Annotated in this window: 60 protein-coding genes, 1 other RNA gene and 2 pseudogenes (2 of these 63 running past the window's edge); 46 read left to right on the top strand and 17 right to left on the bottom strand. The window is 38.5% G+C overall.

From position 1 onward, the window contains the following. The 24 genes and pseudogenes from DOK79_RS15170 to DOK79_RS15055 all read left to right on the top strand — a co-directional run. Positions 1 to 2,918 carry the 3' portion of an InlB B-repeat-containing protein gene (locus DOK79_RS15170; protein WP_206859163.1) on the top strand. Its footprint begins 5,131 nt before the window's first position, so only the last 2,918 of its 8,049 coding nucleotides appear in the window; the start codon falls outside the window, past its left edge; its stop codon occupies positions 2,916 to 2,918. A gap of 13 nt (positions 2,919 to 2,931) precedes the next feature. Further along, a complete protein-coding gene (locus tag DOK79_RS15165; RefSeq protein ID WP_206859162.1) occupies positions 2,932 to 3,477 on the top strand; it encodes a hypothetical protein in 546 nt (181 codons plus the stop codon). Between the two features lie 59 nt (positions 3,478 to 3,536). Then, complete coding sequence (locus DOK79_RS15160) at positions 3,537 to 4,190, top strand: hypothetical protein (RefSeq protein WP_206859161.1); 654 nt, start codon at positions 3,537 to 3,539, stop codon at positions 4,188 to 4,190. A 21-nt stretch (positions 4,191 to 4,211) separates the two neighbouring features. Then, positions 4,212 to 4,586 (top strand): hypothetical protein, encoded by a 375-nt coding sequence (locus DOK79_RS15155; RefSeq protein ID WP_206859160.1) that lies wholly within the window; start codon positions 4,212 to 4,214, stop codon positions 4,584 to 4,586. Positions 4,587 to 4,768: 182 nt separating this feature from the next. After that, positions 4,769 to 6,529, top strand: a complete 1,761-nt coding sequence (locus DOK79_RS15150; protein ID WP_206859159.1) for a 1-deoxy-D-xylulose-5-phosphate synthase — start codon at positions 4,769 to 4,771, stop codon at positions 6,527 to 6,529. A 318-nt stretch (positions 6,530 to 6,847) separates the two neighbouring features. Beyond that, positions 6,848 to 7,630 (top strand): ABC transporter ATP-binding protein, encoded by a 783-nt coding sequence (locus DOK79_RS15145; RefSeq protein ID WP_206859158.1) that lies wholly within the window; start codon positions 6,848 to 6,850, stop codon positions 7,628 to 7,630. Beyond that, positions 7,627 to 9,312, top strand: a complete 1,686-nt coding sequence (locus tag DOK79_RS15140; RefSeq protein ID WP_206859156.1) for an ABC transporter permease subunit — start codon at positions 7,627 to 7,629, stop codon at positions 9,310 to 9,312. Before DOK79_RS15145 ends, DOK79_RS15140 begins: the two co-directional genes overlap by 4 nt. Beyond that, positions 9,239 to 10,234 carry an extracellular solute-binding protein gene (locus tag DOK79_RS15135; RefSeq protein ID WP_206859154.1) on the top strand — a complete coding sequence of 332 codons (996 nt, stop codon included), beginning with the start codon at positions 9,239 to 9,241 and terminating at the stop codon, positions 10,232 to 10,234. The genes DOK79_RS15140 and DOK79_RS15135 overlap by 74 nt, the downstream gene beginning before the upstream one ends. Before the next feature lie 53 nt (positions 10,235 to 10,287). Then, entirely contained in the window at positions 10,288 to 11,397 is a 1,110-nt protein-coding gene (phnW, locus tag DOK79_RS15130) for a 2-aminoethylphosphonate--pyruvate transaminase (protein ID WP_206859203.1), read from the top strand. Beyond that, positions 11,390 to 12,184 (top strand): phosphonoacetaldehyde hydrolase, encoded by a 795-nt coding sequence (gene phnX, locus DOK79_RS15125; protein WP_206859151.1) that lies wholly within the window; start codon positions 11,390 to 11,392, stop codon positions 12,182 to 12,184. Before phnW ends, phnX begins: the two co-directional genes overlap by 8 nt. A gap of 115 nt (positions 12,185 to 12,299) precedes the next feature. Continuing rightward, positions 12,300 to 13,067 carry a DeoR/GlpR family DNA-binding transcription regulator gene (locus DOK79_RS15120; protein ID WP_206859150.1) on the top strand — a complete coding sequence of 256 codons (768 nt, stop codon included), beginning with the start codon at positions 12,300 to 12,302 and terminating at the stop codon, positions 13,065 to 13,067. After that, positions 13,064 to 14,461: an aminopeptidase P family protein gene (locus DOK79_RS15115; protein ID WP_206859149.1), complete on the top strand. Its 1,398-nt coding sequence runs from the start codon at positions 13,064 to 13,066 to the stop codon at positions 14,459 to 14,461. Before DOK79_RS15120 ends, DOK79_RS15115 begins: the two co-directional genes overlap by 4 nt. A gap of 266 nt (positions 14,462 to 14,727) precedes the next feature. Beyond that, positions 14,728 to 14,877, top strand: coding sequence for a 50S ribosomal protein L33 (rpmG, locus tag DOK79_RS15110; RefSeq protein ID WP_206859148.1), 150 nt, complete (start codon positions 14,728 to 14,730; stop codon positions 14,875 to 14,877). A gap of 24 nt (positions 14,878 to 14,901) precedes the next feature. After that, positions 14,902 to 15,015, top strand: coding sequence for a putative metal homeostasis protein (locus DOK79_RS15105; protein ID WP_104870956.1), 114 nt, complete (start codon positions 14,902 to 14,904; stop codon positions 15,013 to 15,015). A gap of 79 nt (positions 15,016 to 15,094) precedes the next feature. Further along, positions 15,095 to 15,598: a GNAT family N-acetyltransferase gene (locus tag DOK79_RS15100; protein ID WP_206859202.1), complete on the top strand. Its 504-nt coding sequence runs from the start codon at positions 15,095 to 15,097 to the stop codon at positions 15,596 to 15,598. Between the two features lie 180 nt (positions 15,599 to 15,778). Then, complete coding sequence (gene alsS / locus DOK79_RS15095) at positions 15,779 to 17,443, top strand: acetolactate synthase AlsS (RefSeq protein WP_206859146.1); 1,665 nt, start codon at positions 15,779 to 15,781, stop codon at positions 17,441 to 17,443. A gap of 12 nt (positions 17,444 to 17,455) precedes the next feature. Further along, complete coding sequence (gene budA / locus DOK79_RS15090) at positions 17,456 to 18,163, top strand: acetolactate decarboxylase (protein WP_206859143.1); 708 nt, start codon at positions 17,456 to 17,458, stop codon at positions 18,161 to 18,163. Positions 18,164 to 18,248: 85 nt separating this feature from the next. After that, complete coding sequence (locus tag DOK79_RS15085) at positions 18,249 to 18,737, top strand: GAF domain-containing protein (RefSeq protein ID WP_206859141.1); 489 nt, start codon at positions 18,249 to 18,251, stop codon at positions 18,735 to 18,737. 141 nt (positions 18,738 to 18,878) lie between these two features. Next, positions 18,879 to 19,142 (top strand): hypothetical protein, encoded by a 264-nt coding sequence (locus tag DOK79_RS15080; protein WP_206859139.1) that lies wholly within the window; start codon positions 18,879 to 18,881, stop codon positions 19,140 to 19,142. Positions 19,143 to 19,504: 362 nt separating this feature from the next. Next, the gene (locus tag DOK79_RS15075) at positions 19,505 to 19,909 is read left to right on the top strand and encodes a MarR family winged helix-turn-helix transcriptional regulator (RefSeq protein WP_206859137.1); all 405 of its coding nucleotides are present in this window, start codon (positions 19,505 to 19,507) and stop codon (positions 19,907 to 19,909) included. 31 nt (positions 19,910 to 19,940) lie between these two features. Next, on the top strand, positions 19,941 to 20,579 hold the full coding sequence (locus DOK79_RS15070) for a nitroreductase family protein (protein WP_206859135.1): 639 nt from the start codon (positions 19,941 to 19,943) through the stop codon (positions 20,577 to 20,579). A 20-nt stretch (positions 20,580 to 20,599) separates the two neighbouring features. After that, entirely contained in the window at positions 20,600 to 20,887 is a 288-nt protein-coding gene (locus DOK79_RS15065) for a putative quinol monooxygenase (RefSeq protein ID WP_206859133.1), read from the top strand. A 203-nt stretch (positions 20,888 to 21,090) separates the two neighbouring features. Beyond that, positions 21,091 to 21,458, top strand: a transfer-messenger RNA (tmRNA) gene (gene ssrA, locus DOK79_RS15060). Between the two features lie 882 nt (positions 21,459 to 22,340). Further along, positions 22,341 to 23,070, top strand: a pseudogene (locus tag DOK79_RS15055) (response regulator transcription factor). Here DOK79_RS15055 and citG read toward each other — a convergent pair. The 3 genes from citG to DOK79_RS15040 all read right to left on the bottom strand — a co-directional run bounded on the left by citG (position 23,025) and on the right by DOK79_RS15040 (position 26,186). Further along, positions 23,025 to 23,921 (bottom strand): triphosphoribosyl-dephospho-CoA synthase CitG, encoded by an 897-nt coding sequence (gene citG / locus DOK79_RS15050; RefSeq protein ID WP_206859129.1) that lies wholly within the window; start codon positions 23,919 to 23,921, stop codon positions 23,025 to 23,027. The pseudogene DOK79_RS15055 and the gene citG sit on opposite strands and share 46 nt — an antisense overlap. Further along, positions 23,914 to 24,609, bottom strand: a complete 696-nt coding sequence (locus tag DOK79_RS15045; protein WP_206859127.1) for a GntR family transcriptional regulator — start codon at positions 24,607 to 24,609, stop codon at positions 23,914 to 23,916. Before DOK79_RS15045 ends, citG begins: the two co-directional genes overlap by 8 nt. Positions 24,610 to 24,839: 230 nt before the next feature. After that, positions 24,840 to 26,186, bottom strand: a complete 1,347-nt coding sequence (locus tag DOK79_RS15040; RefSeq protein WP_206859125.1) for a CitMHS family transporter — start codon at positions 26,184 to 26,186, stop codon at positions 24,840 to 24,842. A 396-nt stretch (positions 26,187 to 26,582) separates the two neighbouring features. Between DOK79_RS15040 and DOK79_RS15035 the strand changes: the two genes are divergently transcribed. The 10 genes from DOK79_RS15035 to DOK79_RS14990 are packed head-to-tail and all read left to right on the top strand — an operon-like array spanning position 26,583 to position 34,305. Continuing rightward, complete coding sequence (locus DOK79_RS15035; RefSeq protein ID WP_206859123.1) at positions 26,583 to 26,906, top strand: hypothetical protein; 324 nt, start codon at positions 26,583 to 26,585, stop codon at positions 26,904 to 26,906. 20 nt (positions 26,907 to 26,926) lie between these two features. Beyond that, complete coding sequence (locus DOK79_RS15030; RefSeq protein ID WP_206859121.1) at positions 26,927 to 27,322, top strand: acetyl-CoA carboxylase biotin carboxyl carrier protein subunit; 396 nt, start codon at positions 26,927 to 26,929, stop codon at positions 27,320 to 27,322. Positions 27,323 to 27,381: 59 nt separating this feature from the next. Beyond that, positions 27,382 to 28,497: a sodium ion-translocating decarboxylase subunit beta gene (locus DOK79_RS15025; protein ID WP_206859119.1), complete on the top strand. Its 1,116-nt coding sequence runs from the start codon at positions 27,382 to 27,384 to the stop codon at positions 28,495 to 28,497. Between the two features lie 15 nt (positions 28,498 to 28,512). Beyond that, positions 28,513 to 28,638, top strand: coding sequence for an OadG-related small transporter subunit (locus DOK79_RS15020; protein WP_277989388.1), 126 nt, complete (start codon positions 28,513 to 28,515; stop codon positions 28,636 to 28,638). Positions 28,639 to 28,653: 15 nt separating this feature from the next. Next, positions 28,654 to 29,652, top strand: coding sequence for a [citrate (pro-3S)-lyase] ligase (gene citC / locus DOK79_RS15015; protein ID WP_206859116.1), 999 nt, complete (start codon positions 28,654 to 28,656; stop codon positions 29,650 to 29,652). Between the two features lie 6 nt (positions 29,653 to 29,658). After that, positions 29,659 to 29,967, top strand: coding sequence for a citrate lyase acyl carrier protein (gene citD, locus DOK79_RS15010; protein WP_206859112.1), 309 nt, complete (start codon positions 29,659 to 29,661; stop codon positions 29,965 to 29,967). Then, positions 29,955 to 30,842, top strand: coding sequence for a citrate (pro-3S)-lyase subunit beta (gene citE / locus DOK79_RS15005; protein WP_206859105.1), 888 nt, complete (start codon positions 29,955 to 29,957; stop codon positions 30,840 to 30,842). The genes citD and citE overlap by 13 nt, the downstream gene beginning before the upstream one ends. A gap of 2 nt (positions 30,843 to 30,844) precedes the next feature. Beyond that, complete coding sequence (gene citF / locus DOK79_RS15000) at positions 30,845 to 32,377, top strand: citrate lyase subunit alpha (protein WP_206859103.1); 1,533 nt, start codon at positions 30,845 to 30,847, stop codon at positions 32,375 to 32,377. Between the two features lie 44 nt (positions 32,378 to 32,421). Beyond that, positions 32,422 to 32,910, top strand: a complete 489-nt coding sequence (gene citX / locus DOK79_RS14995; RefSeq protein ID WP_242543348.1) for a citrate lyase holo-[acyl-carrier protein] synthase — start codon at positions 32,422 to 32,424, stop codon at positions 32,908 to 32,910. Then, a complete protein-coding gene (locus tag DOK79_RS14990; protein ID WP_206859101.1) occupies positions 32,911 to 34,305 on the top strand; it encodes an oxaloacetate decarboxylase subunit alpha in 1,395 nt (464 codons plus the stop codon). It abuts the gene before it with no gap. A gap of 260 nt (positions 34,306 to 34,565) precedes the next feature. Here the strand turns inward: DOK79_RS14990 and pepG1 are convergent, their stop codons facing one another. Continuing rightward, the gene (gene pepG1 / locus DOK79_RS14985) at positions 34,566 to 34,709 is read right to left on the bottom strand and encodes a type I toxin-antitoxin system toxin PepG1 (RefSeq protein WP_206859099.1); all 144 of its coding nucleotides are present in this window, start codon (positions 34,707 to 34,709) and stop codon (positions 34,566 to 34,568) included. Positions 34,710 to 34,882: 173 nt separating this feature from the next. Continuing rightward, complete coding sequence (locus DOK79_RS14980; protein WP_206859098.1) at positions 34,883 to 35,656, bottom strand: Cof-type HAD-IIB family hydrolase; 774 nt, start codon at positions 35,654 to 35,656, stop codon at positions 34,883 to 34,885. Between the two features lie 142 nt (positions 35,657 to 35,798). Between DOK79_RS14980 and DOK79_RS14975 the strand changes: the two genes are divergently transcribed. From DOK79_RS14975 to DOK79_RS14965, 3 genes are read left to right on the top strand one after another with little or no spacing between them, the layout of a single operon-like run. Continuing rightward, on the top strand, positions 35,799 to 36,149 hold the full coding sequence (locus DOK79_RS14975) for an SdpI family protein (RefSeq protein WP_206859096.1): 351 nt from the start codon (positions 35,799 to 35,801) through the stop codon (positions 36,147 to 36,149). Further along, the gene (locus DOK79_RS14970) at positions 36,130 to 36,846 is read left to right on the top strand and encodes a response regulator transcription factor (RefSeq protein WP_206859094.1); all 717 of its coding nucleotides are present in this window, start codon (positions 36,130 to 36,132) and stop codon (positions 36,844 to 36,846) included. Before DOK79_RS14975 ends, DOK79_RS14970 begins: the two co-directional genes overlap by 20 nt. Beyond that, positions 36,846 to 38,288, top strand: a complete 1,443-nt coding sequence (locus DOK79_RS14965) for a sensor histidine kinase (protein ID WP_206859092.1) — start codon at positions 36,846 to 36,848, stop codon at positions 38,286 to 38,288. The genes DOK79_RS14970 and DOK79_RS14965 overlap by 1 nt, the downstream gene beginning before the upstream one ends. A gap of 68 nt (positions 38,289 to 38,356) precedes the next feature. Here DOK79_RS14965 and DOK79_RS14960 read toward each other — a convergent pair whose 3' ends face one another. From DOK79_RS14960 to DOK79_RS14950, 3 genes are all read right to left on the bottom strand, one after another. Next, positions 38,357 to 38,869 (bottom strand): hypothetical protein, encoded by a 513-nt coding sequence (locus DOK79_RS14960; protein ID WP_206859091.1) that lies wholly within the window; start codon positions 38,867 to 38,869, stop codon positions 38,357 to 38,359. Next, positions 38,856 to 39,584, bottom strand: a complete 729-nt coding sequence (locus DOK79_RS14955; protein WP_206859089.1) for a hypothetical protein — start codon at positions 39,582 to 39,584, stop codon at positions 38,856 to 38,858. The genes DOK79_RS14960 and DOK79_RS14955 overlap by 14 nt, the downstream gene beginning before the upstream one ends. 303 nt (positions 39,585 to 39,887) lie before the next feature. After that, positions 39,888 to 42,035: an LTA synthase family protein gene (locus DOK79_RS14950; RefSeq protein WP_206859088.1), complete on the bottom strand. Its 2,148-nt coding sequence runs from the start codon at positions 42,033 to 42,035 to the stop codon at positions 39,888 to 39,890. Between the two features lie 301 nt (positions 42,036 to 42,336). Between DOK79_RS14950 and DOK79_RS14945 the strand changes: the two genes are divergently transcribed. The 3 genes from DOK79_RS14945 to ybaK are packed head-to-tail and all read left to right on the top strand — an operon-like array spanning position 42,337 to position 44,783. Then, positions 42,337 to 43,506, top strand: coding sequence for a class I SAM-dependent rRNA methyltransferase (locus DOK79_RS14945; RefSeq protein ID WP_206859087.1), 1,170 nt, complete (start codon positions 42,337 to 42,339; stop codon positions 43,504 to 43,506). 15 nt (positions 43,507 to 43,521) lie between these two features. Then, positions 43,522 to 44,277, top strand: coding sequence for a type I 3-dehydroquinate dehydratase (aroD, locus tag DOK79_RS14940; RefSeq protein WP_206859086.1), 756 nt, complete (start codon positions 43,522 to 43,524; stop codon positions 44,275 to 44,277). A gap of 20 nt (positions 44,278 to 44,297) precedes the next feature. Next, the gene (gene ybaK, locus DOK79_RS14935; RefSeq protein WP_206859085.1) at positions 44,298 to 44,783 is read left to right on the top strand and encodes a Cys-tRNA(Pro) deacylase; all 486 of its coding nucleotides are present in this window, start codon (positions 44,298 to 44,300) and stop codon (positions 44,781 to 44,783) included. A gap of 108 nt (positions 44,784 to 44,891) precedes the next feature. Here the strand turns inward: ybaK and DOK79_RS14930 are convergent, their stop codons facing one another. Then, positions 44,892 to 46,151, bottom strand: a complete 1,260-nt coding sequence (locus DOK79_RS14930) for an NAD(P)/FAD-dependent oxidoreductase (protein ID WP_206859080.1) — start codon at positions 46,149 to 46,151, stop codon at positions 44,892 to 44,894. Between the two features lie 112 nt (positions 46,152 to 46,263). On the opposite strand from DOK79_RS14930, the gene gdhA reads away from it, so the two are divergent. Then, on the top strand, positions 46,264 to 47,613 hold the full coding sequence (gdhA, locus tag DOK79_RS14925; RefSeq protein ID WP_206859078.1) for an NADP-specific glutamate dehydrogenase: 1,350 nt from the start codon (positions 46,264 to 46,266) through the stop codon (positions 47,611 to 47,613). A 112-nt stretch (positions 47,614 to 47,725) separates the two neighbouring features. Continuing rightward, positions 47,726 to 49,072: a glucose-6-phosphate isomerase gene (locus DOK79_RS14920; protein WP_206859076.1), complete on the top strand. Its 1,347-nt coding sequence runs from the start codon at positions 47,726 to 47,728 to the stop codon at positions 49,070 to 49,072. A 328-nt stretch (positions 49,073 to 49,400) separates the two neighbouring features. On the opposite strand, the gene DOK79_RS14915 is transcribed toward DOK79_RS14920, so the two are convergent. Next, entirely contained in the window at positions 49,401 to 49,955 is a 555-nt protein-coding gene (locus tag DOK79_RS14915) for a DUF5067 domain-containing protein (protein WP_206859074.1), read from the bottom strand. A 451-nt stretch (positions 49,956 to 50,406) separates the two neighbouring features. Continuing rightward, positions 50,407 to 50,751, bottom strand: coding sequence for a helix-turn-helix domain-containing protein (locus tag DOK79_RS14910; protein ID WP_206859072.1), 345 nt, complete (start codon positions 50,749 to 50,751; stop codon positions 50,407 to 50,409). Between the two features lie 205 nt (positions 50,752 to 50,956). Between DOK79_RS14910 and tnpA the strand changes: the two are divergent. From tnpA to DOK79_RS14895, 3 genes and pseudogenes are all read left to right on the top strand, one after another. Then, positions 50,957 to 51,313: pseudogene (gene tnpA / locus DOK79_RS14905) on the top strand (IS200/IS605 family transposase); the annotation flags it as partial. A 727-nt stretch (positions 51,314 to 52,040) separates the two neighbouring features. After that, complete coding sequence (locus DOK79_RS14900; protein ID WP_206859066.1) at positions 52,041 to 52,238, top strand: cold-shock protein; 198 nt, start codon at positions 52,041 to 52,043, stop codon at positions 52,236 to 52,238. Between the two features lie 75 nt (positions 52,239 to 52,313). Then, positions 52,314 to 52,766: a GNAT family N-acetyltransferase gene (locus tag DOK79_RS14895; RefSeq protein WP_206859064.1), complete on the top strand. Its 453-nt coding sequence runs from the start codon at positions 52,314 to 52,316 to the stop codon at positions 52,764 to 52,766. An 89-nt stretch (positions 52,767 to 52,855) separates the two neighbouring features. Here DOK79_RS14895 and DOK79_RS14890 read toward each other — a convergent pair whose 3' ends face one another. The 4 genes from DOK79_RS14890 to DOK79_RS14875 all read right to left on the bottom strand — a co-directional run bounded on the left by DOK79_RS14890 (position 52,856) and on the right by DOK79_RS14875 (position 55,879). After that, a complete protein-coding gene (locus tag DOK79_RS14890; RefSeq protein WP_242543347.1) occupies positions 52,856 to 53,296 on the bottom strand; it encodes a nucleoside deaminase in 441 nt (146 codons plus the stop codon). Between the two features lie 122 nt (positions 53,297 to 53,418). Further along, positions 53,419 to 54,177, bottom strand: coding sequence for an Ltp family lipoprotein (locus DOK79_RS14885; RefSeq protein WP_242543346.1), 759 nt, complete (start codon positions 54,175 to 54,177; stop codon positions 53,419 to 53,421). A 904-nt stretch (positions 54,178 to 55,081) separates the two neighbouring features. Continuing rightward, entirely contained in the window at positions 55,082 to 55,510 is a 429-nt protein-coding gene (locus DOK79_RS14880) for an ImmA/IrrE family metallo-endopeptidase (protein WP_206859063.1), read from the bottom strand. Positions 55,511 to 55,516: 6 nt separating this feature from the next. Next, complete coding sequence (locus DOK79_RS14875; RefSeq protein ID WP_206859061.1) at positions 55,517 to 55,879, bottom strand: helix-turn-helix domain-containing protein; 363 nt, start codon at positions 55,877 to 55,879, stop codon at positions 55,517 to 55,519. A 312-nt stretch (positions 55,880 to 56,191) separates the two neighbouring features. On the opposite strand from DOK79_RS14875, the gene DOK79_RS14870 reads away from it, so the two are divergent. Further along, the gene (locus DOK79_RS14870) at positions 56,192 to 56,581 is read left to right on the top strand and encodes a phage holin family protein (RefSeq protein ID WP_206859060.1); all 390 of its coding nucleotides are present in this window, start codon (positions 56,192 to 56,194) and stop codon (positions 56,579 to 56,581) included. Positions 56,582 to 56,721: 140 nt separating this feature from the next. Here DOK79_RS14870 and DOK79_RS14865 read toward each other — a convergent pair whose 3' ends face one another. Together DOK79_RS14865 and DOK79_RS14860 are read right to left on the bottom strand one after the other, a co-directional pair. Continuing rightward, on the bottom strand, positions 56,722 to 56,871 hold the full coding sequence (locus tag DOK79_RS14865; RefSeq protein ID WP_206859059.1) for a hypothetical protein: 150 nt from the start codon (positions 56,869 to 56,871) through the stop codon (positions 56,722 to 56,724). 601 nt (positions 56,872 to 57,472) lie between these two features. Then, positions 57,473 to 57,531, bottom strand: the 3' end of a protein-coding gene (locus DOK79_RS14860; protein ID WP_206859200.1) for a glycerophosphoryl diester phosphodiesterase membrane domain-containing protein. Its footprint extends 1,741 nt past the window's final position; the window shows 59 of its 1,800 coding nt (coding positions 1,742-1,800); the start codon falls outside the window, past its right edge; the stop codon is at positions 57,473 to 57,475.

The raw sequence follows: 57,531 nt of genomic DNA, 5'->3' as shown, positions 1-57,531 counted from the left end.
CAAATCGCACCGCTACTTTTACAATGGGAACAGAAAATGCTACTGTCACAGCAAATTATGTGCAAACAGTCATTCGAACAGCTGCAGATCTAAGTCGATTTTTGAATAGACAAGCACCTTTTGATCGAGATGATGAAAACTATTCGATCGAGCCAGAAGATGGTGTCGCAATCGACATGGCTAATGCAGGGACCTTCCCTGGCAGACAAACCTATGGAGCAAAACTGATTGGTAATCATGCGGTGATCAGAAACTTAACATTGACTAGTGCAGAAATCGATTTAGGCTTTATCCAATCAACAGGCACTGGTTCCTTACAGATCGAGAATCTGAGTTTTGAGAACTTGAGCGTTAGAAATACCAGATCCCAGTCATTTATGAACTATACGGCAGGATTGATCGGTCAAATCAATACAGGCGGAGTCGTTGAACTGGAAAACATCATGTTTGATCGAAGCACTAGGATTGCTTCGAACCAATCAAATGGTAGCGGCTCTCTTGTTGGAAATAATAATGGTCGTTTGACGATTAGGAATAGCCTACTGTCAAACTCTGTCCATACGCACACCTCGAATGGTTTGCTAGGTGGTTTAGTGGGTCGTACGACAGGAAAGACTACGATCGAGCGAACTACATCAAGAGTACGCTTTACTGGTGATAATAATTATAGTCTAAACTTAGGTGGATTGATCGGAGAAGCATCGGGTACCATCACGATCAGTGATACTCAAAGCGAGGCGCAATCAACGGTTGCTTCTGCATCCTCTACTTATCGTGGTGGGATGATTGGCCTTACTGGAGGGAATGCCCGAGTAGTGATTGAAAGAAGTATAAATTCTAGTGATATCCGAAGTGCAAACAGTTTTGCAGGTGGTTTTGTAGGTCGTGCATCAGGAAACGTGACGATCAATGAGAGTTATCACAATGGGTATATGTTAGGAAGTGTGACAGATGGTTCTGGTGGCTTGATTGGTAGGCTTGAAGGAAATGGACAATTGAGTGTCAATGATAGTTATAGCGTTGGTTCAACGAATGGCAATGGAGGGATCGGAGTGGTTGCTTCAGCAGCGACAGTGCAATTAAATAATTTCTTTGTTGCTGGATTTACAGGAGGGCAACCAATCACGAATACAACAACAGGAATTACAGCCAATAATGTCTATTTTGATACAACAACTACAAGAAAAACTTCAACGACAGGTGTCGGCGAGGCAAGACTGACGACTGGTTTGATCGATGCGACAATCAGTGAGCTTGGATTTGGCGAAAAGTGGTTGACAGGCTTTGCTTTGGGGAGCAGTGCGAATCGAACCTACCCATATTTGAAATGGCAAACGAATGACGTGCAACCTTCTGAATTTTTACACTCGATCCAACCAGAAGTCGATCGAGCGGTATCAACAAATCAAGTAACAACGACATTGGATCTAGCAGGTCAATCGGTGCGCTTATTTAATCCATACCAAGCAGATTTGCCTGGAAATGCTGCATCAGGAACGATCCAGATCAATCGTAACAATGCAACACGCTTTTCAATCGGGGTCATCAATGGACAAGGCGTTATTGGCTTTACGGGGATTGGAAATTACACTGACATCCAACCAGTTAGTCAAGTATTGAACTATGGGTACGAAGAGAAAGATTATGACGCAAAAGATTTTGTGGCTGTGTATAAAGATCATAGCGAAACGGATGATTATGAAGCACGCTTTGTAAGCTTCCCTGATTCATTAAATGGAAATTCAGCACGTATAGAGGTATCGAAAAACGGGACAAGATTAGCAACGCTTGATGTGCCAGTTACGTATCAGTTCGGCCATTCGTTGAATGTACGAGGAATCAGTTTCCAAGGAACTGATATACGGGCAGCAACGTTAAGTTTGAATAGCGATCAAACAGAAATTGTTGCGACGTATAATAGTTTGATATCTGGCGTTTCCATTCATTCGTATTTTGGGAATGAAATGTACTATCAAATCATGCACTATAACTCAGGAACTATCGCTAATGGCCCGTTGAATGAGCAAACATCAAATGTTACTTTTTCTGCTAATGGAAGTGATAGAGTGGGTATCATGGATAGTTTTGGTTCAAATCGAAGAATCTCTGTTGCGAAAGGCGAAATTGTAGAAATATACCATAGAGAAGCTAGCGCTAGATTAGATAACTTTCAAAATAATGTCGCTCAGTCTAGATCGACGGAGCGAAGAAGTCGTTACCAAATCACGGCGAATGGATTTGAACAGTTAACCATTGATCGCTTAAATCCACGAGAACAAAAAACCGTTTTAGGGATGACTCAAGAAGATTTAGATCGACAAATCAATCGATATTTAGATATCAGTCAATATCCTACATTGAAAATCGAGGGCTTCAGTCAATACCCTGATACTTCTATGGAAGGGAATACGAGCGGGAAAATCGTTGTCAGTGAAGAACTAGTGAATGGTCAAACTGTTACATGGGAATATACTGTTCCTTTTGTTGTAGAAAGTGATCCGGCGATCCATGTGACGTTACCAGTTAAAATGATCTTTGATGTGATTGAAGAGGAAGTGATAAGCCCGGATTACCAAGTAATCAATCACTCGACAACAACAAATCTATCCGTAGCATTCCATACAAAAGAGGATGTGGAATTAGCAAGTACATCGAACGTCGTCTTTTTAGAAGAACCCGAGCATGGGGTGCAAGGGGAAGAAGCGATGCTTTTATACTTGCAACGTCTAGGAGAGCCAGTGTCTGATAAACCTTTAGTGGGACGATCAAGCACCTTTACGGGCGCGCGATGGACTGAGGTCATTCAACCCGATTCTCAAATGGCGCTAGGATTTACAGGAACCTATTTCGGTGATGTAACAGTGAGTAACAAAGTCTCGGGCAATTTAAGTTTACACTTTGCAGCGATGACAAATTGAACAAATCAAGAAGGTGAACATCATAACGCAAGAAACACCAACAGCAATTGAAAAAAATGAACAAAAAAAGAAAAAACGATTACTTGTATTAGTTTTATTATTGCTTGCGTTAGTTGCGATTGGTTGGTATTGGTATACCAATAACCAACCAACGCAGATTTTGTCAGATGGTTTTCCGGAGATCAAAAATGCGGAAAAGATGACAGGCGAACAATTGAAGAAATATGCCAATCAAGCAGTCGATGAAAGTAATGTGACGATCAATGTTTATCCAGAAGTCAACATCAATGCCGATGGGAAGACGGGAAATATCTGGATCCAAAATTTACCGACCAATCGTTATGGGCAACAAGCGATATTGTCCGTGAAAGATTCTCAAGAAAAATTGTATGAAACAGGTTTATTAGAACCTGGATATGAAGTAACCGAATTGACCTTGACAAAAAACCTGTCGAGTGGGGAACATCCAGGGGTAGTAGAATTAGAATTTTATGATTTAGACAATAAAAAACTGATGGGAAAAACAACCGTTGACGTCATGATCCATGTCAATGAGTAAAAAAGAAATAAGGCAGTCATGCTTTAGAATAAAATTATAGAAGAAAAGGGAGAAAATTGATGAAATTAAAGAATATTTTAGCAACAGGATTTATTTGTGGTACGGTATTGGCAGCAGGTGCAAGTGTTCAAGCGGATATTATTACCGATGGCGACAATCAGACAATCGATAACTCATTGGGTGGGTCGATCGATACTACAGCAGATGTGGAAATCGATGGAACATTAGGATTTGATAACACAGATCCAGGAGCACCAGAACCAGGAAACCCAGACAAATGGCTAAATGTGACTTTGCCTTTAAAAGCTGTCTTCTTCACTGAACCAGAAGACTATACTTCCATCCAAGGTGGAGAGCATACGATCACAAATAATTCAGCACGTCCAGTACAGATCAGTGTAGGAAATTATACCGTGTCTTCTGGGGATATCTCAGCAATCGATGAGTTGTCATTAGTTGGAAGTTTAGGAAGTACGAATCTTTTGATTGAAAATGGATCCGTAAATTCAAACTTATCAGGAAACTTAATGACTTTAGCCTCTCCGAATGCACGTCCAGGTGATTTACAAGGAGATAGTACAGCGACATTTACTTTTAATGGAATTGTTGGTGATACGTTGAATTTCCCAGAAGATAAGGGATCGATCTCGATTGCAAGTACGTTGACATTGAATATTGAAGCACTAGATGAAGCTGGAGATCCTTATCCATAGTTCGAATCGTGAGGTGATTGGATGAAACATAAAAAACAAACAATTCTTTGTTTGTTCATGGTTTTGGGACTATTGATTCTTGGGTTACCAGAAAATCATATAGAAGCGAGCGCCAATACGATAGAAGTCATCGGCGAACTAGAGTTGAACGCAACAGATGAATCAACTAATAAGCAGGAAGCAACCCCGACAAATCCGAAACCCAGTGATCCAAAAGAATCAGTCACACCCAGTACACCACCTAAAGATAGCGCTCTACCACCATTGGGAGAACAAATGCAAGTACTGTACGTTTTAACAGGTGTGATCGTGGTTTTGATCGTGATCATCATGTATCAAATCGTACGTGAGAAACGGCGAAATCCTAAAAAGATGAGTCGGGTTATTGTGAAATAATATTCATTTAGAGAAGAAAGTCACAGATCAAATGATCTCTGGCTTTTTTCTTTAGGTTTGAAACTGCATAAAATCATCTAAGAACATAATTTTCAAAAATAAGAATGTTTTGTTAAAAAAATCACTTGACTTGGAGTTTGCTTCAAGGTGTATGATAAAGCAGAAATAAAGGAGGTTAGTCTATGTTATTAGAACAAATCAAGGGTCCACAGGATCTAAAACAATTGACAAAAGAAGAGCTACAACAAGTAGTTGAAGAAGCACGTACCGCATTATTAGAAAAAATCAGCCAGTATGGTGGGCATAATGGACCGAATCTAGGGGTCGTTGAAATGACCGTAGCACTTCATTATGTGTTTGATTCTCCGAAAGATCAATTCGTATTTGATGTCTCACATCAGACCTATGTGCATAAAATGTTGACTGGAAGAGCGCAAGCGTTTTTGGATCAAGCGCATTATAACGAAGTTTCTGGTTATACGAACCCGTTAGAAAGTGAACATGATCTGTTTACGATCGGACACACATCAACTTCATTGTCTCTAGCCAATGGATTAGCAAAGGCACGAGATTTGAAAAAAGAAACGTCGAATGTCATTGCAGTGATCGGTGATGGTTCTTTGTCAGGTGGCTTAGCCTACGAAGGCTTGAATAATATTTCTGAACTTGGTACGAATACGATCGTCATCGTCAATGACAATGATCAGTCGATTGCGGAAAATCATGGAGGACTCTATAAAAATCTTAAAGAGTTAAGGGAAACGAATGGTCAGGCAGAAAACAACTTCTTTCAATCTTTAGGACTTGATTATCGTTATTTAGAAGCAGGAAATGATTTAACTGCTTTGATCGAGTTGTTTGAAGAAGTGAAGGATCAAAAAGAACCGATCGTACTTCATATCCACACGACCAAAGGTAAAGGTTTTTCTTATGCGGAAGCAAATCGAGAAAAGTTTCATGCGGGTGGTCCGTTCAGCTTAGAAACAGGGGAATACTTAAGATCTTCTAAACCGATAGAAACGTACAGCAGTTTGACGACCGATTTCTTATTACAAAAAATGAACGAAGATCCAACAGTCGTGGCTGTGAATGCAGGGACACCGATGATTTTATTTTCACCGGAACAACGTCAACAAGTGGGTAGTCAATTTGTGGATGTAGGGATTGCTGAAGAGCATGCGGCGACGATGACAGCAGGGCTTGCCAAAGGTGGGGTAAAACCTGTATGGGCGGTCCATTCACCGTTTTTACAAAGAAGTTACGATCAAATTTCACATGATTTAGCGTTGAATCGTTTATCAGGAACGATTTTAGTGACGCTTGCTTCAGTTAATGGCATGAATGATGAAAGTCATTTAGGGATTTTTGATATTCCATTTTTAAGTCACATCCCAAATCTGGTATACTTAGCGCCAACTACTAAAGAAGAGTACTTAGCGATGCTTGAATGGTCGATCGATCAAACGGATCAATTGGTTGCGATCCGAGTGCCAGTTGGACCAGTGACATCAACTGGTGAAGTGGATCAAACAGATTACAGTCAGTTATATAAGAACAAAGTCATGCAAAAAGGTGAAAAAGTGGCAATCTTAGGTCTGGGTAATTTTTACGGCTTAGCTGAAGAAGTTGCGACTGAACTAAAAGAACGCCAACTGACAGCCACAGTGATCAATCCAGCATTTATTTCCGGTTTAGATACTGAATTGCTTGATGAACTAAAAGAAACACATCAGTTGATCGTCACGCTAGAAGACGGTATTTTGGAAGGCGGATATGGCCAAATGGTCGCTGGCTATTTAGGCAATGAAGCGATCCATGTACAAACTTATGGGTTAGATAAAGCTTTCCACGATCGCTATGAGGTAGCGGCACTCTTAGCAGAAAATGGCTTGACGCTGGAAAATATTGTGAAAAACATCGAACAGACACTTACAGAAGCATAAGAGTCAGTGTATGGTGGAAGCAAGAGGTGTCACAGCCAGTTAGCTGAAGCGCATCTATCTGATTGACCTCAACTTTACAGGAAGTTGACAAACAGAATAAGAAAATTAGTTCTAAAATAAAAAATGGTTTGGTTTCAATGCTGAAAATGACGCATTGGATACCAAGCCATTGTTTTTTTCTAGACATACTTATCTGAAAACCATTAGAAAATTTACATAAAAAATATATATTCCTACAAATAATTTACTTAAAGTTAATCGGAAGTAAAAAATGGTTTTCTACAATTAGCAGTATAGAAAGAACGAAGGAGTGAAAGCATGTTAAAACTAGATGGTATTAGTAAAACTTTTAATCATCATGAGGTTTTAAAAGAAATCAATGTATCGATCGATAAAGGAGAGATCGTTTCGATACTCGGTGCTTCAGGTTCAGGAAAAACGACATTACTGAATATCATCTTAGGATTGGAGCAACCAACGAATGGTCAACTACTTTATGATGGCGAGGATATTACGAAACACGCCATGGAGAAACGACCATTTAATATTGTTTTTCAAGACTATGCTTTATTTCCTAATTTAAGTGCGTATGAAAACTTAGTTTATGGTTTGCGAAAACAAAAAAATCTCACTTCTAAAGAAGAATTACAAGAATTGATCGATCTATTAGATTTGAACGATCATTTAGATAAACGAATCCACCAACTATCAGGCGGGCAAAAACAACGAGTAGCATTAGGACGCACATTGGTGATGAAACCCCAAGTCTTATTGTTGGATGAGCCTTTGAGTGCCTTGGATGGTGTCATCAAAGAGTCGATCAAAGAGCGCATCCAAACGATTGCCAAAAAACTGAATTTAACGACGATCATCGTGACACATGACCCGGAGGAAGCGTTGACCCTTTCTGATAAGATCATGGTGCTAAAAGATGGTCGGATCGCACAATACAGTACGCCAAAAGAAATCGTCACGAATACTGTCGAGCCTTTTGTACAGGCATTTATCGTTGATCAATTAAAAATCAAACGTAGAAATATTGAACGGATCTTTACGCAAGCAACAGGAGTCCTTCAAGAAAAAGTGGTTTATTTCTCATGAGTAGGTTGAAAGTAGAAAAGTTATTACCTCCGCTTATCTTGTTTAGTTTTGCGCTGATGTTGTTCTATCCCTTAGTAAACGTGATGAAAGAGGCATTAACTGTAGATGGACGATTTTCTTTTGAACTGATTCAAGAACTCGCAAAAGATTACGGTTGGTTGGATGCGCTAAGCAACAGCCTGATCGTTGGCGGTATCACGGCACTTTTGGCAACACTTCTTGGTTTTGTGTTTGCTTATGGCATGCACTTTACCAATTTGCCAAAGGGGTTCAAGTGGATCATCGAGAAATGCTTCTTCCTGCCAATGTTGTTGCCAACGATCACTTACGGGTTTGTCTTGATCTATTCTTTTGGCCGTCAAGGCTTATGGACGCGTCTGTTCGGTCATGAATTATTTTCGATCTATGGGAAATCAGGTGTGGTCTTAGGGTTATTGATCTATACGATCCCAGTGACTTTCTTATTGATGAACGATGCGATGAACTATTTGGATAAACGCTATTTGACAGTATCAAGATTGATGGGTGATGGTATTTTGAGAGGGCTGAGGATCACGATCTTGCAGCCATTAAGCAAAACATTTGGCGTTGCCTTCGTCCAAGCATTTTTCATGAGTTTTACTGATTTTGGTATTCCTGTAGCGGTAGGCGGTCGAGAAACATTTATCACTACCTTACTGTATGAGTATTTTATGGGGTCGATCCCAGATTTTAATCGCGGGGCAGTCATTGCGTTGATCATGTTGGTTCCTTCGATCATCAGTATTTTGTTTTTACGCAAGATCCAAAAAAACGACCATACGTCACCTGGTACAAGCACATCTATAAAGAGCAACCGTATCAGAGACTGCCTCTTTAGCATAGGTATGACGATTGGTGGATTATTCATTGTAGGTATATTTCTAGTGATGTTCCTCATTCCGTTTGTGGAAGGTTGGCCGTTTGATTTGACGTTTACAACCCGCCATATCGAAGCGTTTATGCAAACGTCTGATTTGCGTCGGACGCTGAATACGGGTCTTATCGTGGCATTTTGGACAGCTTTAGTGGGGACGGTCATTGCCTATCTAGCAGCAGTTTTCACCGCACGTTCTGTGAAACAGAGCATGATACTCAAAATGATCGACAGCTTAGCTTCAGTCACTAATTCGATTCCAGGAATGGTCTTAGGGATCGCTTATTTACTTGTTTTTAGTGGCACGACTCTGCAAAGTACAATCAGTATTTTAGTGATTGCAAACATGATCCATTATTTTGCAACACCTTACCAGTTAGCAAAAAGTGCCTTGTTGAAGATGAATCCAAATTGGGAAAATACGGCGAAGATGATGGGCGATAGTTGGTTCGAAACGTTGGTTCGGATCATTCTGCCAAATTCAAAGCGAACCATTGTGGAAATGGCTTGTTACTATTTTACCAACTCGATGGTAACGATCAGTGCAGTCGTTTTTCTGACAAGTGCGCGAACGATGGTCATTACGACAAAAATCAAAGAATTGCAACATTTCGGGCGATTTACTGAAATCTTTATCCTTTCCATTTTATTATTGCTCGTTAATTTAACCGCAAGAATCCTTGCGCAATCAATCATGAGGAGAGTTGAAGCAAATGAAAAAATTAGTAAGAAAAGGTTTGATTTATCTGTCATTCGTCAGCGCTTTGGGAATTCTAGGGGCGTGTAGCACGTCAAATGCAAGCGAAAATGCGGATGGTGAAGACAAAGTCATCATTTACACCAATGCAGATGAGGAACCTGTGCAAATCATCAAAGAAGTCCTTGATGCGAATGGTTTTGAGAATCAATACTTGTTGCAATCTTTTGGTACTTCTGAATTGAGCGGCAAACTTTGGGCAGAAGGGACAGATATCGAAGCGGACTTAGTCACGATGAGTACGTTTTATCTAGACGGTGTTCAAGAAAATGATCCTGTCTTCAAAGAACTATCACTAGACATGCAACCAATCGATGATCTACCAAATTATCAAGCGCCGATGACAACACAAGAAGGTGTCATTTTCTATAACACGCAAGTCTTAGAAGAAGCAGATTTACCTGTACCGACGAGTTTAGCCGATCTAGCTGATCCTATCTATGAAGGACAACTGTCGATTTCTGATATCAACCATTCTTCCACTGCTTGGTTATTGTTCCAAGGATTGATCGATGAATATGGTGAGACTGAAGCACAATCGATTTTAGCTGATATCTATGACAATGCGGGCGATCATATCGAAGCTTCTGGTTCAGGGCCGTTGAAAAAAGTTCGCGTTGGTGAAGTGGCATTAGGTTTTGGGTTACGCCACCAAGCAATCAAGGATAAAAAAGAAGGCTTGCCGATCGATTTTGTAGAACCTAGTGAAGGCACGTATGCGTTGACAGAATCACTTGCGGTGATCGACAAAGGAGAAGAGACGAATCCTTTAGCAGAAGAGATGTTGAATGTGATCCTTAAAGAAGGACGCGCCGATCTATTGCAATTTTATCCAAGCAAACTGTATGAAACAGATGATTTAACAGGTGTTGAAACTGCGAAGAATCAAAAAGTCTTCCCAGAAGCATTAACACCAGATCTATTGAAAAAACACGCAAGTCTAGTTGAATAGGAGAAAGAAAAATGAGTGGGAAAACAAAGGTAATCGAACATTATGGGCAAGAAATGAATCATAATAAAATCAATTATAAACTATTGACGCCTGGGCCATTGACTACGAGCCGTACGGTGAAAGAAGCAATGCTTGTCGATCATTGTACCTGGGATGATGATTTTAAGGTCATCACGCAAGCAATCCGTCAGCGGTTGCTTGATCTTGCTGGAGTTTCCAATGAATCGTACACAGCTGTCTTGATGCAAGGGAGTGGCAGTTTTGCGGTGGAATCTGTCTTGAGTTCGGTAGTTACACCAGCTGATCGCTTATTGATCTGTACAAATGGGGCGTATGGCCAGCGAATGGTTCAGATGGCTGAATATCATGGCATTGATCATGTGGTTTATCAAGTTGCTGAAAATGAAACCCCACAAGCGGAAAAAATCGAAGAGCTCTTAACAGTGCATCCCGATATCACAGCACTGGCGATGATCCATAGTGAAACGACTTCTGGTATTTTGAATCCTCTACCTGAGATTGCGGAACTGACAAGAAAACATGACTTGTGTTTTATCGTCGATGCAATGTCAAGTTTCGGTGGCATCCCCATTCCTGTTGGCGAGTTAGGAATTGATTTCCTTGTTTCAAGTGCCAATAAATGTATCCAAGGAGTACCTGGGTTTGGTTTTGTGATCTGTCAAAAAGATTTGTTGAAAAAAAGTGCTGGTCAAGCACGTACGTTGAGCATGGATCTTTATGACCAATTTCGGGTAATGGACGTGGACGGCAAGTGGCGTTTCACTTCACCAACGCATACGGTATTAGCATTTTGGCAAGCCTTGGAAGAGTTAGCAGAAGAAGGTGGGATCGTTGCTCGTTACCAACGTTACCATACGAATAATGAGCGTTTACGTGAACGAATGGCGGAAATCGGCTTTGAAGCCTATGTCAGTGACAATCAAGGTCCTTTCATCACATCATTCAAATATCCAGAAACGAGTGATTTTGAATTTCAAGCATTTTATGACTATTTAAAAACGCATGGCTACGCGATTTATCCTGGGAAAATCAGTGATACAGATTGTTTCCGCATTGGGAATATTGGTGAAATCTATTTGGAAGATATCGAAAAAGTAGCTGGTTTGATCCAGCAATATATGGAGGAACTGAAGAATGATTAAAGTCGTCATTTTAGATTGGGCAGGAACAGCGGTTGATTTTGGATGTATGGCGCCAGTGGCTGCGTTTAGAGAAGCGTTTGAGCGTCAAGAGATCACTGTGACGGAGCAAGAAATCAGAGAACCGATGGGAATGAAAAAAATCGAGCATATCAAGAGGATGCTAGAGATGCCACGGATTGCTGAGAGTTGGTTAGAGACTCATGGACAGGCACCTACAACAGCAGATATCGAGGCGATCTATGCCACATTTGAAGAAGTACTGTTCCAACAATTAGCGAACCATGCAGAAGTGAAACCGGGCGTTTTGGACACTGTTGCTGTTTTGCGAAACCGAGGGATCAAAATCGGCAGTACAACAGGGTATACAAGTGAAATGATGGGAATCGTCATTGCAGAAGCAAACGCACAAGGGTATCAACCGGATCACATCGTCACGCCTGATGAGGTAGACGGAAAAGGTCGTCCTGCGCCGGAAATGTTACTCACAAACTTGGCTTATTTCAAACAGGAAAATAACCAAGAAGTACTAAAACTAGGAGATACGATCTCCGATATTTTAGAAGGGAAAAATGCCGGAGTGATTTCTGTTGGCGTGATTGAAGGTAGTTCGCAAGCGGGTTATTCATTTGACGCCTATCAGCAATTATCGGAAGCAGAAAAAGAAGCGCTATTCAAACGAGTGCGCCGAGAATATTTGGAAGCGGGCGCAGACTATGTGATTGATCAGTTTTCTGAGCTATCTTCACTGATTGAAACAATTGAAGCCCAACAAGTCGTTACTAGTTGAATCTAAATAGGGAAAAGGAAGACTATTTTGGTCTTTCTTTTTTTGCGAAAAATAATGCAAAACGTTGCAAAAAAGTGCAATATAGCGTATCTTAAGTTCAAAGGGGGAGAATTAGATGTTAAAAGCAGAGCGTTTGCAACGGATCAAAGAAATCATTGACCAAGAAAAAAGTGCCTCGATCGAAGATTTGGCGGATGAGTTAGCTGTCTCCAGAGATACGATTCGGCGCGACTTGATCCAGTTAGAAAAACAGCACCAAATCAAACGAACGCATGGTGGTGCTCTAGCCCTCCAAAAAGAAGCAACGATCTTTGATTATGAACAGCGGGCAACGATTCTCAGTGACGTAAAAAAGCGAATGGCTGAGAAGGCGCTCCAACTAATGAAAGAGCCATCATCGATCATCTTTGATTCCTCAACTACCGTGGAAGCAGTGATCAGACAGTTACCGGATAAAAGGCTACAAGCAGTCACTAATTCATTATCCCATGCTTTATTATTGGCGAACTATTCGGAAACAGCGATTTCTTTATTGCCGGGCAGCCTTCATAAAGCCCAGTTGTTTTTATATGGCACAGAAACTATTGAACAGCTGAAAAACTACCAGACAGATTATACCTTACTTGGTGTGTTTGCTTTATCAAGTGATGGGTTGTTCATCCACACGGAAGAAGAAGGGCGTGTGAAACGTCAGATGATCCAACAAGGCCGCACAGTGATTGCGCTGGCTGACCATACGAAACTTGATAAGACCGGTTTTTATAAAATTTGTGACCTGTCATCGATCGATTATTTGATTACAGATCAAAAGCCTTCGAACGAGTTAATCAAAGCATTGACTGAGAACCATGTACAACTCATAGAAACGAGGAATGATAAATGAAAAAAGAAAATATTCAATTAACGACTTTACCAAAACCAACGATTTTTCCAGATGTTGCTCCCGTGTTTTTAACTGATGCAACGATCATAGAACGAGTCAACAAAACGATTGAACGAATGCGAGTAGAAGCAATCGACCTGTTGGTGATTTACGCAGACAAAGAGCATGGGAGTAATTTTGAGTATTTTACTGGATTTATCCCTCGGTTTGAAGAAGGCTTGTTGCTGTTGGACCAAACAGGGAAATGCACGATGATTCTCGGAAATGAGAATTTGAAAATGAATGCGCATGCGCGGATCACCGCCGATTTGATCCACTATCCAGCGTTCTCATTGCCAAATCAACCAATGACGAATGAACAAGACTTATCAGCTATCTTTACTTCTTTGAACGTAGCAGATAATAAGAAAATCGGCTTAGTCGGTTGGAAGCTTTTTACATCCACATTACAAGATAATTCCCAAATCTTCGATGTGCCATATTTTATTGTTGAGGCGTTAAAACAAGCACTCCCTAAAGAAACTTCTTTAGTCAATGGAACACATGTGCTGATTGGTGAAAATGGGTCACGCGTCACGAACAATGCCAATGAACTGGCACACTACGAATATGGTGCAAATCTGGCCTCTTCCTGTATGTTGCGTGCGTTGGATGCAATCGAACCTGAGGTGAAAGAGTCAGAAATCGGACAGTTATTGAATGCTCAAGGACAAGCCAACACAGTGATCACCATCGCAGCGACTGGTCGTCGTTTTGAACATGCGAATCTCTATCCGACAGCAAAACCGATCCAACTAGGCGATCCCATGTCATTGACGACAGGTTTCAAAGGTGGTTTATCCAGTCGTACGGGATTTGTGATCGCAGAAGAAAGTCAGTTACCAGTAGAACAATCTGACTATCTCGATCGCGTGGCAAAGCCTTACTATGCAGCGATGGTCAGTTGGTTGGAAGCAATCCAAATCGGGATGCGGGGGTCTGAGTTGTACGAGTTGATTGAAGCCGTTTTACCACAAGCACAATATCACTGGCATTTGAACCCAGGGCATTTGACAGCGGATGAAGAATGGCTAGCTTCGCCAATCTATTCGGGATCAAACGAAATCGTCCAAAGTGGCATGATCTTTCAATTAGATATCATTCCTTCGGTAGCTGGTTATACTGGTGTAAGTGCGGAAGAATGTATCGCCGTTGCGGATGAACGGTTGCGAAATGAATTAGCTGAGCAGTATCCGGACATGTGGGAGCGCATCATCACACGTAAACAGTATTTAGCCGAAGTGCTGCATATCCAACTAAATGAAGAACTGCTTCCTTTATCAAATACAGTCGGGTATCTACGACCATTCTTTTTAGCAAAAGAAAAAGCGCTTTGTATAAATAAAACGAAATAGACAGCCATCACCTTTCTCGAAAAAGGAGCAATCCTATCGAGAGAGGTGACTTTTTATTTTGTTATTTAAGGTCGTATAAAATGATTGTGTATTCATTTGAGTGAATTTTCATTCGTTTTTTTATTGACAGAAGAATGCTAGTAGCGTATATTGATTTTTGTAAATCGTAATCATTACTATTTAGGTGGTGTCAGTAGGTCGAATCGAAAGTTGAAATCGGACGTTGATTGAATCGTCAAATCAAGTAAAAGAAAGAAGGAAAAAAGATGCGCCAGAATATTACATTAGAATGCAAGGAAACCGGTGAGCGGATTTATTTGACTAGCAAGAATAAAAGAAATACGCCAGAACGTTTAGCTTTGAAAAAATATTCCCCTAAATTAAGGAAAAAAATGCTATTCACAGAAATAAAATAAGTCAATTGAAGAGGTGGGGTAAAAATGGAGAAACAAGATCTTTCAAGTGCATACCGCCGATTGAAAAGCCCGAATATCAAAACGCGAAAACGCGCACTTAAAATCATCCAACAATCTAAAAGGATGAAAAATAAATAAATAAAAGCCCTCTTTTTTGTTCTATAACAATCATAAAAAATATGCTATACTGTTCAAAAAAATAAAGGGGGCGGAACCAATCGATATCAAGTACTCACATGCAACGATCGATGATCTGCCGCGCATTGTTGAAATCTATAATCAATCGATTGCATCTAAACAATCGACGGGAGACCTAGAGCCAATCACCGTTGAATCGAGAATCCCCTGGTTTGAAGCACATCACGCCGATTCACGACCATTATGGGTGATGACTCATGACGATCATATCGTTGGTTGGATCGGTCTCAGTGAATTTTATGGTCGACCCGCTTATCATCGGACAGCTGAGATCAGTATTTACCTCGATCCAGTCACGCGTGGTCAACATTTAGGACAAGACGCGCTCGCTTTTGTTGAAACGCAATTGGAACGTCTTAAGATCCGTACGCTCGTTGCCCTTGTGTTTGATGTAAATCAAGCAAGCAAAAAACTATTTCTTAAAAATGGCTATGAGCTTTGGGGACACTTACCGCAAATTGCCGATATGGGTGATCACGAAATCGGCTTAGTCATTTTAGGAAAAACTTATCTGAATCAATAAAAAAAGACGTACATTTTGTCTAAGTGACAAAAATGTATGTCTTTTTTTGAACTTCTCACTACACAAAAGCAACTATTAGTGCTAAACTAATAAATGAAACAGGTTCGTAAAACTGTATTAATATAATTTCTATTTATTATGTAATAATCATGTAAATAGCTTTGAAAAGGAAGATGTATTGTGGACAATAAAGAAAAACAAGGTTCTTCAACTGTAGTAGAAAGTTTGATCAATCATCAAGTTGATTACGTATTTGGTATTCCAGGAGCAAAAATCGACGGCGTATTCAATGAATTAGAAGATCATGGTCCAGAACTGATCGTGACTCGTCATGAGCAAAATGCCGCATTCATGGCGCAAGCAATCGGTCGCATTACTGGAGAACCAGGTGTCGTGATTGCAACAAGTGGGCCAGGAGCAAGTAACTTAGCGACAGGCTTAGTCACGGCAACAGCAGAAGGTGACCCTGTATTGGCAATTGCGGGACAAGTTAAACGCAGCGATTTATTAAAACTAACACATCAAAGCATGAACAATGCAGCATTATTTGAACCAATCACGAAATATAGTGCCGAGATCCAAGATCCTGAAACGATTTCAGAGATCATTGCTAATGCTTACAGAATGGCAAAAAGCTCGAAAAAAGGGGCAAGTTTTATCAGTATCCCTCAGGATGTGGTGGATGCACCAGTCAAAAGCGACGTGATCAAGCCATTACAAGACCCTAAACTAGGTTCGGCTTCTGCTGAAAATATTGATTACTTGGTCGAACGCATTCGTGAAGCGAAGTTACCAGTATTATTAGTAGGGATGCGTGGCTCAAGCAAAGAGGAAACAGCAGCGATTCGCCAACTTGTTGAAAAAACTGGATTACCTGTCGTAGAAACCTTCCAAGCGGCTGGCGTGATCTCTCGGCAACTCGAAGAACACTTTTTTGGCAGAGTCGGACTATTCCGCAACCAACCAGGAGATATGCTGTTGAAACGTAGCGATTTAGTGATTGCGATTGGCTATGATCCAATTGAATATGAAGCTAGAAACTGGAATGCAGAAAAAGATGCCCGAATCATCGTTATCGACGAAACGCCAGCTGAAATCGATAGTTACATGCAACCTGAACGAGAATTGATCGGTGATATTTCTGCCACATTAGATTTACTATCTGAATCATTAGAAGAAACACAAGTCTCTGAAGATGCACAAGAGTATTTGAATACCTTGCAAGAGAAATTAAAAGCAAGAGATATCTGTGAAACAAGCAGTGAAGATGGTATCTTGCATCCCTTAGAAGTGATCAATACACTACAATCCAAAGTAACAGATGACATGACCGTAACAGTTGATGTGGGCAGCCACTATATTTGGATGGCTCGTCATTTTAGAAGTTATGAAGCCCGTCATTTACTATTTAGTAATGGGATGCAAACGTTAGGTGTCGCACTTCCTTGGGCAATTTCTGCGGCGTTGGTTCGACCAAATACACAAGTCATTTCTGTCTCAGGAGACGGCGGATTCTTATTTTCTGCACAAGATTTAGAAACAGCTGTACGTAAAAAATTGAATATCGTTCATTTGATTTGGAATGATGGTCGCTATAATATGGTTGAATTTCAAGAAATCATGAAATACAAACGTGCATCAGGTGTTGATTTTGGCCCCGTTGATTTTGTTCAATATGCAGAAGCTTTTGGTGCTAAAGGGTTACGAGTTAGAAACGCCGAAGAATTGGCAGCCGCTTTAGAAGAAGGCTTTGCAACAGAAGGACCAGTCATCATCGATATCCCAATCGATTATCGAGACAATGAAAAACTAGGCGAAACAATCTTACCAGACCAATTTTATTAAGGGGATGCTCGTATGACAGAGAAAATATTATACCAACATGGCACACTAGGTGCGCTGATGGCGGGGTTGATGGATGGCACTACGTCGATAGCAGAAATCTTAAAACATGGCACACTAGGATTGGGAACATTACACGGCTTGGATGGGGAGGTCATCTTTTTAGATGGTAAAGCTTATCAAGGAAGGTCTGATGGCGCATTGATCCATTTGTCTGGAGAAGAGTCTACTCCTTATGCGGCAATCACCCCATTTTCAGCTGACCGTTCATTTTCAGTCCAACACTTAGCGAGCCAAACATTGAAAGAAGAGATCCTCAAAGAAGAAGGCGGAAAAAATCTCTTTTTTGCGGTCAAGATCAGTGGTTTATTTAAAAACATGCATATCCGGATCATGCCAAAACAAGAAAAACCGTATCGACGCTTAGCGAAGATCTCAGAATCGCAACCTGAATTCCAGCAATCGGATGTGCAAGGAACGATCGTCGGTTTTTACACGCCTGAACTATTTCAAGGGGTAGCAGCAGCCGGTTTCCATCTACATTTTATTGACGAGGAAAAAACATTTGGAGGACACATCCTTGATTTTGAGATTTCGGAAGGAACAGTTGAAATCAGTCAAATGGATGCGTTGATCCAACATTTTCCAACGAACGATCCAACGTTTATCCAAACGGAAATCGACTATGCGGATCTAGCGGCTGAAATCGAGCAAGCAGAATGATCCGAATTGGTACGAACGAGAAATAAATCATAGCATTGCTCCTTGAATTACGCTATAATTTTGGGAATAGAAGGAGTGATGTTGGATGTTATGGACAGAAAAAGAAAAACGAGATGCTTATGAAATTTTGCTGCTTCAACAAAAAGGTCTTTTAGAAGCGGAAGATAACTGGTTAGCCAATCTAGCTAACTCTTCTGCGCTATTGAATGAAACATTACCTCAAACAGTCTTTGCAGGCTATTATTTATACGATGGACAAGAATTGATTTTAGGTCCTTTCCAAGGAAAAGTCTCCTGTACACGTATCAAAATGGGCAAAGGGGTTTGCGGAGAGTCAGCAGAAAAGCAAAAAACATTGATCGTTGACAATGTAAAAACCCACGAAAATTATATCTCCTGCGATTCAGCAGCTCAATCAGAAATCGTTGTTCCTATGATCAAAGAGAATCAATTGATCGGTGTATTGGATATCGATTGCGGAGTGATCGAAGGGTATGATGCGTTGGACCAAGAATTTTTGGAACAATATGTTGAGTTATTGTTAGGTGATTTTCCTGTAAATGTTATGAAATAAAGCGAAAAAAAGTTGAAAAAAGGTGTAAATGCACTTTTTTTCAACTTTTTTGTGTTTTAGTGAATATTTTTGTTTTCATAATCTAATTTTAATGTTATTATCATTTTATAAAATGTTAATAAAGAAATAGGAGAATGAATCATGACAAGTGAAACAATCGTTTTAGGACAAAAATATGTATGTAATCCAATTGGTATCAAAAACAAAGTAGTAGGAGAAGTAATCGGAAAATTAGAAAACTGTGTGATTATGAGTGTAGAAGAATATGATCGTATCGATCATTTGGATATTTTAGAAAAAGGTGGCAAAGTAGTAGCAAAATATACAGATATTTATGAGCTGAACGCTTTTGAGCAAGTTTTCCAAGCGCCAACAAAGCTTTATACACAAGCGATGGTCTCTTAAAGTATGACTACATCTACTGACCATTAGGAAGTCTGATCATCATAAGCAACATTTGAATGTCAGACTTCCACTAATTCGCATATTTTACATAATCAATTGAGTTTTACTACATATATAAGAAATCGACTACGAATAGTTGAACAATTAAAAGACGGAAGCCACGAAAATTGTTATTTAAATTTTCGTGGCTTCCGTTTTATTTTTTAGATCGATTCTGCTTCCAACGTTTATTTGATTTTGAGGAGCACGTCAAATGTTATCACAGATACTTATTTTTCTTTTTACTTTACAAAAGTAAGGAAATGATTTATATTATTGACAAGTCAATAATTGATTAGTCAATGATAGTAGGAGGCAATAATATGGAGCTGAGAAAGTTAAGTCAATTGCTTTATCAGATAAAGATCATCAGTCAAGAAGGAACCGCATTATTTGAGAAGGAAACTGGTTTTAGTTTAACGAGATACGAGATCTTGATGTTCTTACAAGAAAACGGAGAATGTTTGCAAAACAAGTTACAGAGCGATTTAAAAATCGATTTGGCAGCTATTTCACGTCACCTTAAAATTTTAGAGCAAAAAGGATATGTGATTAGAAAAAGAAACGAAAACAATAATCGCGAAGTATTTGTTTCCTTATCAGATAAAGCAGTAAATGAATTGACAGCGTGTGAAAGAAATCATCAAGAATCAGATGACTCCTTGTGTGTTTCCCTATCAGATGAAGAAATCGATCAACTGACTAAATTACTGGATAAATTATACTAAAAATCAAATTGAAGAAAGAAGCGGTTAAGTAATGAATAAAACTTTAGCAAACAATGATTTTTCAGATATCGTCTTTGGCAGAAAGTCGATTCGTGTTTACGATGAAAATGTGAAGATCCCTCACGAAGAAATGTTGGAAATGATCCAAGAAGCAACAACAGCTCCATCTTCTGTCAATTTACAACCTTGGCGTTTTGTAGTAGTTGAAAGTGACGAAGCAAAAGCAAAATTGAAACCATTGATCCGCTTTAATACAAAACAAAACGACACTTCATCTGCCATGGTCTTGATTTTTGGTGATATGAACTGCTACGAGTACGGAGAAGAGATTTATGATCAAGCAGTAGAAGAAGGCAAAATGCCCGCAGAAGTTCGTGACGAACAACTAGCAGCAATCATTCCTTACTACAAAAACTTCACACGCGAACAAATGAATGACGTAGTGAAAATCGATTCTAGCTTAGCGGCGATGCAATTTATGCTAACTGCACGCAGCCATGGGTATGACACGAATCCAATCGGCGGTTTTGAAGCAGATCAATTGGCCGAAGCTTTTGATTTAGACAAAGAACGTTATGTACCTGTGATGATCTTATCAGTCGGTAAAGCAGTCGATCAAGGATATGAATCTGTTCGTTTAGCTTCAGAAAAAATCACTTCTTTCAAATAGAAAGAAAAGGAGACTGACAAATGATCATCATCAATGCGAAATTTACCATTACAGAAGCAAAACGCGCTGAATTTTTAGAAGAAGTCACACAATTGATCGAAGCCACTCGAAAAGAAGACGGCTGCTTGAGTTATGAATTGTATGAGTCAACCGAGCAAGTCAATGTATTTACGATGGTGGAAAACTGGCGTGATGAACAAGCAATCGAAGGACATAACCAAAGCCCATTATTGCAACAGTTGTTCAAAAATATGCCAGAATATGCAGAAAAAGAAACAGTATTGAATGTTGCAAAAACAATTGCCTAAAACAAGTGATTGTTTAAGGTAGAAAGAACGTTCACTTTAAGAGGGAGCATGAAAAGTCCATTGTCTATTCAAACCTTAGGCTTTTCTTGTTTGCCTCAAGAAGTGAATGGACTACTTGAAGAGCAAACATCCATATTGAAAAAAATGAAATATATGGTATACTATATAAGTATCTTGAAAATACCGTAACCCATTTTTATTAAGGGGACGTTACGGATTCGACAGGCACAGTTCGAGCTTGAATTGCGTTTCGTAGGTTACGTCTACGCTAAAACGTTACAGTTAAATATAACTGCTAAAAACGAAAACAACTCTTACGCTTTAGCTGCCTAAAAACAGTTAGCGTAGATCCTCTCGGCATCGCCCATGTGCTCGAGTAAGGGTCCTAACTTTAGTGGGATACGTTTCAACTTTCCGTCTGTAAGTTGAAAAAGAGAACATCAGACTAGCGATACAGACTGCCTGTCACTCGGCAAGCTGTAAAGCGAACTTCTAAATGAGTTGACTATGAACGTAGATTTTTAAGTGGCGATGTGTTTGGACGCGGGTTCGACTCCCGCCGTCTCCATTCGGAGAAACCATTTAAGTAGCAAAAACACTGTTGTACCAACGATTTTATAGTGTTCTTGCTACATTTTTTTTGTTTTGACTCCGGTTTTGACTACGCTTTTCAGAAAAACATGAGTAGGGATATGAATAGTCGTTTGGATATTTGAATGACCTAAGCGTACTTGTATTTCTCATATGTTCTCCAGCCTAGAATAATAACGAGTTTCGGGAATTTTATTTTAAGTAGTTAGCATTGACTATGCCATATATATAGAAAAAATTCTCAAAAAAAATAGTATGAAAAATTTATTTATCTATTGATTTACACTATTTGCTATGATATACATTATTTAGTGAAGGGCGCTATGCCTAGGAAGATAGTCACATTTCATAGATTTATGGAGTGGGGCTATTTTTCTGTAATAAGCTTTTTTTAGGAGTGATTCAGAATGTTTTTAATGTAATATTCTTTGCTTTTAAAACTCTTGATTAGGTTCGCTTCATTAGTCGCGTTTAATTCTATATTAGAATGAATTAGTGTACATAAAATTAAACATACTAAAAATAGTGGGTAAAATATTCTGATCACTATTTTTAGTATGTTTTTCCTTTTAAAGTTTTAACAGGGTCAAAATGTACTTTGCTTAATGATAGATGTTTATAGTTGGTATGATTCTAAAACCATAAAGTAATTTATTATAAAGGACTCGTCTATCCACAAGATAAAAAATGTTTTTTTATTGTATTTTCTTTTTTACGGTCGGAAATTCGAAGTTTCTTTGCGTATAATAGAACTGAAAGATGATTTGTGATGTTGTGATCAATTGGTTTTTCGATCAAATAGTAATGACAAGAGTGTGAGATTTTTATAGTTCTAAAGATGTACCCGATAGGAGGAAAGAAAATGAGAAGTGAAAAGATTTTAGCAATCGATGAGGATCTAACGTTTAGAAGAATGATTTGGAAGGCTTTGCAACCAACAGGCGTATTGATCTATCAAAGTGATTCTGTTGAAAAAACGTTAGATATCATGTCTAGAGTGACTTTTGATCTCTATCTTTTAGATATTCGATTAGCCCATCAGACGGACGGCTATCATATTGTTCAATTGATTCGTGAAAAGGATCTGCTCTCGCCAATCGTCTTTTTTACTGAACATAAAAATGAAATCGAAATTATCACCGGATTAGAGATGGGAGCGGATTATTACATAACTAAGCCATTCAATCCGACACTTTTAAAGGCACAAGTGATTGCGATTCTTGACCGACATCAGGTGATCAAAGAGGAAATGACCTTATGTAAAAAAAAATAAGATCATCGTCGGCGATTTTTGTTTCGATAAGGCTCTTTATCGGCTATATAAAAAGGATACTTGTATTGAATTGTCTTCAAAAAAAATCAAATTGATGCAATTTTTTATGGAAAATCCAGAACAGGTTTTTTCTAAAGAACAAATTTATCAAAGTGTTTGGCATGACAGCGAGATGGATGCGAATACCCTTATGGTTTTTATCAATCACTTGCGTAGTAAAATCGAGGATGATCCGAAAAATGTCCAGTACCTCAAAACAGTTCGTGGGCTTGGTTACATTTTTTTGCCTTCTGGCAGAGAGAGTAGTCCTTCTAATTGAGCGAAAAACATACCTAATGAAAGTAAATCTGCTGAGCCGCCAGGACTGAGGTTGCGTTCGATCAGTCGTTGATCATAATTAGTTAATTCATCAAGTAGTTGTTTCGTCGAAAGGTCTGCTTGATGGATTTTTTTTGTTTCTTGTTTTACTTGTTGCCACGCCTGAATACCTCCGCGATGAACTAAGTTTCCATCTTCGATCTCACTCATCAACAATACTAATGCACGTAAAAATAGTTCATCTGATGTGTCATATTTTGTTGAACGCAGGTATGGAAGGAGAAGTGAAGTAAGGCTAGGGTAGCTCTGTGATGCTTCGCCTCGAATACCAGAAAGACCGTACGTTAAAAAAAGTTTTTCGCCATGCGTTTTTTGTTTTTTTCGGGTTAGATCTTGAAAATCTTCTTGGATCAAATGATGAGTCAATTCACCAGTTACGTGTAAAATTTTTTGGGTCTGTTCAGCGTTTAACGGGAGCTTTTGAATAAACTGTTGTTGCAATTGCCAGCCGATAGCGCCCAATATAACTGCAAAAGAGAAATTCGCACCTTTATGTGTATTCACGCCATTCGTTGCAACAAGCATCATTTTTTCTGCTTGATAGCCGATCGTTCGTAGACGTTCAAATAACCTTTTCTTGCTCCCTTTATGCTGAAGCCCAACTTCAAGATATTTTGAGAAAAAGGGAGATAACGCTTGAATACTCGTTTGAAACGTCTGAAAATCCATATCGTTATGCGCACCTTTTGAAAATGGATCGACTAAGCCTGGTTTTGGACTTAATGTGACTTCGTATTGTAAAGCGTGTTTTGCAGCAAGTGCAATTGAAGGTACCAATTCGTGATCAGTCAATTTTTCTACGCTCCATTTCAGCTAAAATAAATTGCAAAGAACGATCAAGATGTTCGTGTGTGATCAAAGTGATTTGCTCTACATTTTTCGTTTGCATGCCACGATAGATGAGCCAGTGTTCTTCAAGGGCTTTATCTCTACGTCTGGATGAACGAATGGCGATATCACGAAAATAAACTAAGTAAGCTTGTAACTCTAGTACGATAGATTTTAAACGGAGCATCTGGCTTTTTTCATAAATGAAAGTATTGAAGTCCGAGAAATTCTGTAGGACTTTTTCTGTTTGGTCCGCTTGATTATAACGTTCTCCTTGTAACAACAGCTCTTTCAACTCGGAGAAGTCTTCTTTTGTCATTTGGTTCATGGCCTTGATCGTGGCAAGTGTATCTAAAGATTTGCGGATGTCATAGATTTCGTAAGCGTCTTTTATGCGGATACCTTTCACAACGATGCCGATTTTAGGCACATGTTGAACCAACTTTTCATTGACTAATTGTTTCATGGCTAAGCGAATGGGTGTCCGGCTGATATTTAGTTCTTCTGCTAAAACTTTTTCGTTGATCCGTGTATTTGCAGGGATATCCCCTAGAATGATCGTTTTACGAAAAGCTTCATAAATAAGCACGTTCAATGTCTTATTTTGAGTTAGATCCAAATTTTTGCGTAATGCTTCAACAACCTCATTCATTTTTTTCTCCCCATTTCTACTTTTGCTATTAAATCATCCAATTAATTAATAAGTTTATCTTGTTTTGTCGTTCGCCTTATAAAAACGAATGAAAAAAGTGAGTGACTTTTGTTTGATCAATCGGAATAAAGTGTATGGTGTAATACCGCCTATGAAAAACTCCGTATCAGTGAAAAGATCGAATCGCTTATTTTCAGTTGTTACGGAGTCTTTCTCAGAACGGATTTTTTTTATTGTGGGATATAAAACGGCATATGTCCTAAAAGGATAATTGTGATGATAAAAATAATAAAAATACCTAAGGCATATTTTCCGGCTTCTCTTTGCCATTTTCCCATATCCAATCCAGTCAAACGTAGTAGAAGGTAGATAAAAGCAACTAATGGACTTAGCAAGTGGAAGGCTTGACCCATCAAAGAGGCAAGGGCCATTTGCATATTCGTGAATCCATAAGTATGACCAGCTTCTGCTAAGACTGGCAATACCCCAAAGTAAAAGCCATCATTTGAAATAAAGAAGGTACCTGGTGCTGAAATCAAAGCGATAACCAATCCCCAGAAGCCGGCTAATTGTTTTGGAATGAGATACGTAAAACTGTTTGCTAATGCTTCTGCCATTCCAGATCCTTGGAACAAGCCCATGAACACACCGGCTGCAAAAACTAAAATTACAACTTGGACGGCATCACCACCATTTGCACCGATCCGTGCTGATTGATCTTTAAGAATGGGGTAATTTACCATCAAAGCAATACAAGTCCCTACTAAAAATAGGAGAAGTGGAGGCAAGGCGATCGAAGAGATAAACGAGCTAGCCACTAGCCAAGCAATCAGTGCGATCGTAAGTATTCCATTGAAAATAAAATTCTTAGGACGGCGTATTTTTGCTGTTTCAGGATCGGTGATCTTAGTGATCTCTTCGATTTCTTCATTGGATAATTGAGTGATACCTAAACGAGTCCGTTCTTGTTTCCCCATTCGGCGGGCAACAAAAAAGATGACATAAAGTAGAGATAAGATCATTCCAGGCGCTAAGTAAGACAAAATATCCGCATCAACTTCTAAGACAGCCATTGCTCGAGCGGTTGGTCCGCCCCAAGGCAATAGATTCATGATCGTATTTTGCAGAATGATCAATACCCCTAGGTTCATCATTTTCATGTTCAACTTTTTGTAGATAGGAATAAAGGCAGAGCAACAAATCAACGTGGTCGTTGTTCCATCACCATTCAAGGAGACGGTGGCAGCGACAATCGCGGTTGCCATCAAGACTTTCATTGGATCGCCTTTAGCAAAATAGATCATTTTCTTTGTGATTGGATCAAATAGTCCGGCATCTAACATGATCGAAAAATATAAAATGGCAAATAATAGCATGATTCCTGTATTTGAAGTTGTTTTGATTCCTTCTAATACAAAATCGCCAATATTTCCTTTCTTTGAAGCACCGGAAATCATTGCAACTAAAGTAAACAAAAGTGGAATAACCACTAGAGAGGTAAATGGAGACATTTTCTTTTTCATGATGACATACATAAAAATAATGATCATCGCATAAGATAAAACGGTTAGTAGCATATTCTTCTCCTTTTCTGATTGCATCATTTGTAAGCGTTATCAAAATCAAGTGGATAGAAAACCCTTCAAAGGATAGAAAGAATGGTGTTTTCTATCATCGACGTCGTCTTGACGACTCTAGGATAAGCAATATTTTAAAAGGATGATAGGTTTAGGGATGAAAAAGAACATGAAAAAAACAATTTGGTCTAGTTAATCTTAGCGTATGCTTAACCGTACCTTAACAGAACATTAATTCAATGAAAAAGCTTTTGTATCAATGATTCTCGTGCTTTTTATTCCTGTTTTTAGAAAAAGAAACAACAAAAAAACAATCTTATTTCATTTTGGAAAACAAAATTGGTTCAATCCTCCTATAATGAAAATAAGGATAGAAAGAAGAAAGGAGCAAGAAGTATGGGGCTGTTTAAAAAACGTTTCAACAAGCAGCAACAAGCAATAAAGACTTCCTCTTCGATGGTGGAAGAGAGGAACAAAGAAGAAACAGATGAAATGATAGCGGTTCCTGCATATATTGATGTTTCGCCAGCAGATATTGAACGTGTCAGCGTGATAGCTGCAAGTTTAGCAGCGGAACATTATCCAGCAAGTCGCTTTGTCATAAAAAAAATTAAGCAACGAAATCCAGAAATGGTCTTGGTTTCGCTAATTGCTGCGGCTGTGGGAGCAGAAGCTCATCCTCATAGTCAATTCGTGATACGAAAAATAACCAAAAAATAAATTATTTTGGAGGAGAAAAAATGTTGCGGAAGTTCAAAATCTCAATTGATGGAAAAGAATATTTAGTGGAAATGGAAGAAATCGGAGAAGGCACACAAACACGTCCAGTTCCTATGGTTGAACGTGCCACTCCAGTTGAAACCGTAGTGCCGACGAAGGAATCACCTAAAGAACCGGAAGTGAAATCCTCAGTTGCAGCCGGAGCGGATGCGATGGCTTCCCCGATGCCGGGAACGATTTCTCGCGTACTAGTTTCAATCGGTGAGGTGGTAGAAGTCAATCAACCGTTGATGATCTTAGAAGCAATGAAAATGGAAAATGAGATCGTTGCTGGTAAAGCCGGCAAAGTGACTGGTATCCATATTGGGCAAGGTGAGATGGTGAATCCTGGTGATCCACTTATCACGATCAGTTAAGAAAGTATCGTTTAAAAGCAGAGTGGCTCACTCTAGATTAGGTAAAGGAAGTGACATGTGTGGAAACACTTATTGAAGGAGTTATTGGAATGGGGCAAGAGCCGGGTCGGATCGTGATGATGTTGATTGGCGGCGTCCTCATGTATCTTGGGATCAAAAAAGAATATGAACCGACGTTGCTTGTTCCAATGGGGTTAGGTACGATTTTAGTCAATTTTCCCAATTCAGGGGTTCTAAGTGCTGGTGGCGAGGCAGGAGCATTCCAAATATTGTTTGATATGGGAATCACAACGGAGCTGTTTCCACTTTTATTATTCATCGGGATCGGTGCGATGATCGATTTTGGCCCATTGTTACAAAATCCGTTTTTATTACTCTTTGGAGCGGCTGCCCAGTTTGGGATTTTCTTTACGATCATTGTAGCCATCCTATTAGGATTTGATATGAATGATGCGGCTTCCATCGGGATCATCGGAGCAGCAGATGGGCCAACATCCATTTTTGTCGCGAATACGTTGAACTCCAAATATATGGGGGCCATCATGGTGGCTGCCTATTCGTATATGGCGTTAGTACCGATCATCCAGCCGGTAGCGATCAAAGCTGTAACAACAAGAAAAGAACGGCAGATCCGCATGACTTATCGGGCAGGAGAAGTATCGCAAACAGCAAAAATCCTGTTTCCCTTAGTGATCTCGGTCGTCGCCGGTTTGATTGCACCTGTTTCTTTGCCATTAGTCGGTTTTTTGATGTTTGGTAATTTGTTACGGGAGTGTGGAGTATTGGAACGTCTGTCGATCACTGCCCAAAACGAGTTGGTGAATCTTATCAGTATTTTATTGGGGATATCCATTTCGGTCAAAATGCAGTATGAAGAATTTTTACAGATTGATACCTTGATGGTCATTGGGTTAGGGCTAGTTGCTTTTATTATGGATTCGATCGGTGGCGTGTTGTTTGCGAAACTATTGAATTTATTCCGAAAAGAGAAAATCAATCAAATGATCGGAGCAGCAGGAATCTCAGCATTTCCAATGTCTAGTCGGGTCATACAGAAAATGGCGACAGAAGAAGATCCACAGAACTTCATCTTGATGCACGCCGCTGGGGCCAATGTGTCTGGTCAGATTGCTTCAGTGATTGCCGGTGGCTTATTGCTCGCCTTGTTGGTCTAAGAAAGGAGAAAGACAATGTCTGCAGAATTAATCAAATCGCTTGAACTACTAGTTTTAGGATGGGGTGGGGTTTTCGTTGTTATCTTGATCATCTATTTCGCTTCGATGCTCTTGAGCCGGTTGTTTCCAGTACGAAAATAAAAGAAGGGTTTGATCATGTATAAAATAAAACGATTATGGTTGGAAAAAGATCAGCATGCATATCAGCAATGGCTCGCACTAGTTACACAAGCGGATCTTGCCATCGATGAAAAAGTTGACTATACAGTCGGGATCTATAAAGAAGAACAACTGATCGCAACCGGTTCGTATGAAAGAAATATCTTGAAATATTTGGTTGTGGAGAAAACATATCAATCAGAAAATCTATTAACAAAAATCGTTCAGGAATTGATCGATCATTTGTCTGAAGAAAATCGGAGACATTTCTTTGTCTACACTAGCCCAGGTAATCAAACATTTTTTCGAGCGCTGGGATTGAAAGAAATCATTGCCACAGCAACCATTTTGTTTATGGAATATGGGACACCGGATTTTCATGACTATCTTGGCATGTTGAAGAAAAAAAAGAAGGAAGGAACAGGATGTGGGATTGTGATGAATGCGAATCCTTTTACAAAAGGTCACCAATACTTGGTTGAATGTGCATCAAAAAAAGCAGATCAAGTCTATCTTTTCGTCTTATCAGAAGATCGCTCAGAATTTTCCTTTGACGACCGCTTGGAGATGGTCAAGCAAGGGGTGGCACATTTAACTAATGTGACGATCTTACCAACAGAAGATTATCTGATTTCTTCCGCCACATTTCCTGCATATTTTTTAAAAGACCATGCCACAGAAAAAGCAACAATCGCGCAAGCTACGCTAGACGCACAGCTTTTTAAAGAAAAAATTGCACCAATATTAGCAATCGAAAGCCGACTTGTCGGTGAAGAACCTTATTCTAAGGTGACAGAAATCTATAACGAAACCTTAAAGAAGGTGTTTGGAGAATCACTTTCCCTGATCATTATCCCGAGAAAACGCATAAAAAATGAAGCAATCAGCGCAACAAAAATCCGACGCGCTTTAAAAGAAGCGGATGATGAGACATTACAAGTATATTTGCCCGCTTCAACTTATAACTATATCAAGAACCATATACAACAGAGGTGATTAAACATGGAAATATACCAAAGTGCAGTTGCTGGCACGATTGAATCAAGCGATATCATGATCACGATCGATCCAAAGGAAGATAAAGGGATTGAACTTTCTTTGACAAGCAGTGTCGAAAAACAATTTGGCCAACAAATCAGAAAAGTCATTATGGATACGTTGCAAGATTTAGGTATCGAAAGAGTGAAGGTGACGGCTACCGATAAAGGCGCACTTGATTGCACGATTCGTGCCAGAACCGTGGCAGCCGTTTATCGCGCAGCAAAACAAGAGCGTTATGATTGGAAGGAGATCGGTTCATGGAACGTTTAAGGAGAACGATGATGTTTGTCCCGGGTGCAAATGCAGCCATGCTTAGAGATGCCCCATTGTATGGTGCAGATTCCATCATGTTTGATTTAGAAGATGCTGTATCTTTGAAAGAAAAGGATTCGGCACGTTTGCTCGTTTATTTTGCATTAAAAACATTTGATTACAACAAAGTAGAAACAGTCGTTCGAATCAATCCATTGTCTGCTGGAGGCGATCAAGACATTGAAGCAATGATTTTGGCTGGAATCAATGTGATTCGACTCCCGAAAACAGAAACAGCGCAAGATATCGTCGATGTTGATCAAGTCATTACTGCGGTCGAAGAAGCGAATCAAATGCCAGTTGGGACGACAAAAATGATGGCCGCGATCGAGTCCGCAGAAGGTGTGTTGAATGCTAGAGAGATCGCTCATGCCTCTAGTCGTTTAGTGGGGATCGCATTAGGGGCAGAAGATTATGTCACCAATATGAAAACGCAACGATATCCCGATGGACAAGAACTATTTTTTGCTCGTAATATGATTCTTCATTCAGCGAGAGCTGCTGGTATTGCGGCGATCGATACAGTCTATTCCGATGTAGAAAATGTTGAAGGGTTTCAAAAAGAAGTGAGTCTGATCAAACAATTGGGCTTTGATGGGAAGTCAGTGATCAATCCGCGTCAGATTCCTTTCGTCCATGCGATGTATGAACCAACAGAAAAAGAAATCCAAGCGGCCAAAGAAGTGATCTGGGGCATTCAAGAAGCGGAAGCAAAAGGCTCAGGTGTGATTTCTGTCAATGGCAAGATGGTCGATAAACCGATCGTTGAGCGAGCGGAAAGAGTGATTGCTCTCGCAAAAGCAGCAAAATTGATCAGAGAGGAGCAAATCTAAGGATGGTTGTAAATAAAGTTGGCAAAGAGATTCCACAAACAGTAGCGGAAAATCATCTTCTATACGAAGGTGAGTTAACGCATGTTGAAACATACAAAGAAGCCAGTCGGAAAATCAAACCTGTATTGCCAAATGAGAAAAAAATCGTTGGGAGTCTCAAGGAAGCCATTGAAAAAACTGGTTTGAAAGATGGCATGACGATTTCTTTTCATCATCATTTCCGTGAAGGGGACTTTGTGTTAAATATGGTTATGGAAGAAATCGCACAGATGGGGATCAAAGACCTTACGATTGCACCAAGCTCAATAGCCAATGTCCATGAACCCTTGATCGAGCATATCAAAAATGGGGTAGTAACTGGTATTACCACAAGTGGCTTACGGGACAAAGTAGGGGCTGCCATTTCAGAAGGTGTGATGGAAAAACCAGTAGTCATTCGTTCACATGGCGGAAGAGCGCGAGCTATTGCAACAGGTGATCTGCCTATCGATGTCGCTTTTTTAGGCGCTCCAAGTTCTGATGAATACGGAAATGCGAATGGAACTGCTGGAAAAGCCACTTGTGGCTCATTAGGCTATGCCATGATCGATGCAAAATATGCAGATCAAGTCGTCATCCTCACAGATACTTTGGTGGATTTTCCCAATACGCCTATCAGTATTGCGCAGACGGATGTCGATTATGTCGTGAAAGTTGAAGCAATAGGTGACCCTGAAGGGATTGCGAAAGGGGCGACCCGCTTTACCAAAAATCCGAAAGAACTGTTGATCGCGGAATATGCTGCAAAAGTCATCACTCACTCGCCGTATTATCAGCAAGGCTTCTCTTTCCAAACTGGCACAGGTGGCGCTGCACTGGCAGTGACTCGCTTTTTGCGAGAAGCAATGCTCAAAGATCAAATGACCGCTAGTTTTGTATTAGGTGGAATTACAAATGCAATGGCAGAATTATTGGAGGAAGGGCTAGTTGAAAAAATCATTGATGTCCAAGATTTCGATCATTTATCCGCCATTTCTTTAGGAGAAAATAGCAAGCACTATGAAATCGATGCGAGTATGTATGCTTCACCGGCAAGTAAAGGCGCAATGGTGAATCAGCTAGATACAGCAATCTTGTCTGCCTTGGAGATCGATACAGATTACAACGTCAATGTGATGACCGGCTCAGATGGTGTGATTCGCGGTGCGGTGGGTGGTCATCCAGATACAAGCAAAGGCTGCAAAATGAGTCTGGTGATCACCCCGCTGATTCGTGGACGAATACCGACTGTCGTGGATCATGTCAATACAGTTGTGACTCCCGGAACGAGCATCGATGTACTCGTCACAGAAGTAGGGATCGCAATCAATCCTAAACGCCAAGATCTGATTGACTATTTCAAGGAAGTAGATATTCCTAAGTATACGATTGACGAACTGAAACAAAAAGCATACGACATCGTTGGAGAACCATCACCGATCCAGTATGGCGAAAAAGTCGTTGCTTTAGTTGAGTATCGTGATGGTACCTTGATCGACGTGGTCAGAAATGTTTAGCATGTTATTTGACGGCCCAACAGTAACGCATGAAGAAATTCTTCATGCAAAAGAAGTACGGGCGAATATCCAAAAAAAATTTATTAAAAGCAAATCCACAAGCGGTATTGCTTTCAGCAACCATGAATATACCGGGGCCTGTCAAAACGTCAGAAGAAATCGCACAAGTATTTCATGTGATGATCGATGCTGTCGAAAAAAGTGTTTCAGAGGTCAGACCATTGGTTCATTTATATCGCAAGAAAAAAACGGGTTACGAGTATTTTTTAGTTCTTCCATTAGGAAAAGAGACACTAAAAAAACGCATGATCGAACTTGAAGAAACTTGTCTTTTTGGGCGACTCGTAGATCTAGACGTTCTTTTTTGGGAAGAAGGACAGCTTCAACCAGTCAGTCGTGACATGCTGGGTTATAAGCAACGGACGTGTTTCATTTGTTCCGAAGAAGCTAAAGTATGTAGCCGTCAACAGAAACATCCATTCCAAGAAATACGTAACCATATCCAACAACTCGTTGAGAAAGGAAGGGAGTAAATGGGGAAAAAAATCCAAATGATGGAAACTGTCTTGCGTGATGGTCAACAGAGTTTGATTGCTACAAGAATGACTACAGCAGACATGTTGCCGATTTTGACCACGCTAGATGAAGCAGGTTATCATTCATTAGAGATGTGGGGAGGTGCAACCTTTGATGCTTGCTTACGTTACTTGAATGAAGACCCTTGGGAACGCTTGCGTCTGATTCGCTCACAAGTAAAAAATACAAAACTGCAAATGTTACTGCGTGGACAAAATCTACTTGGCTATAAAAATTACGCAGATGATGTAGTAAGAGAATTTGTCGAAAAATCGATCGAAAATGGGATCGACATTATTCGTGTTTTTGACGCATTGAATGATGTCCGTAATTTACAAACATCGATCGTGACAGCCAAAGAAGCTGGTGGACATTGCCAAACAGCCATTTCTTACACGACCAGTGAGATCCACACAATCGATTATTTTGTTAAATTAGCAAAAGAAATGGCTGCTACAGGTGCCGATTCTTTATGTATCAAAGATATGGCAGGAGTACTAACACCACAAACAGGGTATGAATTGATCAGTCGGATCAAGGATGCTGTCCCATTACCTTTAGAAGTCCATACGCACGCCACAAGTGGTATCGCCGAAATGACGTATTTAAAAGTGGTAGAAGCAGGAGCAGATATCATCGATACAGCGATCTCTTCTTTTGCCGGTGGCACGAGCCAACCTGCAACGGAATCAATGGCTTTGGTCCTTGCAGAGATGGGCTATGATACAGGATTAGACATGAAAAAGATCACAGAAATAGCAGAATACTTTAATCCGCTAAGAGATCGTTTTCGAAACGAAGGGATGTTAAATCCCAAAGTAAAGGATATCGAACCCAAAACGTTGATTTACCAAGTCCCTGGAGGTATGTTATCGAATCTTTTGAGCCAACTAACCGAACAAGGACTACAAGATAAATATGAGGAAGTATTAGCAGAAGTACCAAAAGTTCGATCAGATCTTGGGTTTCCACCACTTGTCACCCCATTATCTCAAATGGTAGGAACACAGGCCTTGATGAATGTGATTTCTGGTGACCGCTACAAGCTCGTCCCAACTGAAATCAAAGAATACGTCCGTGGACTATATGGCCGTCCGCCAGCACCGATTGCTGAAGAGATCAAACAAAAAATCATCGGAGAAGACGAAGTACTCACTGTACGACCCGCCGATTTATTGGCACCACAATTGCCTCAATTCGAAAAAGAAATCAGCGACTATGCAAAATCAACAGAAGATCTTTTGAGTTATGCGTTATTCCCTCAGCAAGCCAAAGATTTCTTAGGACGTCGCGAAGATCGGTTTTATGACGTACCACTGCAAACGGTTGAAGTGATGATCGACATCGATTGATGACAATACAAGTATTTAAGTTTTAAAGGTTGCTAAGAGATAGTAAAAATAAAGGTGATTATTTGTCACTTGAGAGATGTTGACTAGATCAAATTTCCAACCATGTGTTTAGATAACAATGGCTGAATCGTCCGTGCTATGCTATAATAAAGATGAAAAAAGGAACTGCGTCAACAGTTCCTTTTGACAGCACCGCTAAAGACGGTGGCAAAGCTTTAACTTATTTCAGTAGAAATAGTCGTCCTCCGCTAAAGTGACGGCTATTTCGTTTTGTCGTTTTTAAGCAGTTCCACAACCAAACTGATCAAAGCAATGGTAAACATACCGAAAGCTACGATCGTTTGAATTGTCTCATATGCAGACAAAAGGTTTCTCCTTTCATAGATTTCTGTACTTATTTCCATAAGCACCACCACCTTCCAGAAGTCACCACCGTCATTAAACTTTACTGTCAAAAAAAGTATAGCACAATGCCCTAGTTAGAGTCCTTGAACTTTAGATAATAACTAGGGCTTTTTTATGAGATTCAGTTATTTAGATGGAATATCGAAATAGCTAGTTGTGCTATAACAGACGATCAAATCAAGTCAAAATGCTTCAATGCGTGAACGATTCCGCCCTCAGTATTTTTCTTTGTAATGAACGTGGCAATTTCTTTCAACTCATCATACGCATTGCCCATTGCGATTTTATGATCACAAGCTTGAAGCAAAGCGAAGTCATTAGGGCCATCACCAAAACCAAAAGTTGGAATGTTTTCTAAGTTTAAGGTTTCTTTCAATCGTTTGACACCAGCACCTTTTGAAATACCTTTTTTAACTGTATCGATCGAATACGGACTATTGCGGTAAAAAGTCAATTCTGGAAAATGTTCATGATAGTATTCGTCGCCTGATTCTGAAAGGATCAACAACATATTGATCGGATGATCTTGAAAAGCCGAAGGATCGATCGGCGGGACATCTGAATGGATAAAGCCATAAGCTTTTCTCATAGTCTCCGTGTGATGTGTACTCCAAATATTATCTCGGTTATAAAAACAAAGTGCATGGCCTTGCTCTTCGATATGGTCACGCATTTTTTGACATTCTTCCTTAGAAAAACGAACAGAATAGATTTCTTCTCCCTCAACACTGATACACGATCCGTTCATTGTTGCAGCAGAGGTGATACCCGCATCACGCATGATTTGTCTGATTTCCATTTCTGTACGTCCTGTAGCGATAACAGGAAGGATATCATTGTCTTTTAGCGCTTGAATGGCTGCGGCGATCTCAGGAGTGATTTTAGAATTTCCATCTAGTAAAGTCCCATCGAGATCAAAAAATGTGATTGCTTTATAGTTTGTCACAAATAAAACTCCTTTTTCAATTGAATACCCTTATCTTATCAAAGAATGAACAAAAGACAAACGTTTCGTGAAGAATTACTGAACTTATTGGTTCAACAAAGATTTTAGAGTATACTATAGACAGAGATTGGGGAGTGAAATAATGATTTTTTTAACAGTAGGTGCCTTTTTAACCTTAATAGGTCTCTTATTTTTGATTTTACCTTCTAAAGGTAACTTGCCTTTATACGGTTATCATTCAGAACGTGCTGCTAAATCTGACGCACATTGGCAGATCGCCCAACGAACGAGCGGAAAATATTTCTTTCTTTTTGGTTTATTGATGACTCTGATCGGGTACTGGTTGAAAGCGACAGGCCATACAAATTTTTTCATTATTGAAATGTTGGTCTTAGTTTTTCCAATCATGCCGATTTTTATATTAACAGAAAAGAAATTACAAACTTACGATTTGGAAAATGGAGGAGACGAGCATGAACATTTTAATGATTGAAGATAATCAATCCGTATCTGAAATGATGCAGATGTTTTTTTTGAATGAAGGTTGGGAAGCAACCTTTAAATATGATGGAAAAGAAGGATTAGATGCGTTTTTAGAAAATCCACAGCACTGGGATATGGTCACGTTAGATCTGAATCTACCGACAATGGATGGCATGATGGTTGGACGAGAAATCCGCAAAGTATCTAGTACTGTACCGATCATTATGTTGACTGCCCGTGATTCTGAAAGTGATCAAGTGATCGGTTTAGAAATGGGGGCAGATGATTACGTCACGAAACCTTTTAGCCCATTAACATTGATTGCCCGTATGAAGGCCTTACACCGCCGCAGTGAGTTAGTGGAAACGAAAGAAGAAAGTACCTTATCTGATCAACACTTTGATATCCAAACCGATCATTTCAAAATGAATACGAAAACACGTGAAGCTTATTTGAACAACAAGCCGATCGATGGTTTGACACCTAAAGAATTCGATCTTTTATTTACATTAGCAAAAAAACCAAGACAAGTTTTTTCAAGAGAACAGTTATTGGAACTAGTTTGGGATTACCAATACTTTGGGGATGAACGAACTGTCGATGCACATATCAAAAAACTGCGTCAAAAAATTGAGAAAGTAGGCCCACAAGTGATCCAAACAGTCTGGGGCGTAGGCTATAAATTTGATGATTCAGGTGTTGCCTGATGCGTTATTTATATCAACAACTACTTGCCTTTTGTGGGATGATCGCCATGATCATCTTGATCGTCGGCATTTCTTTTACCCAATTGACGAAGCAGACGATCGAAGAAAATAATTACCAACAACTCTTTGGCTATGCTGAATCAGTGGAAAAAACGACGCAAACTTTTGCAGATACGTTTTCTCAATTCAATCAAGATCAGGCATTCCAAAATGCCTTGGAATTGACCGAACAAGTGTTGACGGAACAAAATGTCAACTTTATCTTTATTGATAAGTATGAGCGTGTCATCTATCCAACCGCTGGCGTTTACTTAAATTTTACGATCACCGCCAATCAATGGGAAAGCTTGAAAAATGGCCGACAAGTCAAGTTCACCTCCAATAAAAATATTGCAGGAGAAAATCAAGCCACCTCATATGCGTTGGTTCCTTTTAACTTGAACCATGAATTTTATGGAGGACTGGTCGTCAGCCAACCTGCAAGAAACATCGATAATAGTGTGCGCTCAGTGACCTTGAATCTATTTAAAGGGTTCATTTTCTCAAGTATTATTGCCATCATTGCCAGCTATGCGTTTGCTGCGTTCCAAGTGAAACGGATCAATCGATTGAGAAATGCCACCAAAGAGGTGACAAACGGCAATTTTGATGTGCAGTTACCAGTCAACGACAAAGATGAATTTGATGAGTTAGCAGACGATTTCAATAAGATGACGAATTCCCTGAAAGAGTCACGTGCAGAAATCGAAGAACAAGAAAATCGTCGCCGGCAATTCATGGCAGATGCGTCTCATGAGATGCGGACGCCATTAACAACGATCAATGGCTTGTTGGAAGGTTTAGAGTATAATGCCATCCCAGAAAATCAACGAGACAATGCTATCAAGTTGATGAAGAACGAGACCGAACGTCTTATTCGTTTAGTCAATGAGAATCTAGATTATGAAAAAATCAGAACGAATCAAATCAGTATGGTCATCAAGAAATTTGATGGCACAGAAACTTTGAAAAATATCGTTGCCCAATTGGAATCAAAAGCAGAAGCTGCGGGCAACCAATTGATTTTAGAAGCACCAGAGCAATTAGATGTATATGCTGATTATGATCGTTTTGTGCAAATCATGGTCAACATTATCCAAAATGCGATCCAATTCACTGAAAATGGAACGATCACGGTCACTTTAGAAAAAGGGTATCTTGAAACGATCATCAAAGTGACTGATACAGGGATCGGCATGTCAGAACAACAAATGAAAAGTATATGGGATCGCTATTACAAAGTCGATCCATCTAGAAAAAATACCAAATACGGTGAGTCTGGGTTAGGCTTACCAATCGTCCAACAATTAGTTCGACTGCATAAAGGAAAGCTTGATGTCACGAGCGAGTTAGGCAAAGGAACGACCTTTACTGTCAAACTACCAGATGTGGAGATCGAATAACTGAACAACAAAAAAACGCTAAGGCAAGAATCTTGCTTTAGCGTTTTTGCTTGAAAGAGAATCAAATTTTAACTTGCTTCTTTACAAAAGTTGACATATGGACTTTCCGCAATCGAGAGATCGTGTGTCAATAAAAGGATAGAAAAAGAAAACTCGTTGACTAGATCACATAAATGGACTAAGAGATCTTGGATTTCAGTAATCGAAAGATCATCGATAGGATCTTCAATGATCAAATTCGTTTTCTCAGCAAGGATCGCGTGCATAAGTTGTAATTTGATTTTTTCAAATGTATTTAATTCATCCACTGCTTTTTTTAAGCAAGAGGAGTCGATCATCAGCTTGCTTTGAATATCTTCCTGTTTGGACTTCTTTTGTTTTTCAGAGATATCTAAAAATACTTGTTCCTTTAAATTGAGGTAAGGGAAGAAGGGCCAGTTTTTTTGAACGATCATCACATCTGTACGTTCAGAAGTAAGGAGTTGCTCTTTTATCTCTGAAAAAATCAGTTGCTGCTCGGCTTTAGAACCAAGCAAAACAGTAAAACCGTTAAACGATATCAGTGAATCATGTGGGTTCATCAATGATCAGCTTCTTTCTTTTTAAAAGTCGATTTGAAATCATGAATAGACAGGTACTAAGCAATGTACTAATACTAACTAAACAGATGATCGTCTGCCCAATTCCTTTTAAGGTATCAGTTAAAAAGTTATCGCTAAAAAAATCAATCATAAAAAAAGTGTTTTGGTCAATCGAAATCGATAAACCATTTCCAGATGAAAAGACAGTTGGTAGATTTGGTAATTCGAAGAAATTCAACAAGGTCAAATTGATTTTTTGAAGTAATGTTTGATAGCCATTTTGAAAAGCAAAAACGAGCAAAAGAACAGCAAGACAACTCATGAGTAACGGAATCAACGATTGCCAAAAAATAAAGAAGAACATTTTTGGTTTTGATAGCCCTGCCAATCGCCAATTGATTATTTCCATACGATGCTTATAAAGTGAGTGTAAAAAGAAAAAAAAGAAACACAATGCAAACAGTGCCAGTATACAACTGATTACGATCAGATAGGCTTGTTGAAGCGTTTCTGAAGAAGGTAAATTCTCTTTGACATCAGAAGCATCAAACATCAAGACCCGATCTTGGATTTGTTTGTGTAAAGCTGTTTGTAAATTATATAAGTTAAAGCTGATCAGTAATAATAAAGCAGAAAAGCTTGAAAATAAAGTATACAAAAAAGTTTGTTTTTTGTAATAAAGTAACCGTGCCGTAGAATAACGGATCATATTCATACTTTTCACCTCAAGAATAGTATAAAAAATGAATATGAATAAAGTATGAAATTCATTTAGTGAAAAACCGAAATAAAGAAAGAAGGAGGCGAATCGTTGATTGAAATGACCATAAAATGAACAGAATGATCATCTTACCTGACAGGTTTAAGTAAATTACTTTTCGTTTGGACGATGCCCAATCAAACAAGCGTTTCTTACCAACAGTAGACATTATTTCACACAAAAAAAGCACTTGCAGAAAGAATATTCGCAAGTGCTTTTTTGAGTGATAACAAAGGTATTTGCAATCACGTGATTTCGTTAGTTGTTTTCTACTGAATCATCACTATCCGTCGGTTCTTCGGTATCAGGAACGCCATGAAGATCCTGGAACGTTTTTGATTCGTATAGATTTTGCGTTGTTTGATCATTGTTTTGACTAAAGACGCTTGTTGATTTATCGCCAAGTGCGCGTTCAGCATCATTTAGATGTTGCAAGCCATTCTTGTAATCAAACGTAGAAGTATCAAGTGGTTCTAAACCACTTTCTGTATAGAAACGAAGAAGATCCCCGTTGTTGATTTGGTCTGAAACTGCAAGTTGCTTGCTGACTGCTTCACGCAAAGCAGTGACTTCTGCTTGTTGTTCTTCTGTCATATCTGAAAGCAGTTCGCCAGTTTCTGTTAGATAAACCGCGCCACCGTAGTATGTGTACTTAGGTGAAACAAAATCAACATCACGGAACGCCACTAATTGATTGTTGTCTGGTGAGAACAGGTCTTGACCAAGTTGGATATAATTTTTTGAATCCACGCCTAACAAGTGAAGCAGTGTAGGTAAAGCATCAACTTGTCCACCATACGTATGATTGATCCCGCCTTTTGTTTGTCCTGGAAGATGGATCATGTATGGTACGCGTTGCATCGCTGCATTGTCAAAATTCGTCCAAGTTGAACTTGTTTTACCAACCAACTCAGCTAATGATCTGTTTCTTGAATTAGAAATACCATAATGGTCTCCATACAAGACGATCATTGAGTTTTCATACAAGCCACTTGCTTTTAAATAGTTAAAGAATTCTTCTACTGCTCGGTCTAAATAATTGGCTGTTGCAAAGTACCCATTGATTGTTTCATCATTTGTATTTGCTACTGGGAATCCAGCTTCCTCATTCGTGAATCTTGAATAAGGGAAGTGGTTGGATACAGCAATAAATTTAGAGTAGAACGGTTGTTGCATCCGTTCTAAGTATGGTACTGATTGTTCAAAGAATGGTTTATCATGTAAACCGTATTGGAATGAGTTGTCATCATTCACGTCGTAGTAAGACGCATCAAAGAAGTAATCATAACCAAAACTCTTATATGTTTCATTACGGTTCCAGAATGTACCAGCATTTCCGTGGAATACGGCACTTGTATAACCTTTTGTTTGTTTTAAAATGTTTGGTGCAGCTTCAAATGTATTTTTGCCGCCTAATTGAGTGAACAATGAACCTTGGTTCAAACCGAATAATGAGTTTTCCATCAATGTTTCGGCATCACTTGTTTTTCCTGCTTTTACTTGGTGGAAGAAGTTATCAAAACTAAATGTTTCATTACTATGGAACAAGCTGTTCAAGAAAGGTGTTACTTCATGTTCTACACCATTTTCGTCGGTCAATTTATAATCGATCACAAATTGTTGCAAGCTTTCCAAGTGGATATAGATAACATTTTTACCTTCAGCTAATCCGAATAGGTCTTGGTTTGGTTGCGCATAATGTTCTTTGACATACGTTGCTACTTCTTTCATGTCATTTGGACTTGCTTCTGCGCGTACTTGGTTCGTTTGGTAAGTTTGGATACCGTCATACACCATGAATGCGTTTAGTCCAAGATACTTAACTAAATAATCACGAGAGAAGGTACGTGTCAATAACTCTGGACGATCTGCTTCAGCTAAAAAGAGATTTCCTGAAAAGATCATGATCGCTAAAGTAGAAAAAGCAAACGCCATCCGAGCGCGGATCGGACGTTCATCCATTTTGATTTTTTTCGTTGCTAAAAGGGCAATTATCAGAACGATATCGATCCAATAAAGGACATCATAGGGACGGAACAACCGTATCGCACTTTCTCCTAAACCACTTGCAACTTTTCCTGCGCCTAAAATCGCGTTGATCGTAATAAAATCAGTGAACTCACGATAGTAGATGATGTTAGAAAATAAGAGCAAGGTCAACAAGAAATAGATGACAAGCATTGTGATATACGCTGCTTTCGTTCGTCTAACATATAAGGCAATCCCTAAAAGAAGGATAGTTGTTGCAATTGGGTTGATGAACAAGATGAAGTACTGAATCCCACTGTCAATTCCTAAATGAAACTCAAATAGATAAGTAGCAATTGTTTTGACCCATAACAAAACTGCTAGTAAAGAAAAAAATCCGAGCCTTTTATTTAAAAAAGCGGGTGTTTTTATTTTCAAATTAATCTTCCTTTCTGCACTCTTACATAAAAAAAGAGTGGCATGAAACATACTCACGACTCACATACTCCTCATCATTTTACTAGTAGACCAAAATAGTGTCAATTGAAAGTACAAATCAAGCTTAATAGATTAAGATTTTCTTTAATATCCTTCATTTTTAGATAAACATGCTTTTAGGATGAACCACTATGTACATGATCTTTTTCTAAGGGAAAGTAGGCTCAAGCCAAGGAATCACTAAGACAAGCAGGCTGTTTTTTGTTATACTAAAAGGGAGAATGAAAAAGCAGGTGAGCCAATGAAACTAACAATCAAAAAAAGAGCGGTCAAAAAATTTTTAAAAGGTTACCCATTGATCCAAGAAGAAGATCTAGTTCAAGTGAAACGAACAACAGAATGGGTTGAATTAGTTGATCAACAAGGTAAATTTATAGGAAAAGGCTATTTAGGGAAACAAAACAAAGGGATTGGCTGGATACTAAGTGATCAGGATGAACCATTTGATCAATCCTTTTTTGAACAAAAATTCCATACAGCCCGAGAAAAAAGAACAAGCTTTTTTAACGACGAGCAAACTACGGCTTTTCGCTTGTTCAATGGAGAAGGCGATGGTATCGGTGGCTTGATCATCGACTATTATGACGGGTTTGCTGTCTTTTCTTGGTACAATGAAACCTTATACTTGATTCGTGAAGTTTTACTAAACGCTTTTCAAGCTGCTTATCCTGAAATTGTAGGGGTTTACGAAAAAATTCGTTTTGAAACGACACGATTACCTGAGAGCCAGCATGTGACGGGGGAAGAAGCGCAAGAACCTTTACTCGTCCAAGAAAACGGAGTGACCTATGCCACTTATTTGAATGAAGGACTCATGACTGGGATTTTTCTTGACCAAAAAGAAGTCAGAGGAGCTTTGATCGATGGACTGGCATTAGGAAAATCGGTATTGAATATGTTTAGTTATACGGGCGCTTTTTCGGTGGCTGCTGCGATGGGCGGTGCAAGAGAAACGACAAGTGTCGATCTCGCGAAACGAAGCTTAAATAAGACACGCGAACAATTTGAGGTCAATGGTTTAACTTCTGATGCACAAAAAATCATCGTTATGGATGTCTTTGAATACTTTAAATACGCACAACGAAAAGGGTTTACTTATGACGTGATCATTTTAGATCCGCCAAGCTTTGCACGGAACAAGAAAAAAGTCTTTCGTGTGGCAAAAAATTATGGGGAATTAGTTAGAGATAGCTTGTCGATCTTAGCAGATGAAGGCGTCTTGATTGCCTCAACAAATGCAGCCAATGTATCGATCGATCAATTTCAAGCGATGATCGAAGACGAACTGATCTCTGCGGAGTATGATTATCAAATCAGCGGCGTGTATCGCTTACCTGATGATTTTCAAACCATTGATTCTTTCCCAGAAGGCAATTATTTAAAGGTATTCGTATATGAAATAAAAAAATAGAGAGGGCGTGAAGCAATGTTTCAAGTAAAAGGGGTAAGATTTGGTACCGGACGTCCAAAAGTATGTGCGCCCTTGACTGGCATGACTCGTGAGGATCTTTTAAGAGAAGCGATCCTAGCGAGAGAAGCAGGCGCGGATTTAGCAGAATGGCGACTTGATTGTTATCAAGAAGTCTTTGATCACGAACAATTAAAGGAAACATTAGTATTGATCTATGAGATGCTAGAAGGACTTCCTTTACTTTTGACCTTTCGCACCTTAGAAGAAGGTGGCGCACAAGACATCTCAATCAAAGACTACCACGATCTATATAAATTTCTGATCGATACAGAATTAGTGGATATGCTAGATATTGAGTTGTTCAAAATTGAAAGTATGGATAAAGATCTGCTTCATGATATCCATCGCCGGCAGATCCCACTGGTCATCAGTAGTCATGATTTCAAAGAAACCCCAGCAGATCCAGTTTTGCTGTATCGTTTGAATATGATGGAACATTTTGGTGCAAGTATTGGTAAGATTGCTGTGATGCCAAATAATGAACGAGATGTCCTACGTATGATGGAATTGACTCGTCGCGCCCATTCGTTTGTTTCGATGCCTTTAGTCACAATGTCGATGGGAGAACTCGGCATGGTCTCTCGACTTGCCGGCAACGTGACCGGTTCAGCCATCACATTTGGTGCGTTAGATGCGACACGTGCATCGGCACCTGGACAGTTACCAGTCAAACAATTAAAAAAAATCATTAGTTTACTCAATGAAAATTAAGCTAGACGAAGGTGAATATTTTGGCAAAAAAGAAACAAGTAAAAACCAATGCGATACGCATGGTCGAACAAAAAAAGATCGCTTATACAGAACATGAATACGCTTGGGATGAAGACCATATCAGTGCCTCATCCGTTGCAGATCAGTTGCCTGGAAGTGAAGACAGGATATTTAAAACATTAGTGGCAGTCGGCAATAACACAGGTCCAATCGTCGCTGTGATCCCTGGAAGCACCGAACTGGATTTAAAGAAACTAGCAAAAGCATCTGGCAATAAAAAAGTAGAAATGCTCCACCTGAAAGATTTAGAAAAAACAACTGGCTATATCCGAGGTGGTTGTTCACCAATTGGGATGAAAAAGTTATTTCCTACATTTATTGAAGAACAGGCAAGAGCGTATGATCAAATCATCATTTCTGCTGGAAAACGAGGACTGCAAATAGAGCTAGCTCCAGAAGCCATCGCCGAGTTGACCAATGCAACATTTGTTGATATCAAGAGTTAGAACTAAAAAAAGCAAAACAAATACGGAATGAGCGCCCTTGAAAGGCAAACGACACACGTTGCCTTTCAAAGATGACTGCATTCAAGTATTGTTTTGCTTTTTTAGTTATTACCACTGACTTTGCATCGCTGCATGCATCCCTGAAACTCGCCCAGTAGCAAAAGCTGCAGTAATATTAAAGCCGCCTGTATAGCCATTGACATCAAGTAACTCTCCGCCAAAGAACAAACCACTCAATCGTTTACTTTCCATTGTTTTCGGGTTGACCTCTTTTAAAGAGACACCGCCACCTGTCACAAAAGATTTCTCGATCGGAAATGTCTTGTGGATCAACATCTCGAAATTTTTACATAATGCAGCAAACTCCTGAATTTGTTTTTCCGTTGTTTGACTACCAGTCAACTCCGTCATTTCTAAACGCTCAAGATAAAACTGTAGCAGACGTTCAGGTAGAAAACCACGCCAAGCATTGGCTAGATTCTTTTTCGATTCTTTACTCAACTCTGTTAACTCTTGTACCAGTTCTTGCACAGACTTCGTCGGAAAACAATCTAAAGATACAGTGACAGGCACTTGTGTTTTTTGTAGTTCGTTGTTAATAAAACTCGAACATCGTAAAGCAGCAGGGCCAGAGATCCCAAAGTGGGTAAATAAAAGATCCATCGTATGTTCCGTGATCACTTTCCCTTTTGGATTCAAGACGCGCAATGTAATATCTTGTAAAGAAAGACCTTGTAACACTTTATCAGCAATAAAAGGCTCCTCAGAGATCAACGGAGATTCTGTTGCATAAAGGGGCGTGACAGTATGCCCCACTTTTTTGACCAACTTATACCCATCACCCGTTGCACCAGTCGAAGGATACGTTCGACCACCCGTCGTCAAAATGACACATTTTGCTTTAAATTCATCAAATTCCGTACGTACACCATAGATTTGATTCTCTTTATGGATCAACTTTTCAACACGTTCACCAAAAAACATCGTGACGTTCAATTCATTCAGACGATGAACTAATGCGTCAATGATCGTTTTCGATTTATTCGTCACCGGAAACATTCGTCCGTGATCTTCTTCTTTTAAATGAACCCCTTGTGATTCAAAGAATTCCATGATATCGAAATTGTTCCATTGAGAAAACGTACTATATAAGAATTTACCATTTCCAGGGATATGCGCAATCAAATCATCGACGGGGCGATTATTTGTGACATTACATCGACCGCCACCAGTCATCAATAATTTTTTGCCCGCTTTTTTATTTTTTTCGATCAACAGGACTTTCGCACCATACTCCGCCGCACTGATTGCAGCCATCATGCCACTTGTTCCTGCACCAACAACAATCACGTCATAAGTTTTTTCCATTTTCTCACCTCACAGAGAGTGTAGCATATTTGATGACGATTCGCAGAAAATGTTTTGACCTATGATTGAAATAAGCTAAAATAAAGTCAGAAGAATAAAGGAGCGTGAACCTATGTCAAATGCAAAAGAATATGTACAATCGATACAAGAAAAACTTCACCAAAAAGATGAAGGCCAAAGCGAGTTTTTACAAGCGGTCGATGAATTTATGCCCACGGTCATCCAATTTTTAGAAAAAAATCCAGAATATATTGAAAAAAATATTCTAGGGATATTAGTTGAACCAGAACGCGTGATCCAATTCCGTGTACCTTGGCAAGATGATCAAGGAAACTGGCAAGTGAATCGTGGTTATCGAATCCAATACAATTCAGCCATCGGACCATATAAAGGTGGCTTACGTTTTCATCCAAGTGTCAACTTGAGTATTTTAAAATTCTTAGCATTTGAACAAATTTTCAAAAACAGCCTAACTGGTCTGCCGATTGGCGGCGGTAAAGGCGGAAGTGACTTTGATCCAAAAGGAAAATCAGATAATGAAATCATGCGCTTTTGTCAAAGTTTCATGTTAGAACTAGCGAAGCATATCGGACCTTCAATCGACGTACCTGCTGGAGATATCGGCGTTGGTGCACGCGAAATCGGCTATCTGTATGGTGCCTATAAACGTTTGAAGCAATACGATGCCGGTGTGTTGACAGGGAAACCACTCGATTTCTGGGGAAGCAAGATTCGAACAGAAGCAACGGGTTACGGCTTGGTTTACTATGTAAAACATTTATTGAACGAAGAGCAAGATTCATTTGCGGGCAAAACCGTATTTGTCTCAGGTAGTGGAAATGTAGCAATCTATGCCATCGAAAAAGTCCATGAACTAGGTGGAAAAGTCGTTACATGTTCCGATTCAGGCGGATACATCTATGATCCAGAAGGCATTGATCTTGATCTGTTAAAAGAATTAAAAGAAGTCAAAAGAGCCCGTTTGACAGAATATGTCAAAGAACGCTCGTCAGCTGAATATCATGCAAATGAATCTGTTTGGACATTGAAGCAAGCCGCAGATATTGCTTTGCCTTGTGCCACACAAAACGAAATCAATGATGATTTGGCAGAGATCTTAGTAGAAAATGGTGTCAAGATCGTAGCCGAAGGCGCAAACATGCCGTCGACACTTGAAGCCGTTTCAGTTTTTGAAAAAGCAGACATCTGGTATTGTCCAGGAAAAGCTGCCAATGCAGGTGGAGTTGCTGTTTCTGCGCTAGAGATGAGTCAAAACTCCCAACGCCTTGTTTGGGAAAGCAGCCAAGTCGACACAGAACTAGATGACATCATGGCAACCATCTATCAAACTTGTCGTCAAACTGCCAAAGATTTTGGTAACGAAAAAAATCTCTTGCTAGGTGCCAATGTTGCTGGCTTTGAAAAAGTCGCAAAAGTAATGGCAATGCAAGGCTTAGTTTAAAAAAATGGAAGTTTCTTGTAAATATTAGAAGCTTCTCGTATATTTGCTTGAAAAATAAGCAAAAAAAACGTAAAGTATATCTGTAGATTGAAACTTTTAAGGAGGAACAAAAATGGCACACATTCATTTTGACTATTCTAAAGTTGCACCATTTGTCAATGAACATGAGTTAGGCTATATGCAGAGTCAAGTTACTGCTGCAGACAAATTATTACGAGAAGGAACAGGCGCAGGCAGCGACTACCTAGGATGGATCGACCTACCTACGAACTACGACAAAGAAGAATTTGATCGTATCAAAGCAGCTGCTAAGAAAATCCAATCTGATTCTGAAGTCCTTGTAGTCATCGGTATCGGTGGTTCTTATTTAGGCGCTCGTGCAGCAATCGATTTCCTACAACATACATTCTACAACTTGTTGGGAAGCGACAAACGCCAAACACCACAAATTTTCTTCGCTGGAAACTCAATCAGCTCAACTTATCTTGCTGATTTGATTGAAGTGATCGGCGATCGTGATTTCTCAGTAAATGTCATTTCAAAATCAGGAACAACGACTGAGCCAGCCATTGCATTCCGTGTATTCAAAGAATTACTTGTTAAAAAATATGGACAAGAAGAAGCAAACAAACGCATCTACGCAACAACAGACAAAGCAAAAGGCGCTGTTAAAGTAGAAGCCGACGCAGAAGGATGGGAAACATTTGTTATTCCTGATGATGTTGGTGGACGTTTCTCTGTATTGACAGCAGTTGGTTTACTACCAATCGCAGCAAGCGGAGCAGACATCGATGCCTTGATGCAAGGAGCCGCAGATGCAAGCAAAGCTTACTCAAGTGACAAACTTGAAGAAAACGAAGCTTACCAATATGCAGCAATGCGTAACATCCTTTACCGTAAAGGCAAAGTTACTGAATTATTGATCAACTACGAACCAGGAATGCAATACTTCTCTGAGTGGTGGAAACAATTATTCGGCGAATCAGAAGGAAAAGACCAAAAAGGAATCTATCCTTCAAGTGCAAACTTCTCAACAGACTTGCACTCACTAGGTCAATTTATCCAAGAAGGCCGCCGCAATATCTTTGAAACAATCGTCAAAGTTGAAAAACCACGTAAATCGATCACGATTCCTGAACAAGCAGAAGACTTGGATGGACTTGGTTATTTACAAGGAAAAGAAGTTGACTTTGTAAATACAAAAGCTTTTGAAGGAACATTATTAGCCCACACAGACGGCGACGTACCAAACCTATTAGTAAAAATCCCAGCAATGGATGCTTACACTTTAGGTTACACAATGTACTTCTTTGAAATTGCTGTCGGCATTTCTGGCTACATCAACGGAATCAACCCATTTGACCAACCAGGGGTAGAAGCTTATAAGAAAAACATGTTCGCCCTACTAGGTAAACCAGGGTTTGAAGATCTTGCTAAAGAGTTGAACGAACGCCTGTAGGATAGGGTTTTACGCTACTGATAAAAAATCAGTTCCCAAAACATGTTCGCTTTGAAATAAAATATGGTACCCATTCTGGTACCCAAAATGAAAGGATGGCTGATTTAGCCATCCTTTTTTGGTAGAGAAATAATTTGTCCGGAAACTTTACGTTGTTGATAAAAACATGTAAGCGCCATTTTATTATTGGTACTACAAATGGTACTACATGAAGAAAGACAGATGGACTACTAGACAAGATGCTTTTTTATCTTAATTGTGGACATTATTTCAGCTTCTTTTGTAATTTTATTCAGACAATTAAAAAATAGTAGATTGCTACACTTTTTTAGTTTGTAGTTTCAATAGTTTTTTCAAATACTCCATTAGCCATGACATCTTGCATAGTAATAGGTGATCCTGGATATAAAATGACTAAGCCGATAACTGCATCAACAGTAGCTCCTGATTTTACATTAGTGTCTCCCATTTTTACAAGGTCGGGTTTATAATCTTCTGCAAATAAACCGTTAGCACCATTCAAAATTTCTTCGGTTGTATCTGTTTCTTGAATTGCTCTGATTGAAGTTGCAAATGCAAACCACGGACTTTGGGCTTCATCTCCCTTATTAGTATATTCAATTTCCATAGCTAAAATCTTTTTATTGACATCATATTGACTTGTCAATTCTTCGGTATTTTTTATTACTATTTTTGATGAATCATCTTCAAAAGTTGTATCACTAGCGGTCCTAGTTTCTGTCTCATCAGAGGTAGAGCTACTTTCAAATATTATGTCTGAAGAACTTGAGTTATTGCTTGACGAGTTTGAATCATTATTATTGCATGCTCCTAAAGTAATACTTGAAATTAAAATAAATCCTAAGGTAACTATCTTTTTCATATATTCCTCCTAAATAATTCATTTACTTCCATTTTTGGCTGGAAGTACTGGCCGTAGTTAGATCAAGAAGCTGTATGAGCTTTTTTATGAAAGCCCATACATTTTCGTCAAATCTTCAACTTTTATTGTATAAAATCAGCATCTTCGTTGTATAGAGAAACAACCAGTTTTATAGCAAAACAATTAGCTTCATTTTCAGACTTACTTCGTGTCTTTCTGGTAGATAAATAATAATTAGGTAGATTCTAATAAAGAATAGCATGAGCTAGTTCATGAACACAAACCTAAAAAGTTCTTCCAAATCCATAATATGATCACTCAAAAATATAAAACAATGACTATAGTATTTCATGAAACTGCCCATTAGTATGCTCGAAAAATAACGTGATTTATTTGAATGTTTAATTTATCAAAAGATTAGTGATGTTATATTTATAATTAATATCCTACACTAGGTCAATAATGTTGAAGTAAGGATATCCTTTACACGTTGGATTTGCTCTGATGTGAGTATTTCCCCACCATACGACATATTGACGTTTGACTCTAGTAGTTTGTCCAGTTCAATTAAATCATTTATATCTGCCCAATCAGGCGCATGTAGGGTTCCAAGAAGATAGTCTGCGCTTACGTTAAAACAGTTAGCTAGGTGCTTTAAATGGTCATCTTTAATAGCACGTTGATCAGTTTCCCACATTCCTATAGTGCTAGGAGCGACAATCAGAGCTTTAGCTAAATCAGATTGGCTCATATTTTTTTGTTTTCTTAATTCAGCAATTCGTATTCCAATAGTCATTTTTTCACTCCTTGTCTATAAATAATATTACTATCACTTTAAGTGGAAGTATAGAAATAAATATATTTATTCACTAAAAGTGAAAAAATATTTTATTATAGTCTTTAAATCAATTTGAAATCGCACAGTGAGCGAAAAAGAAAAACACCTGCTATGTTTGTGGAAAATAAATAGTTTTATAAAAGGCCTTTAACATCGTTAAAATATGATTTTTCTGGTTATATTGATAACGAAAGTTAAGGAAATAGATAATAAAACAAATAGTTTAGCCTATACAAAGTGGCTGTTCAAGTATCACATTGTACTTACAGCAAATTATCGAAGAAGAATCATCTATAATCATTATCAAACAATTATTCAAGGGCTTATCAAGAGATTATTTAAGTATAATGGAGTAGAAATCTTGCAGGTACAAATAATACCAGATAACATCCATCTGTTATTGTGTACCCAAAAAAATGAGTGTGTTTAATTTTATGAGATATTTAAAAGGTAAAAGTGCACTGATGATTTTTGATAAATAAGAAAAAATTGTAAATATAAGTTTAGCAATCGACATTTTTAGGTAGAAGTGTATTATGTAAGCAATGGGTGATTGAATTAAGGGATCATAAGAAAATACATTCAAGGATAAGAAAAACATGATATAGCGTGAGATAATTAATATAAAGACTTTTTTAGAGGTAGACAAAATTTGGGAAGCAAGCGTCGTAAGAAGTTGGCTACTCGTAAGAGCTTACAATTATAATGTAAACCAGAGGAGATGATTTTAGTTAGAAGTTTATTGAGACCTTTTAGGTCAAATTCTGAGCAAAAGTAAAGTGAGATTTTGCGTTTAATATACATACAATTATCCATATAAAATGAGTCAATAATAATAAATAGGATTTAACCGGAATAGATTTCTGAAGATGTGTTAGGTGAAAACTTTTCTTGGAAGTATAAGGTGAAATTGAAAAGATCAAATAAGTAAAGTGCAACCTAATATATATACGGAACAATTGGAACAAGGCAGCGGTTAATGAGGCGAAAAGAGTTTACGAAATAAATTCAAAAAATCATCTATCTCAATTGAATCTAAATTTATACATGAATATTGGTTTAATAAATTCTAAATACAGTCAGTAAGAGTTCATATTTGTGTTATTCGATCATACATGCTATAGTGATTTAGTAATCTAATTTGAAACGTAATCTGAGCTATATATTCACACTATAAAAACTCCTTTTACCAAGTAATGTTAATTGCAACAAAACACGTATGATTTACGTAATAGGAGGAAATATATATGAATAACGGTACAGTAAAATGGTTTAACTCAGACAAAGGTTTTGGATTTATCACTGGGGAAGATGGACAAGATGTGTTTGCACATTTTTCAGCAATCCAAGGTGACGGCTTTAAGACTTTAGATGAAGGGCAAGCAGTTACTTTTGATATTGAAGATGGTCAACGTGGACCACAAGCAGTAAATATCATGAAATAATTCAAAATTTAAATTTGAACCATCTCATCGTGAGATGGTTTTTTTGTTATTAAATTATAGAAAAGAGGAAAACGTATGGATTATCTCATCTTAACGAATGATCACCCTGAATGGCTTAAAGTAGCTAATACTATTCGTCAATTTGATTGGAAGGCAGCAAAGTATACAGCAGATAAAATGGCAAAGCACGAATTCACAGATTGGGAATCTGTGATTATCGCAAAAGAAAAAGACGAAATTGTGGGATTTTGTACTCTTGTCAAAAAAGATATTATCTACACGAATGAATACACGCCAAATATTGCGACTGTCTTTGTCACACCAGCATATCGGGGAAATCACATTAGTAAGGAATTAGTAGAAATAGGCGAACGTAGATTAACGGAAATTGGGTTTAGAAATGTTTATATAACTACACAGCATGAAGGACTATATGAAAAGTGGGGATACAAGGAAGTGTCAAAGGAGATAGATCAATTTGCACGGTTGATGAGGGTTTTGGAAAAAAACTTAATAGATGAAACATGAATTTTTTTATTATTGTATTTCAAAATAAGTGAAATCACAGAATAAATGAATTGGATGCAAACAGTTAGATATTTATCGACTTTAGATAATCAAGTAAAATAATCTTTAATCTCATCAATCATGAAATCTTTGATTAATGAAACATCATGTATATAAGATCCTTTTTGAAGAACTTCTTCGCAAGATATGAATGACCAATTTTGCTCTTTTCCACGGTATGCTGGATTATTAGAGTAGACTACGCCGTCTATACCTGCCCAAATAATTGCTGAGCTACACAAAGGGCATGGCTCAAAGGTACTATATAACCAATAACCTTGTGGTAGTCTATGTGTATTTAGTTTCTTGCAAGCTTGTCTTACTGCGTTTACTTCAGCATGAGAAGTGGGATCATTGTCAATAAAGACAGTTGTTTTACCAATCGATAAAATCATATTCTTGTTATCTATAACAGCAGCAATAATCGAATGTTCTTGTCTTTGTAATTGGATCAACTTACTCATGATACTTTCTTGGGGATGATAGTTCATAATTGTCTCTCCTATAATTTTATAAGGAAATTGTAACATAGATTGATGATGAAAAAAATGCAGGTTACCAGCAAAAAAACAGTAAGCAACTAACTTACTGTTTCTGAAAAAATCTATGATCATTACGGTAAATTATCAATGGCAAACTGTGCTTGCTCAGATGTATACTGTTCATAAATCAACTGATCGTACAGATCAGCTTTTGAAAAGGCAGAGTAATCCAAGTAATCTTGTGCAGTTTGTAATGCATGTTGGTTCCAATCAGCTTCTATACTATCAATAGCAAATTGTGCTTGCTCAGGTGTATATTGCTCATAAATCAATTGATCGTAAAGGCCAGCTTTTGAAAAAGATGAGTAATCCAAATAATCTTGTGCAGCTTGTAACGCATGTTGGTTCCAATCAGCATCCACATTATCAATGGCATATTGAGCTGCTTCAGGAGGATACTGTTCATAAATCAGTTGATCATACAGTCCCAGTTGTGAGAATGAAGTATAGTTCAAATAATCATTAGCAGATCTTAGCGCATTTGAGAACTCGAGAGAGACATCATCATTAGAACTCGGTTGTTCAGTAGTTTCAGATGTATTTGGAGATGTTATGGTTTCTTCTGCAGAAGATTGTGTGATTTCGGTTGAAACTTCTGGAATATTGGAAGTAGTCTCAGAAGTTTCTGGATCAGAGAATATCTCTTCTTCAGATGATTTAGCAGTAATTGTATCTGAACTGTTATTATTACCTCCTCCAGTCAATGAGCCGCCAACAGCAAAAAGTAAAATTGTTGCAATGACCCAGAACCAAACTTTTTTGTAAAACGGTTTTTTCTCTTTTACTACGTAAGCTTTACCATTCTGTCCTATAACTTTTTTCTTAGCCATATAGTCCTCCCAAAAATTTATTTCACTTAACGGCATCTAGTGATAGTCGCCGAAATAATAAGAATACTATTCAAAATTATGTTTAACCAAATTTAAATAATATACTTAATCATTTCATTGTTAGTTTAAAGATGGTAGTAGTATAGGTAATCATACAATTAAGCTATAAGTTTTTTAAGTATAAAAAATTTGTTAGTATATTTTGAACACTATATAAAAAGGAGAAAGAACGAGTAAGCATCTCTTGAAAAAGTAGTTTTTTATATACATATCCTCCCAAAATTTCAAAACCACTTGAACAGTTGATCTTTAAAAAACGGTGCAAATTTTATTCATCGATTTTTTAACTAGCCACGTTATCAAGATGTTTTTTGCAATCGCTTTCAAATGAATGTTAGCACACATGATTTGTTATTGTAAAATAATATATGTACATATTACACAGCGTTTTTCGTATTTAAAACGTTATATAACTAAAGATAATTAATTAAATTTTGCACCAAGGATTTACATATTTCGTTTAAAATAAAATAAATTAGTTATATAAGGACTATAAACAATTTAGGTAAAGTAAATAAGAAGAGGGGAAATTCGTTTTATTAGAAATTTTGTGATTGTTATCGAAGTTGCTGCTTTACTTATTTGAAAAAAATAAAAATCAGAATAGTTATATATATAATGGAAATGTTACTTTTTTTATTGCGTTACTTATCATCATTTATCAAAATTGAACCAGAGAAAACTACTAATTTTGAGAAATAGATTGGTAAAACCTTTTTTTATAATGATTCGGTATTTTTTTGCTAACGACACTGAGTAAATTCTTACAATCCAAAATGATTTTGATCTAAAAAATAGAATAAACTACAGTATCATCTTTCGAAAATCTGTAGTTTATTCCATTTCATATCAAAAACCGATAACAACTCTCCGGAAGTCCATAGAGTCGTGTCAGCTCCTCAACTTCTCTTGGATAGGTTTCTGTATCTTCCTTATACAAGGAAACGATCAGATTGGAGGCGAAGCAGTTGGCTTCACTTTCTGATTTGCTTCTTGAGTTTCTGGATGACACATAGTAACTTGAGATTTCACGATGGAACAAGGCGTGTCCAAGTTCATGGGCGCAAATGTAAAAACGTTCTTCTGATTCTTTTATTGAGTTGTTCAATAAGATAATAGGGGAGCCTAATAGTTCTTGAAACTGTCCTTTTGGATTATCTAGAAAAGAAACATATCTGATTTCTATTCCTAATTTTTCAGCAATGACAAAAGGATTGGCAGTATCATAGGTGCGCTTCAGTTCGCTTACTAGTTTGATAATATCCATCTCCATATACGCTCACTTCTCTTTGTCGCGTTTTCGAAATTCCCAGAAAAGCCCGGTCAGTACATCTTTTACACGTTGCTTTTCTTGTTCTGTCAATGTTTCGCCGCCATACGCCATGTTGACATTTGAATTAAGCATTTTGTCCAATTCAAATAGATCGTCTGTATTTGCCCATTTCGGTGCTTGGTTACTGCCCAAAAGGAAATCAGTTGTTACGCCAAAATAATCAGCTACTTTTTTTAAGTTTTCCGACTTTGGCGAAACACGGTCCCATCGTCTGATTTGCCCATTAGAGATTCCTACGGCACGTTCGACTTCAGCAAAGGTTACTTTTTTTTCTTCCGCTAATTGTTTGATTCTTGTAACAAGTGTCATGAGGAACCACCTTTCTTGATCTTGAGATAGCTTAAAAGTTATTTCGGTTGACAATTAGCTTTTATGCTATTATAGTTTACTTATACAATCGTTTAATCATTTAAAAAGACAAGAATTCAGTAACTTAGAAGTTCAAGCAAGCTAGTTCAATTAAGTTAAAGCGTATTCTTTTTCTTTTATTGATTTTATGATAGCTTAAAAGTCATTTTGTGTCAAAGATGATGATATTTTTACTATTTCAAACAATTGAGAAGTACAGCAAGCCGAGTTAAAAAATAATGGGAAATAATCTGGAAAGTAGAGGGTGAGGAAATGATCGTAGATAATGCTGTGGTATTGAATGAGTTTAAAAATCTTGGGAGTAATGTGTATATTCAGATATTTTTATTGATTCTATGTATTGATTTCATTAGCGGAATTTGTTTGAAAACAGAAAAAAAGAAACGTAGCAAACAATCTTTTCTGAAAGATCTAGTCAAGTACGTGATGATTTTTCTTATTGTTGCGATTGCATATCCTTATTTAAAGATTACTGGTTTTGAAGCAATTGGGATTGCTTTAGTGTTCTCGTATTGTGCAATCTATGGTTTGTCTGTGATTGAAAATTTGCGAAAGTTAGGGATTCCTGTGCCAGAGTTTGTTAAAGTACGTTTAAAAAAATGGCGTGATTTTTCAGAGGAGCAGGGGAGGAGTAAAAAATAAACTGTGGATTTTATTGTAAGTAGTACTTGCGTTTAATATTTTTTGAAGTAAACAAAAAAGACGTTTCTGTGGCTCACTTGGCCATAAACGTCTTTTACTTCTTGATAGAATTATCAGCTGGCATGAAAAAGGGACACTCCTTAGTTAGATTCGTGTAATGCTTTTACTGCTTGTTCAATGGTGACCCCATAAGCAACATGTTGTTCATTCATTGCATCGATTGCCATGAAGCGGTTAGTCGAGCTATCAAAAGCTACACGATAGCTGATAGTTGTGTTTGTGAATGTCATATAGGTTTCCTCCCTTCCTTGAAAAGTAACGTATCCATGAAACTTTCTGTGAAACTTTCGGATACAATTCAAGTTTAGCACCATTTCAAAATTTGGGCAATCAAAGTGCTATTGCATAAAAGGGGAGAGTTATATCTCGATTAATTTTCCGTGATTCCAATCAATAAACCAATCATTAATAGTAAAAAAACTCCTGTTTGTACATAGACCATTATTATTCACCTCTTTGATCTAAGTGTAGCTGTTTTTGAATGAAGACTCACGAACAGCTTGGGAGAATGTTCAAACAATATTGTCATATCTGACGTTTGGTTTACTGGTATTGAAAGGAGGGAGAAGTAAATTAGTGGGAAATCCAAGAATTAAACGAGCAAACACTTGTTTTGAGATATTTCGCAAAGTTCATTATAATAAAAGAAAGGGGGCGAAACGCTATGCAAAAAAGAAAAAATTCTGGTAAATTGGGTATTTTTCTAGCAGTTATTTCTGCTATTCCCGCTGTTTTAGCAGTCGTTCGGGCGATTAAGGAATCAAGAGAAAGATAAACTAAAAAGCGTGTCGCTTACTTATCCAATCGGACAGTGAGCGATACGCTTTTGTTTTATCCAACACCTAGAACAAAGTTTAATAATTTGTCTGAGTAGGTTATTTCGCCTTCTG

This window comes from Enterococcus sp. DIV1094 (assembly GCF_017316305.2).
In the GTDB taxonomy this organism is placed as follows: Bacteria; Bacillota; Bacilli; order Lactobacillales; family Enterococcaceae; genus Enterococcus_B; species Enterococcus_B mangumiae.
Note: the sequence above shows the minus strand (reverse complement) of the source record. Positions and strands in the feature narration are given on the sequence as shown.

Excerpts from the sequence above, each read along its gene's own strand:
- DOK79_RS15160 (WP_206859161.1), top strand. The coding sequence starts at position 3,537 with ATGAAATTAAAGAATATTTTAGCAACAGGATTTATTTGTGGTACGGTA.
- DOK79_RS15155 (WP_206859160.1), top strand. The coding sequence starts at position 4,212 with ATGAAACATAAAAAACAAACAATTCTTTGTTTGTTCATGGTTTTGGGA.
- DOK79_RS15150 (WP_206859159.1), top strand. The coding sequence starts at position 4,769 with ATGTTATTAGAACAAATCAAGGGTCCACAGGATCTAAAACAATTGACA.
- DOK79_RS15145 (WP_206859158.1), top strand. The coding sequence starts at position 6,848 with ATGTTAAAACTAGATGGTATTAGTAAAACTTTTAATCATCATGAGGTT.
- DOK79_RS15140 (WP_206859156.1), top strand. The coding sequence starts at position 7,627 with ATGAGTAGGTTGAAAGTAGAAAAGTTATTACCTCCGCTTATCTTGTTT.
- DOK79_RS15135 (WP_206859154.1), top strand. The coding sequence starts at position 9,239 with ATGAAAAAATTAGTAAGAAAAGGTTTGATTTATCTGTCATTCGTCAGC.
- phnW (WP_206859203.1), top strand. The coding sequence starts at position 10,288 with ATGAATCATAATAAAATCAATTATAAACTATTGACGCCTGGGCCATTG.
- phnX (WP_206859151.1), top strand. The coding sequence starts at position 11,390 with ATGATTAAAGTCGTCATTTTAGATTGGGCAGGAACAGCGGTTGATTTT.
- DOK79_RS15120 (WP_206859150.1), top strand. The coding sequence starts at position 12,300 with ATGTTAAAAGCAGAGCGTTTGCAACGGATCAAAGAAATCATTGACCAA.
- DOK79_RS15115 (WP_206859149.1), top strand. The coding sequence starts at position 13,064 with ATGAAAAAAGAAAATATTCAATTAACGACTTTACCAAAACCAACGATT.
- rpmG (WP_206859148.1), top strand. The coding sequence starts at position 14,728 with ATGCGCCAGAATATTACATTAGAATGCAAGGAAACCGGTGAGCGGATT.
- DOK79_RS15105 (WP_104870956.1), top strand. The coding sequence starts at position 14,902 with ATGGAGAAACAAGATCTTTCAAGTGCATACCGCCGATTGAAAAGCCCG.
- budA (WP_206859143.1), top strand. The coding sequence starts at position 17,456 with ATGACAGAGAAAATATTATACCAACATGGCACACTAGGTGCGCTGATG.
- DOK79_RS15085 (WP_206859141.1), top strand. The coding sequence starts at position 18,249 with ATGTTATGGACAGAAAAAGAAAAACGAGATGCTTATGAAATTTTGCTG.
- DOK79_RS15080 (WP_206859139.1), top strand. The coding sequence starts at position 18,879 with ATGACAAGTGAAACAATCGTTTTAGGACAAAAATATGTATGTAATCCA.
- DOK79_RS15075 (WP_206859137.1), top strand. The coding sequence starts at position 19,505 with ATGGAGCTGAGAAAGTTAAGTCAATTGCTTTATCAGATAAAGATCATC.
- DOK79_RS15070 (WP_206859135.1), top strand. The coding sequence starts at position 19,941 with ATGAATAAAACTTTAGCAAACAATGATTTTTCAGATATCGTCTTTGGC.
- DOK79_RS15065 (WP_206859133.1), top strand. The coding sequence starts at position 20,600 with ATGATCATCATCAATGCGAAATTTACCATTACAGAAGCAAAACGCGCT.
- DOK79_RS15045 (WP_206859127.1), bottom strand. The coding sequence starts at position 24,609 with ATGAATGAGGTTGTTGAAGCATTACGCAAAAATTTGGATCTAACTCAA.
- DOK79_RS15040 (WP_206859125.1), bottom strand. The coding sequence starts at position 26,186 with ATGCTACTAACCGTTTTATCTTATGCGATGATCATTATTTTTATGTAT.
- DOK79_RS15035 (WP_206859123.1), top strand. The coding sequence starts at position 26,583 with ATGGGGCTGTTTAAAAAACGTTTCAACAAGCAGCAACAAGCAATAAAG.
- DOK79_RS15030 (WP_206859121.1), top strand. The coding sequence starts at position 26,927 with ATGTTGCGGAAGTTCAAAATCTCAATTGATGGAAAAGAATATTTAGTG.
- DOK79_RS15020 (WP_277989388.1), top strand. The coding sequence starts at position 28,513 with ATGTCTGCAGAATTAATCAAATCGCTTGAACTACTAGTTTTAGGATGG.
- citC (WP_206859116.1), top strand. The coding sequence starts at position 28,654 with ATGTATAAAATAAAACGATTATGGTTGGAAAAAGATCAGCATGCATAT.
- citD (WP_206859112.1), top strand. The coding sequence starts at position 29,659 with ATGGAAATATACCAAAGTGCAGTTGCTGGCACGATTGAATCAAGCGAT.
- citE (WP_206859105.1), top strand. The coding sequence starts at position 29,955 with ATGGAACGTTTAAGGAGAACGATGATGTTTGTCCCGGGTGCAAATGCA.
- citF (WP_206859103.1), top strand. The coding sequence starts at position 30,845 with ATGGTTGTAAATAAAGTTGGCAAAGAGATTCCACAAACAGTAGCGGAA.
- citX (WP_242543348.1), top strand. The coding sequence starts at position 32,422 with ATGCAAAAGAAGTACGGGCGAATATCCAAAAAAAATTTATTAAAAGCA.
- DOK79_RS14990 (WP_206859101.1), top strand. The coding sequence starts at position 32,911 with ATGGGGAAAAAAATCCAAATGATGGAAACTGTCTTGCGTGATGGTCAA.
- pepG1 (WP_206859099.1), bottom strand. The coding sequence starts at position 34,709 with ATGGAAATAAGTACAGAAATCTATGAAAGGAGAAACCTTTTGTCTGCA.
- DOK79_RS14975 (WP_206859096.1), top strand. The coding sequence starts at position 35,799 with ATGATTTTTTTAACAGTAGGTGCCTTTTTAACCTTAATAGGTCTCTTA.
- DOK79_RS14970 (WP_206859094.1), top strand. The coding sequence starts at position 36,130 with ATGAACATTTTAATGATTGAAGATAATCAATCCGTATCTGAAATGATG.
- DOK79_RS14965 (WP_206859092.1), top strand. The coding sequence starts at position 36,846 with ATGCGTTATTTATATCAACAACTACTTGCCTTTTGTGGGATGATCGCC.
- DOK79_RS14960 (WP_206859091.1), bottom strand. The coding sequence starts at position 38,869 with ATGAACCCACATGATTCACTGATATCGTTTAACGGTTTTACTGTTTTG.
- DOK79_RS14955 (WP_206859089.1), bottom strand. The coding sequence starts at position 39,584 with ATGAATATGATCCGTTATTCTACGGCACGGTTACTTTATTACAAAAAA.
- DOK79_RS14945 (WP_206859087.1), top strand. The coding sequence starts at position 42,337 with ATGAAACTAACAATCAAAAAAAGAGCGGTCAAAAAATTTTTAAAAGGT.
- aroD (WP_206859086.1), top strand. The coding sequence starts at position 43,522 with ATGTTTCAAGTAAAAGGGGTAAGATTTGGTACCGGACGTCCAAAAGTA.
- DOK79_RS14930 (WP_206859080.1), bottom strand. The coding sequence starts at position 46,151 with ATGGAAAAAACTTATGACGTGATTGTTGTTGGTGCAGGAACAAGTGGC.
- gdhA (WP_206859078.1), top strand. The coding sequence starts at position 46,264 with ATGTCAAATGCAAAAGAATATGTACAATCGATACAAGAAAAACTTCAC.
- DOK79_RS14920 (WP_206859076.1), top strand. The coding sequence starts at position 47,726 with ATGGCACACATTCATTTTGACTATTCTAAAGTTGCACCATTTGTCAAT.
- DOK79_RS14915 (WP_206859074.1), bottom strand. The coding sequence starts at position 49,955 with ATGAAAAAGATAGTTACCTTAGGATTTATTTTAATTTCAAGTATTACT.
- DOK79_RS14910 (WP_206859072.1), bottom strand. The coding sequence starts at position 50,751 with ATGACTATTGGAATACGAATTGCTGAATTAAGAAAACAAAAAAATATG.
- DOK79_RS14900 (WP_206859066.1), top strand. The coding sequence starts at position 52,041 with ATGAATAACGGTACAGTAAAATGGTTTAACTCAGACAAAGGTTTTGGA.
- DOK79_RS14895 (WP_206859064.1), top strand. The coding sequence starts at position 52,314 with ATGGATTATCTCATCTTAACGAATGATCACCCTGAATGGCTTAAAGTA.
- DOK79_RS14890 (WP_242543347.1), bottom strand. The coding sequence starts at position 53,296 with ATGAACTATCATCCCCAAGAAAGTATCATGAGTAAGTTGATCCAATTA.
- DOK79_RS14885 (WP_242543346.1), bottom strand. The coding sequence starts at position 54,177 with ATGGCTAAGAAAAAAGTTATAGGACAGAATGGTAAAGCTTACGTAGTA.
- DOK79_RS14880 (WP_206859063.1), bottom strand. The coding sequence starts at position 55,510 with ATGGAGATGGATATTATCAAACTAGTAAGCGAACTGAAGCGCACCTAT.
- DOK79_RS14875 (WP_206859061.1), bottom strand. The coding sequence starts at position 55,879 with ATGACACTTGTTACAAGAATCAAACAATTAGCGGAAGAAAAAAAAGTA.
- DOK79_RS14870 (WP_206859060.1), top strand. The coding sequence starts at position 56,192 with ATGATCGTAGATAATGCTGTGGTATTGAATGAGTTTAAAAATCTTGGG.
- DOK79_RS14865 (WP_206859059.1), bottom strand. The coding sequence starts at position 56,871 with ATGACATTCACAAACACAACTATCAGCTATCGTGTAGCTTTTGATAGC.